At 43.3% G+C, this 57,671-nt stretch carries 50 protein-coding genes and 1 other RNA gene (1 of these 51 cut by a window edge); 35 read left to right on the top strand and 16 right to left on the bottom strand.

Going from position 1 to position 57,671, the window contains the following annotated elements; genetic code table 11:
- The first annotated feature begins 67 nt into the window (after nt 1–67).
- From ndk to JMX94_RS02760, 10 genes are all read left to right on the top strand, one after another.
- A complete protein-coding gene (ndk, locus tag JMX94_RS02805) occupies nt 68–499 on the top strand; it encodes a nucleoside-diphosphate kinase (protein ID WP_193011877.1) in 432 nt (143 codons plus the stop codon).
- Nucleotides 500–876: 377 nt separating this feature from the next.
- Nucleotides 877–2,106 carry a 23S rRNA (adenine(2503)-C(2))-methyltransferase RlmN gene (gene rlmN, locus JMX94_RS02800; protein WP_201562993.1) on the top strand — a complete coding sequence of 410 codons (1,230 nt, stop codon included), beginning with the start codon at nt 877–879 and terminating at the stop codon, nt 2,104–2,106.
- 277 nt (nt 2,107–2,383) lie between these two features.
- Entirely contained in the window at nt 2,384–3,328 is a 945-nt protein-coding gene (pilW, locus tag JMX94_RS02795) for a type IV pilus biogenesis/stability protein PilW (protein ID WP_227673483.1), read from the top strand.
- Nucleotides 3,325–4,143: a helix-turn-helix domain-containing protein gene (locus JMX94_RS02790; protein ID WP_201562991.1), complete on the top strand. Its 819-nt coding sequence runs from the start codon at nt 3,325–3,327 to the stop codon at nt 4,141–4,143. The genes pilW and JMX94_RS02790 overlap by 4 nt, the downstream gene beginning before the upstream one ends.
- A gap of 241 nt (nt 4,144–4,384) precedes the next feature.
- On the top strand, nt 4,385–5,500 hold the full coding sequence (gene ispG / locus JMX94_RS02785) for a flavodoxin-dependent (E)-4-hydroxy-3-methylbut-2-enyl-diphosphate synthase (protein ID WP_201562989.1): 1,116 nt from the start codon (nt 4,385–4,387) through the stop codon (nt 5,498–5,500).
- Nucleotides 5,501–5,602: 102 nt separating this feature from the next.
- On the top strand, nt 5,603–6,901 hold the full coding sequence (gene hisS / locus JMX94_RS02780) for a histidine--tRNA ligase (protein WP_201562987.1): 1,299 nt from the start codon (nt 5,603–5,605) through the stop codon (nt 6,899–6,901).
- 81 nt (nt 6,902–6,982) lie between these two features.
- A complete protein-coding gene (locus tag JMX94_RS02775) occupies nt 6,983–7,783 on the top strand; it encodes a tetratricopeptide repeat protein (protein ID WP_201562985.1) in 801 nt (266 codons plus the stop codon).
- 278 nt (nt 7,784–8,061) lie between these two features.
- Nucleotides 8,062–9,270 carry an outer membrane protein assembly factor BamB gene (gene bamB, locus JMX94_RS02770; protein WP_201562983.1) on the top strand — a complete coding sequence of 403 codons (1,209 nt, stop codon included), beginning with the start codon at nt 8,062–8,064 and terminating at the stop codon, nt 9,268–9,270.
- Nucleotides 9,271–9,663: 393 nt separating this feature from the next.
- On the top strand, nt 9,664–11,106 hold the full coding sequence (der, locus tag JMX94_RS02765; RefSeq protein WP_201546843.1) for a ribosome biogenesis GTPase Der: 1,443 nt from the start codon (nt 9,664–9,666) through the stop codon (nt 11,104–11,106).
- Between the two features lie 233 nt (nt 11,107–11,339).
- Nucleotides 11,340–13,346 (top strand): HAMP domain-containing sensor histidine kinase, encoded by a 2,007-nt coding sequence (locus tag JMX94_RS02760; RefSeq protein WP_201562981.1) that lies wholly within the window; start codon nt 11,340–11,342, stop codon nt 13,344–13,346.
- Nucleotides 13,347–13,492: 146 nt separating this feature from the next.
- Here the strand turns inward: JMX94_RS02760 and JMX94_RS02755 are convergent, their stop codons facing one another.
- Together JMX94_RS02755 and JMX94_RS02750 are read right to left on the bottom strand one after the other, a co-directional pair.
- Nucleotides 13,493–14,659, bottom strand: coding sequence for a D-alanyl-D-alanine carboxypeptidase family protein (locus JMX94_RS02755; RefSeq protein WP_201562979.1), 1,167 nt, complete (start codon nt 14,657–14,659; stop codon nt 13,493–13,495).
- A gap of 866 nt (nt 14,660–15,525) precedes the next feature.
- The gene (locus JMX94_RS02750) at nt 15,526–15,963 is read right to left on the bottom strand and encodes an MCR_0457 family protein (RefSeq protein ID WP_201562977.1); all 438 of its coding nucleotides are present in this window, start codon (nt 15,961–15,963) and stop codon (nt 15,526–15,528) included.
- Between the two features lie 587 nt (nt 15,964–16,550).
- On the opposite strand from JMX94_RS02750, the gene JMX94_RS02745 reads away from it, so the two are divergent.
- From JMX94_RS02745 to JMX94_RS02715, 8 genes are all read left to right on the top strand, one after another.
- Nucleotides 16,551–16,892, top strand: coding sequence for an IS630 transposase-related protein (locus JMX94_RS02745; protein WP_037026110.1), 342 nt, complete (start codon nt 16,551–16,553; stop codon nt 16,890–16,892).
- Complete coding sequence (locus JMX94_RS02740) at nt 16,831–17,391, top strand: IS630 family transposase (protein WP_201562975.1); 561 nt, start codon at nt 16,831–16,833, stop codon at nt 17,389–17,391. The genes JMX94_RS02745 and JMX94_RS02740 overlap by 62 nt, the downstream gene beginning before the upstream one ends.
- A gap of 12 nt (nt 17,392–17,403) precedes the next feature.
- Nucleotides 17,404–17,739: a 5'/3'-nucleotidase SurE gene (locus tag JMX94_RS13255; protein ID WP_227673482.1), complete on the top strand. Its 336-nt coding sequence runs from the start codon at nt 17,404–17,406 to the stop codon at nt 17,737–17,739.
- Between the two features lie 21 nt (nt 17,740–17,760).
- Nucleotides 17,761–18,084, top strand: coding sequence for a hypothetical protein (locus JMX94_RS13250; RefSeq protein WP_227673481.1), 324 nt, complete (start codon nt 17,761–17,763; stop codon nt 18,082–18,084).
- A 67-nt stretch (nt 18,085–18,151) separates the two neighbouring features.
- Nucleotides 18,152–18,763 carry an IS607 family transposase gene (locus JMX94_RS02730; RefSeq protein ID WP_201562973.1) on the top strand — a complete coding sequence of 204 codons (612 nt, stop codon included), beginning with the start codon at nt 18,152–18,154 and terminating at the stop codon, nt 18,761–18,763.
- A complete protein-coding gene (locus JMX94_RS02725; RefSeq protein ID WP_201562971.1) occupies nt 18,760–19,914 on the top strand; it encodes an RNA-guided endonuclease TnpB family protein in 1,155 nt (384 codons plus the stop codon). The genes JMX94_RS02730 and JMX94_RS02725 overlap by 4 nt, the downstream gene beginning before the upstream one ends.
- A 419-nt stretch (nt 19,915–20,333) precedes the next feature.
- Complete coding sequence (locus JMX94_RS02720) at nt 20,334–21,140, top strand: peptidoglycan DD-metalloendopeptidase family protein (RefSeq protein WP_201562969.1); 807 nt, start codon at nt 20,334–20,336, stop codon at nt 21,138–21,140.
- Nucleotides 21,141–21,287: 147 nt separating this feature from the next.
- Complete coding sequence (locus JMX94_RS02715; RefSeq protein ID WP_201562967.1) at nt 21,288–22,592, top strand: lytic murein transglycosylase; 1,305 nt, start codon at nt 21,288–21,290, stop codon at nt 22,590–22,592.
- Between the two features lie 136 nt (nt 22,593–22,728).
- On the opposite strand, the gene JMX94_RS02710 is transcribed toward JMX94_RS02715, so the two are convergent.
- On the bottom strand, nt 22,729–23,568 hold the full coding sequence (locus JMX94_RS02710; protein WP_201562965.1) for a UDP-2,3-diacylglucosamine diphosphatase: 840 nt from the start codon (nt 23,566–23,568) through the stop codon (nt 22,729–22,731).
- An 87-nt stretch (nt 23,569–23,655) separates the two neighbouring features.
- Entirely contained in the window at nt 23,656–24,171 is a 516-nt protein-coding gene (locus tag JMX94_RS02705) for a peptidylprolyl isomerase (protein WP_201562963.1), read from the bottom strand.
- A 273-nt stretch (nt 24,172–24,444) separates the two neighbouring features.
- On the opposite strand from JMX94_RS02705, the gene JMX94_RS02700 reads away from it, so the two are divergent.
- The 4 genes from JMX94_RS02700 (at nt 24,445) to JMX94_RS02685 (ending at nt 29,286) form a co-directional block, all read left to right on the top strand.
- Complete coding sequence (locus JMX94_RS02700; protein WP_201562961.1) at nt 24,445–26,184, top strand: glutamine--tRNA ligase/YqeY domain fusion protein; 1,740 nt, start codon at nt 24,445–24,447, stop codon at nt 26,182–26,184.
- A 348-nt stretch (nt 26,185–26,532) separates the two neighbouring features.
- Nucleotides 26,533–27,171, top strand: coding sequence for a peroxiredoxin (locus JMX94_RS02695; RefSeq protein WP_201562959.1), 639 nt, complete (start codon nt 26,533–26,535; stop codon nt 27,169–27,171).
- Nucleotides 27,172–27,409: 238 nt separating this feature from the next.
- Nucleotides 27,410–28,072, top strand: a complete 663-nt coding sequence (locus JMX94_RS02690; protein ID WP_201562957.1) for a glutathione S-transferase family protein — start codon at nt 27,410–27,412, stop codon at nt 28,070–28,072.
- A gap of 293 nt (nt 28,073–28,365) precedes the next feature.
- The gene (locus JMX94_RS02685) at nt 28,366–29,286 is read left to right on the top strand and encodes an META domain-containing protein (RefSeq protein WP_227673480.1); all 921 of its coding nucleotides are present in this window, start codon (nt 28,366–28,368) and stop codon (nt 29,284–29,286) included.
- 276 nt (nt 29,287–29,562) lie between these two features.
- Here JMX94_RS02685 and ruvC read toward each other — a convergent pair whose 3' ends face one another.
- Nucleotides 29,563–30,147 carry a crossover junction endodeoxyribonuclease RuvC gene (ruvC, locus tag JMX94_RS02680; RefSeq protein ID WP_045446965.1) on the bottom strand — a complete coding sequence of 195 codons (585 nt, stop codon included), beginning with the start codon at nt 30,145–30,147 and terminating at the stop codon, nt 29,563–29,565.
- A 153-nt stretch (nt 30,148–30,300) separates the two neighbouring features.
- Between ruvC and JMX94_RS02675 the strand changes: the two genes are divergently transcribed.
- On the top strand, nt 30,301–30,921 hold the full coding sequence (locus JMX94_RS02675; protein ID WP_201562955.1) for an FxsA family protein: 621 nt from the start codon (nt 30,301–30,303) through the stop codon (nt 30,919–30,921).
- 135 nt (nt 30,922–31,056) lie between these two features.
- Here JMX94_RS02675 and ssrS read toward each other — a convergent pair.
- Nucleotides 31,057–31,252: non-coding RNA, 6S RNA (ssrS, locus tag JMX94_RS02670), on the bottom strand.
- Between the two features lie 246 nt (nt 31,253–31,498).
- On the opposite strand from ssrS, the gene gpmI reads away from it, so the two are divergent.
- The 3 genes from gpmI to JMX94_RS13240 all read left to right on the top strand — a co-directional run bounded on the left by gpmI (nt 31,499) and on the right by JMX94_RS13240 (nt 35,217).
- Nucleotides 31,499–33,157 (top strand): 2,3-bisphosphoglycerate-independent phosphoglycerate mutase, encoded by a 1,659-nt coding sequence (gene gpmI, locus JMX94_RS02665; protein WP_201562953.1) that lies wholly within the window; start codon nt 31,499–31,501, stop codon nt 33,155–33,157.
- Between the two features lie 474 nt (nt 33,158–33,631).
- Entirely contained in the window at nt 33,632–34,540 is a 909-nt protein-coding gene (locus JMX94_RS13245; RefSeq protein WP_227673479.1) for a S41 family peptidase, read from the top strand.
- 38 nt (nt 34,541–34,578) lie between these two features.
- Complete coding sequence (locus JMX94_RS13240) at nt 34,579–35,217, top strand: S41 family peptidase (protein WP_265088923.1); 639 nt, start codon at nt 34,579–34,581, stop codon at nt 35,215–35,217.
- Nucleotides 35,218–35,264: 47 nt separating this feature from the next.
- On the opposite strand, the gene JMX94_RS02655 is transcribed toward JMX94_RS13240, so the two are convergent.
- From JMX94_RS02655 to JMX94_RS02645, 3 genes are all read right to left on the bottom strand, one after another.
- Nucleotides 35,265–36,986: a sigma-54 dependent transcriptional regulator gene (locus JMX94_RS02655; RefSeq protein WP_201562951.1), complete on the bottom strand. Its 1,722-nt coding sequence runs from the start codon at nt 36,984–36,986 to the stop codon at nt 35,265–35,267.
- A 176-nt stretch (nt 36,987–37,162) separates the two neighbouring features.
- Nucleotides 37,163–39,001, bottom strand: a complete 1,839-nt coding sequence (locus JMX94_RS02650; protein WP_201562949.1) for a PAS domain-containing sensor histidine kinase — start codon at nt 38,999–39,001, stop codon at nt 37,163–37,165.
- Between the two features lie 109 nt (nt 39,002–39,110).
- Complete coding sequence (locus JMX94_RS02645; protein WP_201562947.1) at nt 39,111–39,746, bottom strand: response regulator; 636 nt, start codon at nt 39,744–39,746, stop codon at nt 39,111–39,113.
- Nucleotides 39,747–40,221: 475 nt separating this feature from the next.
- Here JMX94_RS02645 and JMX94_RS02640 point away from each other — a divergent pair, with 475 nt between their 5' ends.
- The gene (locus tag JMX94_RS02640; protein ID WP_201562945.1) at nt 40,222–41,331 is read left to right on the top strand and encodes a serine hydrolase; all 1,110 of its coding nucleotides are present in this window, start codon (nt 40,222–40,224) and stop codon (nt 41,329–41,331) included.
- Nucleotides 41,332–41,424: 93 nt separating this feature from the next.
- Nucleotides 41,425–42,096: a thiamine phosphate synthase gene (locus JMX94_RS02635; RefSeq protein ID WP_201562943.1), complete on the top strand. Its 672-nt coding sequence runs from the start codon at nt 41,425–41,427 to the stop codon at nt 42,094–42,096.
- A gap of 28 nt (nt 42,097–42,124) precedes the next feature.
- Here the strand turns inward: JMX94_RS02635 and JMX94_RS02630 are convergent, their stop codons facing one another.
- A complete protein-coding gene (locus tag JMX94_RS02630; protein WP_201562941.1) occupies nt 42,125–42,454 on the bottom strand; it encodes a TraR/DksA C4-type zinc finger protein in 330 nt (109 codons plus the stop codon).
- 367 nt (nt 42,455–42,821) lie between these two features.
- Between JMX94_RS02630 and JMX94_RS02625 the strand changes: the two genes are divergently transcribed.
- The 5 genes from JMX94_RS02625 (at nt 42,822) to ruvB (ending at nt 48,138) form a co-directional block, all read left to right on the top strand.
- Entirely contained in the window at nt 42,822–44,036 is a 1,215-nt protein-coding gene (locus tag JMX94_RS02625) for a phosphoglycerate kinase (protein WP_201562939.1), read from the top strand.
- A 300-nt stretch (nt 44,037–44,336) separates the two neighbouring features.
- Nucleotides 44,337–44,723, top strand: a complete 387-nt coding sequence (locus JMX94_RS02620) for a hypothetical protein (protein ID WP_201562937.1) — start codon at nt 44,337–44,339, stop codon at nt 44,721–44,723.
- 454 nt (nt 44,724–45,177) lie between these two features.
- The gene (fba, locus tag JMX94_RS02615; protein ID WP_201562935.1) at nt 45,178–46,215 is read left to right on the top strand and encodes a class II fructose-bisphosphate aldolase; all 1,038 of its coding nucleotides are present in this window, start codon (nt 45,178–45,180) and stop codon (nt 46,213–46,215) included.
- Between the two features lie 119 nt (nt 46,216–46,334).
- On the top strand, nt 46,335–46,955 hold the full coding sequence (ruvA, locus tag JMX94_RS02610) for a Holliday junction branch migration protein RuvA (RefSeq protein ID WP_201563048.1): 621 nt from the start codon (nt 46,335–46,337) through the stop codon (nt 46,953–46,955).
- A gap of 202 nt (nt 46,956–47,157) precedes the next feature.
- Nucleotides 47,158–48,138, top strand: coding sequence for a Holliday junction branch migration DNA helicase RuvB (gene ruvB / locus JMX94_RS02605; protein ID WP_201563046.1), 981 nt, complete (start codon nt 47,158–47,160; stop codon nt 48,136–48,138).
- A 225-nt stretch (nt 48,139–48,363) separates the two neighbouring features.
- On the opposite strand, the gene JMX94_RS02600 is transcribed toward ruvB, so the two are convergent.
- From JMX94_RS02600 to JMX94_RS02580, 5 genes are all read right to left on the bottom strand, one after another.
- Nucleotides 48,364–49,800, bottom strand: a complete 1,437-nt coding sequence (locus JMX94_RS02600) for an FAD-binding oxidoreductase (RefSeq protein ID WP_201562933.1) — start codon at nt 49,798–49,800, stop codon at nt 48,364–48,366.
- Between the two features lie 186 nt (nt 49,801–49,986).
- On the bottom strand, nt 49,987–51,645 hold the full coding sequence (locus JMX94_RS02595) for an AarF/ABC1/UbiB kinase family protein (RefSeq protein WP_201562931.1): 1,659 nt from the start codon (nt 51,643–51,645) through the stop codon (nt 49,987–49,989).
- Between the two features lie 105 nt (nt 51,646–51,750).
- On the bottom strand, nt 51,751–52,446 hold the full coding sequence (locus JMX94_RS02590) for an SCP2 domain-containing protein (protein ID WP_201562929.1): 696 nt from the start codon (nt 52,444–52,446) through the stop codon (nt 51,751–51,753).
- A gap of 164 nt (nt 52,447–52,610) precedes the next feature.
- Nucleotides 52,611–53,732, bottom strand: coding sequence for a bifunctional demethylmenaquinone methyltransferase/2-methoxy-6-polyprenyl-1,4-benzoquinol methylase UbiE (ubiE, locus tag JMX94_RS02585; RefSeq protein WP_227673478.1), 1,122 nt, complete (start codon nt 53,730–53,732; stop codon nt 52,611–52,613).
- A 136-nt stretch (nt 53,733–53,868) separates the two neighbouring features.
- Nucleotides 53,869–54,579, bottom strand: coding sequence for a hypothetical protein (locus JMX94_RS02580; RefSeq protein WP_201562927.1), 711 nt, complete (start codon nt 54,577–54,579; stop codon nt 53,869–53,871).
- Nucleotides 54,580–54,988: 409 nt separating this feature from the next.
- On the opposite strand from JMX94_RS02580, the gene JMX94_RS02575 reads away from it, so the two are divergent.
- Nucleotides 54,989–56,635, top strand: a complete 1,647-nt coding sequence (locus JMX94_RS02575) for an ATPase (RefSeq protein WP_201562925.1) — start codon at nt 54,989–54,991, stop codon at nt 56,633–56,635.
- Nucleotides 56,636–56,860: 225 nt separating this feature from the next.
- On the opposite strand, the gene JMX94_RS02570 is transcribed toward JMX94_RS02575, so the two are convergent.
- Entirely contained in the window at nt 56,861–57,007 is a 147-nt protein-coding gene (locus JMX94_RS02570; RefSeq protein WP_201562923.1) for a hypothetical protein, read from the bottom strand.
- Nucleotides 57,008–57,325: 318 nt separating this feature from the next.
- Between JMX94_RS02570 and JMX94_RS02565 the strand changes: the two genes are divergently transcribed.
- Nucleotides 57,326–57,671, top strand: partial view of an inorganic phosphate transporter gene (locus JMX94_RS02565; protein WP_201562921.1) — the 5' portion only. It continues 1,262 nt past the right edge of the window; the window shows 346 of its 1,608 coding nt (coding positions 1–346); the start codon lies at nt 57,326–57,328; the stop codon falls past the right edge of the window.

Raw genomic sequence — 57,671 nt, 5'->3', positions numbered from 1 at the left:
CTTCTTTATTATTTCATTTCTTATTTTAGTTCAATTTTTTAACCCCCTCATCCATTAGGAGCTTTTCATGGCTAACGAACGTACTTTATCTATCATCAAACCTGACGCAGTTGCTGGCAATAACATCGGCGCTATCTACGACCGTTTTGAAAAATCAGGTCTAAAAATTGTTGCGGCTAAAATGATGCAACTTGATGATAAAAAAGCAGGCGGTTTCTACGCTGAGCACGCTGAACGTCCATTTTACAATGACCTAGTTTCATTTATGACTTCAGGTCCAGTATTGGTATCAGTATTAGAAGGCGAAAACGCTATCGCTAAGCATCGCGATATCATGGGCGCTACTAACCCAAAAGACGCCGCTGAAGGCACTATCCGTGCTGACTTCGCTAGCAGCATCGATGAAAACGCCGTTCATGGTTCAGATTCAGCTGAATCAGCAGCACGTGAAATCAGCTACTTCTTCAATGAAGATGAAGTTTGTGCACGTACGCGTTAATAGCAATAATTATTGATATCAGCTTATGATGTTGGTTATTAATAATTAGTGTGGCGAGACGGCTTATATCTTAGGGTATAAGCCGTTTTAGCTATTATAATATTCCGGTATTTTATTATGAATCATTAAAATGACTCATTGAAATTTCTAGTCACTTGCCTCATTATTAGTTTTACTGAGCATTATCAATCCCTTATCAGCATGTTTTCATCAGGTTTTTATGCTTTTTAAGTATTTACCAATGCCTCGATAAAAAATGCGCTCATAATGGATTGCTCCTGCACTCATACATAACGTATATACATAATGTATGACTGGCAACGCCCATCTCAATAATTGCAGCGCTTATCGCAATGGCTGCAAAAAGGTTCCCTATTATGTCGACTTCTCAAACACCCATCCAACATATCCCAACAAAGCCTGCGAATAGCATTAAGCTCGTTGATGAGGCGCAGGCAAAAACCAATCTATTGGGCATGACCCAAGCGCAACTGGTGGATTATTTTAAGAGCATCGGCGAAAAGCCGTTCCGCTCGACGCAAGTCATTAAATGGATTTATCAGCAGGGTGTAACCGACTTTGAGCAAATGACCAATTTGAGCAAATCATTGCGTGATAAATTGTCAGCCAATGCCTGTGTTGTTCCGCCAAAAGTAATTCATCGTCAATATAGTGATGATGGTACGCGTAAATGGGTTTTTGAAGTCACGGGCGGCTCATTGGTTGAGACAGTTTTGATTCCAGCCGACGACAGCAAGTTAAACGGTCGTAAAACTCTCTGTATCTCTTCGCAGGTAGGCTGTGCATTAGATTGTAGCTTCTGTAGTACTGGTAAGCAGGGTTTTGAGCGTGATTTAAGCGCCGCTGAAATCATCGGACAATTATGGGTGGCCAATGCCTCTTATATGACCGATGACAATGACAGTTTAGAAAACGTTGACCATAGTTTATGGGAAAATAACGTCACTAACGTCGTCATGATGGGCATGGGCGAACCATTGTTAAACTATAAACCCGTGGTTGGTTCGATGGAGTTGATGCTGAGCGACCATGCTTATGGGCTATCAAAGCGCCGCGTCACCTTATCAACGTCGGGCGTCGTACCAAAAATGTACCAATTGGCGCAAGATATCGATGTAGCCTTGGCGATTTCCTTACACGCGCCAAATGATGAGCTGCGTAATGAGCTGGTGCCTATTAATAAAAAGTATCCGCTAGAAGAGCTGATTGCCGCAGCAAAAAACTACGTTTACGATGTCAATCCGCGTCATAAAAAACATGTGACAATTGAATATGTCATGCTTGATGGCGTCAATGATCGTAATGAGCATGCCCATCAATTAGTGGCGTTATTAGAAGGTTTACCAAGTAAAATTAACCTAATTCCGTTTAATCCGTTCCCACATGCGCCGTATGACAAATCAAGCAATAATCGTATTCATGCCTTTAGTGATATCTTAAGCCAAGCGGGTTTTGTTTGCACCATTCGCCAAACGCGTGGTGATGATATTGATGCCGCTTGTGGTCAATTGGTTGGACAAGTCGCTGACAGAACGCGCCGCTCAGCAGCTTGGCAGCAAAGCATTAAAGATCGCGAAAATATTTAGTGCAGCGTTAATAATGCAGGGCTAACATTGTAGAGTTAAATACTACAGCGTTAACTATTTTCTGATTGAGCATTTAGATGTAGTAATGGGCTTAAGCATTCAGATTAAATGCCTAGCTGTCGTTTTTGTCTCACAACAGTAATAAAATGTAGTCATTGGCAGTAATAATTGAGTGCGGCGCAATTAATCACAATAAATTGTACTTATGGGGGCTAAATCTATTAAACTGATGCCTCGAAGATCGAACGCATTGAACCTCAGTTTTATGATGGCGGCTATGATGACTTTTAAAAATCTTTGTCAGTTCAAATATCAAACATTTATTTCTCAGACGGCGCAGCAATCGAGTGTCAATGTTGTCCGTATTGCCAAAAAGCGCGGCGCAAACGTTATTTTGTTAGCCAGCGCTTTAAGTGCCTTGCTACTTAGCGGTTGCCAGAGTACAACGACCACGGATTTAACCGGTGGTACGCCTTATCAAACCTCAACGCGGCCGAGTGACAATCGTAATTTGGATCAGCAAGAAATTGCTCGCGTTCGCACCTCACTTGCGGCACAATATATCCGCAAAAATGAGCTTGATACCGCTCAGCGTCAACTTGAAAAAGCCTTTGCTGCCGATAGCCGTTATGCGCCAGCCTATGATATGATGGGCGTTTTGTTGCAGCAAGAGGGCAGTCGCCTTAATCTTGAAAAAGCCGATCAATACTTTAAAAAAGCCATTACGCTTGATAAAGATTTTGATCAAGCCCACAACAATTATGGCGTTTATCTGTCGCAGATGAAGCGCTATAAAGAGGCGGCGGCGCAGTTTGAGATTGCAGGGGCAGCACTTGGTTACGAAGGTCGTATTGGGGCGTTAGAAAACTTAGGACGCACTTATCTTCAGCTGAATGATCATCCAGCCGCTGCCAAAGCGTTTTTGCGTGCCTTAGATGGTAACCGCAATAGTGTGATTGCACACATTGAATTGGTCGATTTATTACTCGAGCAGCAGCGTGTGCAGCAAGCACAAAGGCTTTATGACGAAACTTTGATGCTGGTACAAGGGCAGGGTATTAGCCCGCGCTTGCTATTGCAAGGTATCAAACTTGCGGCAGCACAAAATAACATAGCAACCCGCCAGCAATTGGCACAGCAGCTTTTATCCGCTTATACACTAAGCGATGAAGCAAAACAACTTAAGACTTGGCTTAACAATCCAGAGGCACCATGGAAATGACCACCCCATCATCAAACACTCAATCTAACGCTCAGGGATCATTTGGTGCCATGTTGCAGCAAGCCCGCAAAACTAAGCAAGTCAGCTTGGAGGACGCGGCCGCCGAGTTATTTATTTTAAAACGACATTTGCAAGCCTTAGAAAATGAAAATTTTGCAGATTTACCGCAGGCGGCGTTTGCGCGTGGTTTTGCGATTAACTATGCAAAGTTTTTGGGTTTAGATCCAGTCAAAATAGCCAATAGCTTCGATGCTGCTTACCCAACTGAGCTAAAGTCGCGCTCAACCAACAATATTGAGTCGCCACTACGCCCAATGGGTACCCTACAGCGCGATACTCATAACCGTATCCGTTTTAATCCATTATTAATCATCGCGGTCATTGGTGTCATTATCTTAGCGATTTTCCTATTTCGTATGGTCAGTAATGCCAGTAAAGACAATAATCAGCCGCCAGTAACCAGCAGTGAAGACATCTCAGCGCTAGAACAAGCGCAAGGTGCGGCGATTGATACCGATGCTAATGGCGTTGGTGCTTCTGGTTCAGCACTTAACTTGGGCGGCGATGCAAGTATGGCACCAGCTACGCTAGACGTTAAGCTGACAGATGCCGCTGTCGTCACTATCACTGACGCTACCGGTAATAGCTTGATAGCTGGTTCGCAGACTGCTGGTAATTATCAATTATCTGGTATGCCGCCCTTTAATGTACTGATTGATAATGTTAAAAATGTCAGCTTGATGCTTAATCAAGAAGCGGTAGCTCTAGACAGTTATGCTACAGGTACGCAGGCCAGTTTTGAGCTAGCGCCTTAGTTTTTAAATAACGGGTTTATTAATTTGTTAGTTTATTAAATGACTGGTTTTAAAGTGAGCGCTAATTTTTCCAGTGATTGCTATTTTTAAAACCGTTATTGTTAGTGTTAAATAGTAATTAGTCTTAAGAAAATTATGGGTGTTAAAAAGCTATTGGTCTTAAAAATTTATTAGCGTTATAAAAGCGATGTTTGTTTCCAGTTTTTTTCGTTCTAATTTGTTCCAATGAAAGGGTTTGTCTATGTCAACGTCAGCGCCTATTAACCGTCGTCTTACTAAAAAAATATATGTCGGTGATGTCGCGATTGGTGGTGATGCACCGATTAGCGTGCAAAGTATGACCAATACCGATACTTGTGATGTGGCAGCGACCGTTGCCCAAATCGAGCGCTGCGTTGAAGCAGGGGCGGATTTGATGCGCGTATCGACGCCGACGATGGATACGGTAAGAGCCTTTGCGGAAATTCGTAAGCGTGTCAGCGTACCCTTGATTGCTGACGTGCATTTTGATCATAAAATTGCCTTGGCCGTTGCTGAAGCCGGTGCCGACTGCCTGCGTATCAACCCTGGTAATATCGGTAGCGACGCCAAAGTGCGTGAAGTGGTTGCTTGTGCCAAGCATTACAATATTCCTATTCGTATTGGTGTTAATGCAGGCTCATTGGAAAAAGACATTCAGCGTAAATATACTGAGCCAACCGGCGCGGCGATGCTTGAATCAGCCATGCGCCATATCGATATATTAGAGCGCTTGAACTTTGATCAATATAAAGTGTCGGTGAAAGCCAGCAATGTGTTTTTGACGTTAGACGCTTATCGCCTGATTTCTGCACAGATTGATAATCCGCTACATTTAGGCGTCACCGAAGCCGGTGTTTATCGTACGGGCGCGGTTAAATCTGCGATTGCACTTGGCGGGCTATTACTAGATGGCATCGGCGATACCATTCGTATCTCCTTAGCCGCAGAGCCTGAAGAAGAGATTAAAATCGGCTTTGATATTTTAAAGTCGCTAAACATTCGCTCAAATGGCGTTAACTTTATCGCTTGCCCAAGCTGTTCGCGCCAAGAGTTTGATGTCATTAGAGTGATGACGGCGTTAGAATCACGTTTAGAAGATATCCGTGAACCGATGAATTTGTCAGTGATTGGCTGTAAAGTAAATGGTCCGGGTGAAGCGAAAGAAGCGGACATTGGTATTGTCGGCGCGGCACCAAAATCACTGGTCTACCGTATGGGCGAAAAAAGCCATTTGATTGATACCAATAATTTGGTCGATGAGATTGAAGGCATGGTACGTGCTCATGCTGAAGATTTGGCGAAAAAACGTGAGAATGAAATCATTCGTGTAAAGTAAGCGTAAGACGCTGAGCCATTTAAAGCTTAATGTATAAGCGTCACGACAAAAATAATGAGTAATAGAGTACTTTGTTAAAAAATTTAAGGATGCGACCGTACCATGATTAAAGCTATCAAAGGGTTTAATGATATTTTGCCTGAACAGTCTGCAAAATGGCTGCACTTAGAGTCGATATTGGCTGATGTGCTGGGCAGATACGGTTATGAGCATATTCGTCTGCCTATCGTTGAGCAAACCGATTTGTTTGCCCGTGCTATCGGCGGCGCAACCGATATCGTCGAAAAAGAGATGTATAGCTTTACCGATAAGTCTGAGCCGCCAACGCCATTGGCCTTACGTCCTGAAGGTACGGCAGGGGCAGTACGTGCAGTGATTGAGCACAATTTATTGCGCGGTGATACGCCGAAACTTTGGTATATCGGTCCGATGTTTCGCTATGAGCGTCCGCAAAAAGGTCGCTACCGTCAGTTTCATCAATTGGGTGTCGAAAGCTTTGGTAGTGCGCTACCGGATGCCGATGCCGAGCTGATTGCCATGACGCATCTAATGTGGCAGGAATTGGGTCTAAAAGACGAGATGCGCTTAGAGCTTAATAGTTTGGGTGAGCTTGATGAGCGTCATGCTTATCGCGAAGCACTGGTTGCTTATCTGACTGATAAGCAAGAGCAGTTAGATGAAGATAGTAAGCGCCGTTTAACGACCAATCCGCTGCGTATTTTGGACAGTAAAGAGGCGAGTACCCAAGCGTTATTGGTAGATGCACCAAAGCTTGCTGAGTTTTTGGGTGCCGAGAGCAAGGCGCATTTTGAGCAGGTACAAGCGTATTTAACCGCACTTGGTATTGAGTTTGAGATTAACCCGCACTTAGTACGTGGTCTTGATTACTATAATAAAACCGTTTTTGAGTGGGTAACTGATAAGCTTGGCAGTCAAGCGACCGTCTGTGCTGGTGGTCGTTATGATGGTTTGATTGGGCAATTAAAATCTATCGGTACCCCTGATGATAAAGGGCATAATAAACCAGTGAAGTCTGAGCCCGCGGTTGGCTTTGCGATGGGACTTGAGCGTCTGTTATTACTTATCGAAGCTGTGGCACCGATTGCAGAGCTGCCAGCTTGTGACGTTTTTGTGGTTGCTCATCCAGAAGTTTATAGTGCGGGTATTGGTTATGCGCAAGAGCTGCGCTACAGCCGTCCTGACCTACGGGTAAAAATGGCGAGCGCAACCAGCTTAAAAGCACAAATGAAAAAAGCGGATAAGTCAGGCGCTGCATTAACAGTGATTATCGCCCAGCAAGAGCTCGATGATAATACCATTAGTATTAAAGATATGCAGACGGGTGAGCAACAAACGGTTGCGACAGATTGGCTATCGACTAAAGAAAACTTTGATCGTTAGTAAAAGAAAACTTGGTTCGCCAATAATCGATGGTGGCTTTAGCATTCATAATTTAATAACACTTTTATCAGGTAAAAATATATGGCTCTGACACCCAATTCGCCAAATACAGACAATTCAATGCAAGCATTAAAGCAGTATGGCAGCTATATTGTCACCGCGATTTTATTGGCGTTGGCCGCCTATTTCGGCTGGACGTATTGGCAAAATAACCATGCACGCGTCGATACGGTTGCAGCCGACCATTATGCGGATATTCAGCGTTTAAATGAAGAAGTCAGCCTAGCGTCACAGAACCCAGATTTAGAAGCAGAGGCGCAAGCGTCACTGGCGGAGAGCCGTAAACAGTTAGATAAAGATATTGATGCTTTAGTGAGCACCCATGGTAGCTCTGTCTATGCATGGCAAGCGCTGATGATTAAAGCCCGTCAACAAGTGGATAACGATGACTTTAAAGGTGCGGGTGAGACCTTTAAAAAGGCACTAGCAATTGATTTGGGTGATGCAGGCTTAGAAGCGATTACCCGTCTACGCTATGCGAAGACGTTACTAGCGGCTGGTGATGCCGACGCCGCCTTGGCTGAAGCCAATAATGATATGCCAAGCTCGTTTGAAGCGAGTCAACAAGAGCTATTGGGTGATATTTATCTAGCACAAGATAATAAAGACTCAGCGGTTAAATCTTACAATAATGCTTGGGAATTGTTACGTAACCGTCAAGAAACACGTGCAGTATTGGCATTAAAGATGGAAAGCTTGGGTATCGTGCCTGAACCTATTGCGGCGTCAGCCAGTCTTATCCAAGAACCTGCGGTAGCTGCAGCACCTGCACAACAGCCATCAGTGGTTGAAGATGAAAATACGGTAGTAACTGCTGAATAGTAGATGTTGAAAATAGATAGTAAAAAGATTTTCAATAATAATCGCTGCTGCTAGATATGAGCGCTAACGCTTTGATAAGTATTTTAATAAAAATTGTCATACCTCAAATCGTTCTACAAACCGTTTTAAAAAACTGTTTTAAAAACTAAGTAGCGCAGTAAGTCAGGAGGGTAGTATTAATAATGAGTGCTTATTTATGTGCTGGTTATTATTGTTCACCGTTTACTTGCTGATAGCTAATTTATTAATGATTAATTTATTGCTAGTGAGACCCTATAATGACTCAAGCTATTCGCTCTAACAGAACTATAAACGCTAAGACCATCAAAACGACGGCCATGCATGTCGCCGTAATCGCAGTAATGGCAACCGCAGTCGTTGGGTGTAATCGAGGTATCAAACCAGTCGTCAATGACCCTGTCAAATTGGTGCAAATTGCGCAGCCAATTAGTGTATTGCAGCCGGTTTTTAGTACCGATGTTGGTAGCAAAAAAGCCAGTAGTAAAGATCCGCTTGACCTGCAAGTGGGCTATGCCAACTCGCAAATCGTTACTGCATCACGCGGTGGTGATTTAATAGGCTTTGATAATGCCGGTCAACGTGTATGGTCAGTTAATGTTGGTGATCAAATTACCGGCGGCGTGGCCTTAGATGCCTTGAGCCAAACCGCTATTGTCAGTACCCGCGGTGGTCAAGTGATGGCGTTTGATAGTGCCACTGGCGCTAAACGCTGGCAGACTCAGCTTAGCGGTTCGGTACTAACGCCTGCTTTAATCAGCAATAACCGGGTGGTTTTATCGGCTAACGATGGTTTCTTACATGGGTTATCGCTACAGAACGGTCAGTCGGTTTGGCAGTTTGCCACCCAAGTGCCTGCTATCAGCGTACGCGGTAGTGCAGCGCCAACATTACTAGATGCGAAAACCGCACTATTGGCTACGGCTGATGGTCGCTTGCATGCCGTCACTATCGATAATGGCCTACCGCAGTGGTCACGCCGCGTTGGCGTCGGTGCAGGCAGTAGTGAAGTTGAGCGTATGAGCGATGTCGATGGCATGCCTATCGTCGATAAAAACCAATTGTTTGCCATTAGCTATAGTGGTCAGTTGTTAGGTATCGACTTAGCTTCTCGTCAAGTACTGTTCGTTAATGAGCTTGCAAGCTTAAAATCACTGGCGGTGAACAATCAGCAAGTCATTGCAACCAGCCTAGACGGCAAAGTAGTTGCTTATAATCGCAGCAATGGTGAGGTTTTGTGGGAAAGTGAAGAGTTGGCTTATCGTCATTTAACCAACCCTGTAATGATTGGCAATTATATTGCTGTCGGTGATTTTGATGGCGTGGTGCATTTATTTGACCCTGCTAGCGGCAAAATCGTTAGCCGCGTACAGACTAAAGGCGCATTAAGTAGCTTGCAAGTACAAGGTAGCCGCTTACTGACCCAAAGCACCTCAGGGCAAGTTGCTATTTGGCAATTGGGGCGCTAGATTTTTATAAGTCATTGCTTATTTGATTGTACTGATTAAATAAGCCTGCTTATAGTGACATCAATACAAAACGCTGCTCAGTCAGCGTTTCGTGCCTTGTGTAAATTGCTTGTTTAAGCGGTCGCTTTCGCGTACTCTATGCGACCGCTATGTAGTAGGCGTTATTCATATATAATAGCGTTATCTATATAGTCGATTCATTTTAGAATTTATATTTATAGCCCGTGGCCATTAATATCTCGATATTATTTCGCACTGACTATATTTGCTATTATCTAATTTTATCGTTTTATTTCTATAATTTATTTAAATTTGCGGTCAAGTGCAGCTATTCATCTTTATGATAAGAGTCAGCGACCTGTCCGCCATTGTGCCCTTCACTGAGAGTAACCCATGAGTATCAAGCCTGTGGTCGCCTTAATTGGTCGTCCAAACGTCGGTAAATCTACCTTATTTAACCAGTTCACTAAAAGTCGGCAGGCATTGGTTGCTGATTTATCAGGGCTGACTCGTGACCGCCAATACGGTGATGCAACCTATGAAGACAAATCTTTCATCGTTGTAGACACCGGTGGTATCGGTGAAGCGGATGATGGTAGCGGCAATATTGATGACTATATGTCTGAGCAGTCGCATACGGCCATTCATGAAGCCGATATTATTGTCTTCGTGGTCGACGCCCGTGCCGGTATGATTGGTGCTGATGCTGAGATTGGCAAGTTTTTGCACACCCTTGGTAAGCCTGTTTATGTCGTTGCGAATAAAGTTGATGGCGCGCACGATGCCGCGCCTGCAGAGTTTTATGCCTTAGGATTGGGCGAGCCGTATCCGATGGCAGCCAGTCATGGGCGCGGTGTTGGTAACTTGCTAGAAGTTCTGACTGCTGATATGCCAACGCAAGAAAACGTTGTCGAGCCAAAAGGCTTAAAGCTGGCTATTATTGGTCGTCCAAACGTTGGTAAATCAACGCTGGTTAACCGCCTATTGGGTGAAGACCGTGTGGTGGTATTTGATATGCCGGGTACCACGCGTGACAGTATTTATATTCCTTATACGCGCGAGGGTAGAGACTACGTATTAATTGATACCGCCGGTGTCCGTCGCCGTGGCAGAATCGATGAAAAGGTAGAGAAATTCTCAGTCATCAAAACCTTGCAAGCAATTGACGATTCTAACGTCACGGTTATTGTGATTGATGCCCAAGAAGGTATCGTCGACCAAGATTTACATATGATTGGTTATGCGCTTGATGCGGGTCGTGCCTTGGTGGTCGCCATCAATAAATGGGATGGTTTAACTGCAGATCAAAAGAACTATATCAAGATTGAGATGGATCGCCGTTTCAACTTTATCTCTTACGTAAAAGTCCATCAAATCTCAGCATTGCACGGTACCGGAGTGGGTAACTTATATCCTTCTATCTTGCGTGCTTATCAGTCGTCGATGTTTGAGGTGTCAACCAACCGTTTGACGCAGATTTTACAAGATGCTGTTGCTGCGAATCCGCCACCAACGGTTGCCGGTCGCCGTATCAAGCTGCGTTTTGCGCATATTGGTGGTCATAACCCGCCAGTGATTGTGATTCATGGTAACCAAACGTCTTCGCTACCGAAGAGTTATCAGCGCTATCTTGAAAATCAATTCCGCCAAGTATTTAAGCTTGAAGGCACGCCGCTGAATGTTATCTTTAAACAAAATGATAACCCATACGCCAATAAAAGCGACACGCCAACCAAAGCAAAAGCGCAACAGCTACGCCAACGTGAACGCAATCGTGCGCAGAAATTTACCACCAAAGATAAGCCAAGATTTACTAACAAAGATAAAAAACGTTAATTTAGTAATATTATCTTTATTAGTGGTTGGAGTAGATAGCAGATAAAGAGCATTTTATGCTATCTATTATATTTTTCTATAAGGTGTTTTGTCATGATGGCTATATCAGCTGTCATGGCATTTTGCTATTTGATATACTATTTATCCGTTACATTAAAATGTCGTATTGCGCTCATCACTCTTATAAAATACCTGTAGTATAATCAAAAGTTGTCTTAACTCAGTTGAGTGATATGAACAACCGCCCACCACAAACCCTTCCTATGCTTGTTTGGCAATCTATCGTACAGACCATGATTTTGGCTGTATTGGTAGGTTTTCTATTGTCTTTTGTTTATGGTTTGGTGCAACACTATAAAGAAGAGCGTCAGCATATCCAGCAATTGGCGAACTTGCTGACGATTAGTGCCGCAAGCGTCGATGGTGACAAGGTGGTCGCGGAGCAAGTGCGCTTCTTGTTAAAGCATAAGCAAAGCGTTGAGAGTATTTTGTTTTATTCAACTTCTCAGCCTATTGCCGATAGCAATCAGTCCAGAGATGATTGGAAAAATGCCTTATTTGCCAATACGGTCAGCTTTAACTATCCGGTGGTCGGCGATTATATTAATGGCAGCAGCAGCCTATCTATGGTTAGCGATACGCTAAACCCCGCCCAAAAAAGCATTGCCGCGCAGAATATCTCCCAGAATACGCTTCAGCTAAATTCAAGCCTGCAAGCTGCAAATAGTCCGCTGAGTAATAGACATGAATCAAATTCAGCCAGTGATTTAAATACTGAAAATACCTTGGTCGGCTATATTAATATTACCTTAGATGTGGCGACCCTACGTTCAAATTGGCTACAAAACAATCTATGGTTGTGGTTAATGACCACAGCATTAGCCATTATTTGGGCGCTGTATATTTTACGTAAATTAAACTGGCCATCACAAGATATCGCCGTGCTTACGGAAGTTTGTGACATTGTCATTAAAAACCCTGAGCTTGAGCAGCTGCCCGTGATTCCGCAGCGCTTTAAGTTTCAGGAGCTGGTGCAGATTAAGCAGGCCTTTACGACGTTGTTCAATCGTCTGCAAGAATCGAAACAAGATTATGAAGCGCTTGCCGCTTTTGAGCAGCAATTGCATCAAAAGGATTTATCTTTAGATGTGCAGCTGCATAATTTTCAAAGCATGATTACTCATGAGCTAAAAACCTCGCTTAATGCCATTGTCGGCGGCTTACAACTGTTAGATGATGAACACCTCAATGATGAGCAAAAAGACGCGGTCGATATCATTCATAATGGTAGTGACAAGTTAGTTTTGGCATTGGATCAAATTATTCAGCTTAATCAGATACAAAAAGGTCAGGTCAGCCTACAGATAAGCGAGTTTAATCCGCTGCAATTAATTGCTGATTTGTTGGCAGATTTTGAGCCTATTGCCAGACAAAAAGGCTTGGCATTAATCAGTCATATCCATCATATTGATTATAGCCTTGAAGGCGATGTCGGAAAAATACAGCAAATATTATCGATACTGCTGAGCAACGCGATTAAATTTACCCCCGTAGGTGAAGTCAGTATTACCTCGCAATTGACCCATTTTGATAATAGCAATCGTTGGCAGATTCGAGTCAAAGATACGGGCATCGGTATCGATAGTGGCTTTATCGATGATATTTTTAATCCGTTTTTTCAGGTAGATTCATCACAAACTCGTCAGTATGAAGGCACGGGCATTGGCTTGCCAGTCGTCAAACAAATGACGCAGTTGATGGGAGCCAGTATTAGTGTCGAGAGCACGCTTGGCGTCGGGACTGAGTTTATTATTACTATTCCGACGTCCAATCTACGCCAATCGCGCCAGCAACAGCTGCTTACGGGACTGGTCATTGTCTACTACTATGATCAAGATAGCGGCGCTTTGTTGGATGAATTACAGCGTTTAGGCGCGCGTGTTATCTGTTATCAACATGAACAGCTCGTTATTGATGAGATGCAGCATAGAAAAGTCGATATGGTGATGTTCGCGGAAGACGTATTAGCAAGCAAAGCGGAATTAGTGGCCAAGCGTATTCGTGCCTCTGAGACCGACTATCGGGCTTTATTGGTATTTTGGTATCCACAGCAGCGTGCACGACATTTAGACAGCTTTGAGCATAGCTTAAAAGCGGCCGGAGTGGATTACTGTCAGGTGGCAACCTATGAAGATAAAGCGCTGAGTAATTTATTAAAGAGCTGGCTCGCTTGGTCTTAATGATGGCGGTAGGCATGAACATAGTGATAAGCATAGACAAATAAAAAAGACGCCCATAAACAGGCGTCTTTTTTAATACTAAAATCACTGCTAACTATTATAGTTACATGCAGACATGTTTTTATGCAGATTATTAAATAATGAGCTTAAAATAAGTTTTGTGCCCAGCGGGTAAAACGTTGCCAGATACGGCTCATAAAGCCTGATTGTTCGATATCGCTAGTGGCTACGATAGGCACGGAAGCAACCGCTTTACCATCAATAACCGCCATCATTTTGCCAATTTCTTGACCTTTTTTGATAGGCGCTTCTAAGCTCTCAGGAATATCGACCACAGTAGTGATTTTATTCTTTTGCGTTTTATCGGTTAGAATTTGCAAACTGTCGCCAGTCGCAAGCTCTACTTCTGTCGCTTCACCAAACCATACCGGTACTTTACTAACAAACTGTCCAGCGGGTGCTTTAGTTACGGTAGTAAAATGACCAAAACCCCAGTTAAGTAGCTCACGTGACTGATCGGCACGGGCTTGCTGGCTTTCTGTACCCATAATAACAGAGATTAGGCGCATGCCATCACGATTACTAGAGGCGGCTAAGCAGTAGCCTGCCGCATCGGTATGACCTGTTTTTAGACCATCAACCGTAGGGTCAGTGGCTAGTAGGGCATTACGGTTACCTTGGGTAATACCGTTATAAGTGAACTCTTTTTCCGAATAAAGACCGTAATAGTCGCCACTGTTTTTGATAATTGCACGTGACAATATGGCCAAATCTAACGCTGATGCTTGGTGCCCTTCGTCTGGCATACCTGTCGAGTTGACGAAATGGGTATTTTTCATCCCAAGCTTTTCTGCCTGCTCATTCATCAAGATTGCAAATGAGGCTTCGCTACCAGCAATATGCTCAGCCATCGCTTTTGAAGCATCATTGCCTGATTGAATAATAATACCGCGTAACATATCGATGACGCTGGCGGTTTTATTGACCGGCACATACATACAAGACTGACTGCTACTACCGCGGCACCAAGCATTTGGGCTCATCAAAACTTGTTCGTCTTCTTTGAGGTCACCTGATGCTAAGCGCTGCTCGATGATGTAACTGGTCATCATCTTGGTCAAGGACGCTGGTGGTAGTGCTTGATTGGCATTTTTTTGTGCCAATATTTCACCAGTGTTGTAGTCCATTAATACATAAGCCGTATTTTCCATCTCGGGTGGCTGTATGGCTGCGCTCGCCATCATTGCACTCATAGAAACACTGACACCCACTACCAGCTGTACTAACTGTTTTTTTACACGCTTTACTGTCATAGATTGTTACACCGCATCATAAAACCAAATGTATCTATCGCTTATATTTCGTGCGGATTCTCACGGTTAATCTATTGTGGCCCGCTTTAAAGCTGACTCTAAAGCTAAGATTTAAAACAGATTTTTGATGAGAGACTTAACGACTAAGCGATGGACATAAAATTAACGCCTTATCTTAGCAAAATGCCGACCGATGGGGAATCGATAAATACAATAAAATAGGACGCGACCAAAAACAGCGCATCATTGTGATAAACCATAGCGTTTAGAAGGGCAAAAATATGGGCATATAAAGCCCTTAGCTATAGATTGCATTTCGATGCACGAATGCTTTTCTAACTGCCACAAAAAAGCCTGCTGCACCACCTGCGATACGCAGACCAGATGACAGCAAGCTTGATACTATACTATAGGTTAATTAATAGGTGGTGTGTCAAAAAGTATGCTGATTAAAAATTGAACAATTTTTAAAGCCTTGAGAGCCCTATAAAATCAGAGAACTTAGCATGGATTTCTTATTGACTTCTATCGCCAGCATACTTTTTAGAACACCACCAATTAATAAACTTATAGCGTTTTTTAGTTGATTAACATTGATATAGTAAAAACCAGCGACTTGACGGTGATATGAGCAGTAGTTTTATTATGGTTATTTATCGCTACTTATCGTGCATATAAAGTAATGCTGGTTTCTGTTTATATCAATGCTTTTTATATCTTTATATCAGCAGTGCTTGGGCTACTACTTTATTTATACTTCTCTAAAAAACAAGCTTTACTGTTTTTTATAATAGCTTATGAAGAATACTTTTTAATAGTAGCCTTTATGAAAGGCAGATTTATTAAAAGCATCTTCTATTAATTTCTTAAGAATACTCAGCATTCGCCAAATCTTCACATAAGGCTTTGTTATCTTGTCTAGAGAAACCCATCGTCCAACTGCGAATACCTTGCAATATCTGACGGTAATCTTGCTGGGTAGATAGATACTGAATAGCCGCTTTTGGGTCTTCTAACGACGGCATCAACTCATGCAACTGTACGTTATAAGATTTATAAAAACGCTGTTTTTGTTTGCCCGTCAGCATCGGCGGACATATCTCTGACAGTACTTGCATCACTGCAATTTCATGCTTGGTGATGTTAATACCAGATAAATCCAGAGGAATGGTCGTCGCTGAATTAGACGCGGCATTGGTCGCTTGAGACAGCATAGCAATAGACGTTATCAGTCCTGCTAGACCTACTTTTGAGGCGGTCTTCGCTATCACAGAAGCTATAGATAATATCGATTGATTATTCATTCAGTATTACACTCGCTTATCTTTGTTTGATGGTGCTATGTTAATCGGTAAAAAAATAAAAGTCACATAAAATATTGATTTATGTGTAGATATATTGTGAGCTAAGCCACGTTTACAGCAACATATTAGTAGTATGTAGTACTAAGTTACCTCAACATAAAAATATTCATTGATAATGTTGTACCTTGTTGCCTATTGTAACTCTATCGCCATGTTTTTATACTAAAAAGTGGTCATTGTTGCTACTGAAAAAACGCCTATAAAAACTCGCCTATAAAACCGAATATCGGGAAAATTCTAGCCCAAGACTGGGTTCGTCTGGTGGCACTATTAGGGTATAATCGGCCAAAATATTTTGAGTATAGCCACTGACTTAGTCTCGATAAGAGGGATTATAGCAATTTTACGATAACAAAGTAGCTAAGTGGACAGACGGTCATTAATAACGGTATTGGGCAGAATTGAGCAAAAATGAAAATTTTAATGAGTAATGATGGGGTGCATGCTCCGGGGTTGTTGGCACTGTATAGTAGATCTTTTATAAAAGTGGTACAGTAGTTTTAAAACAAGCGAAAAGTAAAAAGATTATGACTTATTCAGCAGACTTCCGTGCTCAAGTGATTAAAAGTGTCGAACAACAAGATATGAGTATCAGACAAGCTTGTGCATTTTATGACATTAGTAAGGCCACGCTACAGAATTGGCTCAAAGACCCTAGTATTAAACTCACTCGCAATAAACCACCCAGTAAAATACCTAACGAAGCTTTATTAAAAGATGTTGAACAGCATCCAGACGATTACATGTACGAGAGAGCACAGCGTTTTGGCTGTAGTAAGTCGGGCATCGAGGCCGCTTTAAAACGTCTTGGTATCAGTCAAAAAAAAGACCTTAGAGCATCCAAAAGCTTGCCCATTAAACAGAGCTAAATATCTAAGTAAACTGGGCGACTACATCGCTCAAGGCTATGCAATTGTATACATGGATGAGAGTGGCTTCGAGGCTGAGACCATCCGCTCTCATGGCTATGCACCTATTGGTACCCCTTGCATCGATAGCTATAACTGGCAAGGTAAAAAACGCACCAATGTTATTGGTGCCTTATATGAAAAAGCGTTATTTGCACTTGATTACTTCGAAAAGAATATCAATGGCGACATATTCTACAACTGGTGCAAAAACACGCTAATACCAAGTCTTAAAATAAAATGCGTAATCGTCATGGATAACGCCAGCTTTCATAAACGCGTTCAGAGATTACTCAACAGGTATGGTCATCGCTTGTTATTTCTACCGCCTTACAGCCCTGATTTAAACCCTATTGAAAAAAAATGGGCACAGGCTAAGTTTCTACGACAAGGGTGGATGGAGAATAATTTACCTAAGCTGTTTCATGATATGGGTTGTACCAATTTTATTCTGGATTGACTATATCACGCATTGTCAACCATTGCAGAGGTGGTGGTTGCGCCAAGTAATGAGCAAAGGGGCTGCGCAAGCTCCTTGAGCATCTCAACGCCGCTATATACTCATGAATTGGAGTCTGGTTTTATTGCGGTGAATGGTTCGCCTGCAGACTGTGTGTATTTGGCGTTACATGAAATTTACCGTTATACCGATTTTGACTGTGTGATTACAGGTATTAATTCAGGTGCCAATCTTGGTCAGGATGTTTTATTTTCTGGTACGTTCGGCGCTGCATTGACCGCGCAGCTTTTTGGCTTGCCAGCGATTGCCACCTCTTTAGTGGGCGGCGGGGTCAAAGGTGCAGGGTAGGAGCAGGTAAGTCATTATCAAATGGCGGCCAACGAGATTATCAAATTATTGACCGAAACTCCGATATTAGATGCTTACAAAAATTTGCCCTATCATGTATTAAACGTTAATATTCCTGATGTTGATAGTGCCGATGCGATTAAAGGTCGAACAATCACGGCTTTAAGTCACAGTGAGATTGCACGTCCTGTGGTCGACCCACGCGGCTGCGATGCCTACTGGTTATCGCTACGCAAACGTACATTATCAAGTGAAATAGCAACAGAAAATGTAGACGCTCAAACATCGTCCATAGAAATGACGGATGACCAAGCGGTGGCAGCAGGGTTACGATCAGTTAACTAAAATATAGCCAAATCTATTCATTTATATCTATAATAAACAGATTGTATCATGATATAGAGATTAAGTTATGGGAAAGCTGGTTAGTATTGGTGAGGCAGCCAAACATTTCGGAGTTGCTCAATCCACACTAAGACGTTGGGATGAGGATGGCACGTTAGTCGCCAAGCGAACCAAAAATGGGCATAGGCGATATGATTTAAGTGAAATTAGACCACATCCTTTGAGTACACCACCTAAATTAGACAGAAAAACTGTTGCTTATGCTCGGGTATCAAGTCGTGATCAAAAAGATGATTTACTTCGCCAAGCTCAAGCTTTGGAACTTTATTGCGCCAATCAAGGTTGGGTTTTTGAGACGATTACCGATCTTGGTAGTGGAATGAATTATAAGAAAAAGGGCTTGAAAAATCTGCTGGATGACATACTAGACAACAAAGTTGAACGACTGGTAATTACTCATAAAGACAGACTTTTGCGATTTGGTGCAGAATTGGTTTTCATGTTGTGTGAGGCGCGTGATGTTGATGTGGTAATAATCAATAAGGGCGAGGAAGTGAGTTTTGAGCAAGAATTAGCTCAAGATGCATTAGGGATTATCACCATATTTTCAGCAAGACTCTACGGATCTCGCAGTAAGAAAAAACAACAGTTAATAGAGGCGGTTAAAAAAGCATTATGATCCGTGGTCACATCATCGAACTCAAACCAAACAACGTACAGGCAAATCACTTTGCTCGGGCTTGTGGCGTGGCGAGAAAAGCCTACAACTGGGCTTTATATGAGTGGCAACGGCAGTATGCGCTTGATAAGGCGTATCGTGATGCGTGTTTAGCGGCTGGCATAGAAATTGATACCAAAAAGCTAAATAAGCCCTCACAGGCAAAGCTCAGACGCGAATTGAATGCCATTAAGCGCGAGTTATTCCCTTACATGTTAGAAGTGACCAAATGTGCTCCGCAACTGGCAATCATGCAACTGGGTGATGCTTATAATAATTTTTTTAAGGGCTTGGCGAAATATCCAACAGCTCGCAAGAAAGGACGTGACGATAGGTTTAGCTTATCCAATGACCAATTTGCCATTAAAGGCAAGTCCATTCGCATACCCAACTTAGGCTGGGTTCGTATAAAAGAAGGGCTACGTTTTGACGGTAAGATTATGTCGGCCACCATCTCTAAGCGTGGCGGCAAATGGTTTGTCAGCGTGGCCGTTGAGAGGCAAGAAGTCGCACTTCCTGCTAAAAAGACAGGTAAAAGCGTGGGTATTGACCTTGGTATTACTGATTTATTGGTTTTATCAGATGGTACTAAAATCAAAGCACCAAAACCATTGGGTAGGTATTTAAGCAAATTAAGAACACTCAATAAAAACCTAAGTCGTACCAAGAAAGGCAGTAAAAACAGAGAAAAAGCAAAAACCAAGCTCTCTCGTTTGCACTACAAAATCAGGTGTATTAGGCGGGATTCTCTCCATCAGATCACAACAAAGCTGGTTAAAGAGTTTGATGTGATTGCAATTGAGGATTTAAACGTCAAAGGCATGGTTAAAAATCGCAGATTGTCACGGGCCATTAGTGATTTGGGTTTCTTTGAATTTAAGCGACAGCTTATTTACAAAGCCGATGAGCAAGGTAAGACAGTTAAATCGGTTGGGCGCTTTTATCCCAGCTCAAAAACATGTTCAAACTGCAATCATATCCTTGGTAAAGATGAGCTAACGTTGAAAATGCGCGATTGGATCTGTCCTGTATGTCAGGTTTCTCATAACCGCGACCTCAACGCCAGCATCAATATTTTAAATAATGCGACTGTCATCTTAACAGCCGCATGACCCCCTTTTATTGGACGGTGAGTTCCATCGCCAATTAAAAAAGTCTGTGGAGTCGTGGTCAGTCTAAGTCTCAAACGAGAAGTAGCGCGTGACATTGAAGCAGAAAGAAAACATCAAACCTAACCAATAGTTAATATTGATTAGGTTTGAGTAAGATTTTTGGAACGGTATATTAGTCTATCGCCTGTGCGCCTGCATCATACGCCAACCGAAACCCTTGATACGCTCTCGGGGTTGGTGCTGTAAATTGATAGGTTTATCCGTAGTGATATTTATTAGTGCTTAAAAATTGCTAAAAAACCATTGGTTATTTAATAATTAATCATGGTATCTGAGACATTAAACGTTATAACCGTTAGCAAAATGCTTGTGAGTAACACAAGGAATTTGTGAGCAACATAAAGAATAGGAAATCTTGTATGAAGAAGCTTATTGCTGGATCGCGCTTGGCAACAGTGGCATTGATGGGTACGTTGACAGCAGCCACATTAACGATGGTCGGCTGTGCCACTAAGCCCACTTATCAGGCAGCCAACCAAGCAGGACCTAAGATTATCACCAACGGACAAGGTGTTCCCAATTATCATCGCGTCCAGCGCGGTGATACGGTCAGCCAAATTGCAGCGCGCTATCGCTTAAGTTATCGCCAAATCGGTGCGCTAAATGGCTTAGATAGTAAATATACGATTTATAGTGGTCAATGGCTCAAATTATGGCAAGGTGAGCCAGTACGCGCCACCAATAACAATCGCTACAATGCCTCTACGCCAACGCAAGCACAGCCAACCTATACGCCGCCTGTGACCAACACGCCCAATTATTCACAAAATCCTGTTTATGAAGTGACGGCCAACGCCACTTCAGGTTATGAATATCCGAGTCGCAACCAAGTGACGCGCAACTTTGATGCTGCCGCCGGTAACATGGGTATGTGGTTTGCTGGCACCATGGGCGATCCGGTACTTGCGAGCCAATCTGGCACAGTACTATACTCGGGTAATGGTCTGCCAGAATATGGCAACCTGATTATGATTCGTCATAGCGATAACTATATCACCGCTTACGCGCATAACAGTGCGCTGCTGGTCAAAGAAGGTGAGGCGGTACAGCGTGGTCAGCGCATTGCAAATATGGGCAGCAGCGGTCAGACCAATCAAGTAGGCTTGGAGTTCCAAGTACGCTTAAATGGTAATCCTATCGACCCACGCGCGGTATTGGGTCGTTAAAAAAGCTCGTTGAAAAAGACAGTAATAAAGGCGTTAAAAAGGACGTTAACTCTGTGGCAGCTTTTATAATAACTTTGCTATGTTAATTGGCAATTATTAAAGCTGCGCCCATTAAGCTACTTTACTTATTCATACTTGAGATCTCTTATGTTATTAAAAAAACAATATCTGGCTTTGTTTCCCGCCTTAGTTATGGTTGGCTGTACCAGTCAGCAGGCGATGCAAAAGCCGAGCAAACCTGTACGCCAAGGTAATGTGCAAATTACCCAGACCCAAACCATTCAGGTGAAGCCAACGCCAGTACCTGTCGTTAAACCCACACCCGTTGCCAAACCAAGCTATAACAGTTTTTCTGATTGGAAATCTGATTTTTCTATGCGCGCGCTTGCATCGGGTCATGATGCATCGACAGTGCGTCGTTTGCTTGATACGGCTTATTTAAACCAACAAGTTATCTCGCTTGACTCAGGACAGCCAGAGTTTTCTAAGATGCCTTGGGAGTATGTCGATTCTGCCGTATCAGATGGCCGTGTCAGCACAGGTAAGCGTAAGTTTGCCGAGCAACGGGCGTTTTTATCACAGTTAGAGTCGCAGTATGGCGTCAATGCAGAAATCATCGCTGCGATTTGGGGCATGGAGTCATCATACGGTGTGGTAACGGGCAATAGCAGTATTCCAAGCTCGCTTGCCAGCCTTGCTTATGATGGCCGTCGTCAAGAGTTTGCTGAAACCCAGTTATTATCACTAGCGACGCTATTGCAACGCGGCGATGTTTCATGGTCACAGCTCGATGGTTCTTGGGCAGGCGGCATGGGGCAAACGCAGTTTATCCCTGATACCTGGCTTAAGCATGGCGTTGATGGCGATGGTAATGGTCACCGTAACCCATGGTCGACAGGCGATGCTTTGGCGTCTACCGCTAATTACCTAAGTAATTCAGGTTGGGTGCGTGGTCTTGCGCCGTTTTATGAAGCGACTGTTCCATCATCATTTGATTATTCATTGGTGGGTACCAAGCAGCCTGCCGCCAGATGGGCATCTATGGGTGTCGATACCATAGCCGATGTCTACTTGGATGCCAATACTCAAATGGAGCTGTGGCTGCCTGCTGGTAAAGATGGTCCAGTATTGCTACTTAGCCCAAACTTTGATGTCATCAAAGTTTATAACAATTCATCAAACTACGCGCTTGGTGTGAGCTTATTGGGTAAAGCGCTTGCCGGTCAGAGTGGATTACAACAATCATGGCCGCGCTATGAGCGTCCGTTATCAACGGCGCAAGTTCGAAATTTACAGCAGCGTTTGACCAGCTCAGGTTATGATACCAAAGGCACAGATGGTATCGTCGGTACCAATACGCGACTGGCATTCCAACGCTGGCAAGCAGATAATAGTCAAACCCCAGATGGCTTTATCACTCAGCGTAGTGCGTCTTCATTAGCAGGATGGTGAGACAGAGTAAAGTCACTATTCTTAGATAATCGTTATTTTCAGCGATGGTTTAAACATAATGATATTGATGAATAAAAAACTCCGTTAATGACGGAGTTTTTTATTGGTGGATCTTTATAAAAATTGCAGCAGCAGGTTAGATAGTCATCTTAAACTCGTACATATCAAACTCAGCATTATCATCTGAATCTTCATCTGCCATCACAGCACCAATCACCGCACTGACTTTTGGCTGGCGTGTGTCACTATCTAGCAGTCGCCAATCACCAAGCACGTAGCGTTTTTTATTACTCGTAGCTTGATGAATATCTGGACGATGGGTATGCCCATGTAGTAACGCATCGCTATCAGCCACTGCTTGTATCACCGCATCTTCATTGACATCCATGATATACGCCGCTTTATTGGCATTATTCTGCTGGCTTTTTTGGCGCATTTTACCGGCGATAGCCAAGCGTTTTTCTAGTGATTTATTGAGCAAATACCACTGAGTTAACCGATTGCGCATGATTTTGCGAAAAAACTGATATTTCTTATCATCAATGCATAACGCATCGCCGTGTTCTAAGCGATAATTCTGCTGTCCAACGGTTAAAGTATACGGCTCATAAATAAGCTCACCACCGAATAGATTGCAAAATGGCTGACCTAATAAGAAATCACGGTTGCCATGCATGATTAAAATCTCACTGCCAGTTACCCGTAGTTTTTCTAATTTAACGATAAGCGGGGTTAGCCAATGGGTTTGGCGCTCATCCTCTGATAATAATAAATAAGCATCATCGCCAATCCAAACTTCAAACCAATCGCCTAAGATAAATAAGCGTTTTAGCGTAGGCAAGGCAAGGCAATCATCAAGCAGCGCCAAAAAAGCCTGCACTAAGGCAGGCTCTTCAGGCGATAAATGCAAATCGCTAATCAATACTTGCCGCACCTCATGAGGGCGGGTGGTAATTAGATGGTCAAAACTTTGCATTTATCCTTATCCTCATAACTTTAAACAGTAACAACTCATAAGCTTGCACTGATTCATCGCTACTGAGTAATAACTATTGAAGAATGATTACTGAGTGATGATGGTGGCTGAGTTGATAACCACTGGCTCTTTTGGCACATCAGCATGCATGCCGAAACGACCAGTAGGTACGCCGCGCATTTTTTCGATGACGTCCATACCGCTTGTTACTTTACCAAATACCGTGTAGCCCCAACCTTGCATGTTTTTGCCAGAATGGTTTAGGAAATCGTTGTCTTTTATGTTAACGAAAAACTGGCTAGTCGCTGAATGTGGGTCTTGCGTACGTGCCATCGCAATTGTACCTTTATCATTCTTTAGACCGTTATCCGCTTCGTTTTCAACGGGCGCGTTGGTCGCTTTTTCATTCATCTCAGCGTCCATTCCGCCGCCTTGAATCATAAAGCCATCAATGATGCGATGGAAAATCGTACCGTCATAATGACCAGATTTTACATAGTTTAAAAAGTTTTCTACCGTTTTAGGTGCTTTTTCTTCATTGAGTTCGATAACGATGGCACCCATATTGGTGTCAAGTTCTACTACTGGTGGCATGTCTACCATGTGATATTCCTCTTTGATTGCAGCGCCTAACATGACGCTGTTAAGTGGTGGATGAAAAGTTGGTGATTAAAAAGTTATGGCTAGTCTAACGGCTTTTTTATCCCGTGTCATGTATCAGGCTGTTAATGCCTTTGCAAAAGCTGATAGAATAACGAAACTTTAACTTTTTACTATCATTTTTAATAACTTGTTTTTAATGATTTGGTTTGAATTTTCCATGCTGCGTGATGGCACGTAGCATGAACTGACAATTTGCTTTAGGAGCAATGCCCGATGAGTGAGCACTCAAGCAACAATGCACAAAAAGACGAACAAAAAAACGATTTTATTCGTAATATCATTCGTGACGATGTCAATGCGCAGAAATACCCACAAATCGTGACGCGTTTTCCGCCTGAGCCAAATGGTTATTTGCATTTAGGGCACGTTAAATCTATTTGCTTAAACTTTGGTGTGGCTAAAGAGTTTGGGGGTGTTTGTAACCTACGTTTTGATGACACCAATCCGACTGCAGAAAAGCAAGATTACATCGATAACATTAAGAACGATGTGAAATGGTTAGGATTTGAGTGGGCAGGAGAGGCGCACCATGCGTCAGGCTACTTTGACCAGTTGTATGCATGGGCCGTGCAGTTGATTGAGCAGGGCGATGCCTATGTAGACCTGCAGTCACCTGAGCAAATTAAAGAAAACCGTGGCTCCTTTAATGAAGCTGGCACAGCATCACCACATCGTGATGCCAGTGTTGAAGAAAACTTGACCCTCTTTAATGATATGAAAGAAGGTAAGTTTGCGGAAGGTAAAGCCGTTTTGCGCGCCAAGATTGATATGGCAAGCCCAAACATGAATATGCGCGACCCTGTTATCTACCGCGTTATGCATCAAGAGCATCATCAAACGGGTGATAAATGGTGTATTTATCCGATGTATGATTTTGCCCATCCGCTCTCGGATGCACTCGAAGGCATTACTCATTCGTTATGTACGCTGGAGTTTGAAGACCATCGTCCATTTTATGATTGGGCGGTTGAAAAAATCGGCTTTGATGTACCGCCGCATCAGTACGAATTTAGCCGCCTAAATGTCGACCATACCATGACCAGTAAGCGCAAATTAAAGCAGTTGGTCGATGAAAATATCGTTAGCGGTTGGGATGATCCGCGTATGCCAACTATCGCTGGCATGCGCCGCCGTGGTTATACACCAGAGGGTTTACGCGACTTCTGTGAGCGTGTTGGCGTGACCAAAGTAGACAGCGTCGTTGATTTTCGCTTATTAGAGTTTAGTATTCGTCAGTCATTGGAAACGACTACGGCGCGTGGTATGGCAGTGCTTAAGCCGTTAAAAGTGACGATTACTAACTTTAGCGATGCGGTCAGTAGTTGGGAATCGCAAAAGGCTGATAGCGTTAATGCGCGTTGGGACGATGATGCACAGACTTTATGGCTCACGCAGCCAAATCATCCTAATGTCGATATGGGCGAGCGTGAAATTCCGTTTACCGAAACCCTTTATATTGACCAAGGTGATTACGAAATTGAGCCGCCAGCAGGTTATAAGCGTCTATCACCAGAGAAGAATGAGATTCGTCTGCGTAATACTTATGTATTGGCAGTGACTGAACATATTCTTGATGACGCTGGCAATGTCGTTGAACTAAAAGCAACGATTGATCCTGCAACGCTAGGTAATAATCCTGAAGGTCGTAAGGTTAAAGGTGTTATTCACTGGGTATCAGCCAGCCAAGGCGTGCCAGCGACCGTACGCATGTATGAGCAGCTATTTAGCGTCGAAGATCCAAGTAGCGTCGCTGATGTGCATCAAGCATTGAATGCTAACTCGTTGACTGAGCTCGATGCCGTGGTTGAGCCGTCATTAGCTAATAGTGATGCTGGCACGCGTTTCCAGTTTGAGCGTGAAGGTTACTTTATCGCTGATACAGCAGACCATAGCAGCGATAAGCCGGTATTTAACCAAATTGTTAGTTTGCGCGACAGCTATAAACCAGCTTAGTGTATAACTATTGGCTTTATTAACCGTGTTTAAAACAGCACTGAACAATAGTAGTTTGCAAACTTGCCCATTTCTAGTACGCTAGAGATGGGCTTTTTTATATAAGCATGGATTTTTCTTGAAGGATTCAGTTAGTGATAAATGGAATAAGCGCATTACAATCCGTCACAAGACATTCATAACCAGTTTGTTAATATAAAGTGAGTTTTTACTGATGTGCTCAGCGCTATTTTTATACTTGAGCATATCGATGATAATAATAGAGCGCATGGATACTTTCTAGCATTAGATACTTTGTGGTATTAATGGGTATTAACGCTCATCACAAACATAAATAAGGAATTAAGCATGGCAAATTTACGTCTAGGTGATACTGCACCAAATTTTGACGCCACAACCACTGACGGTGATATCAATTTCCACGAATGGGCAGGGGACAGTTGGGTGGTTTTCTTCTCACATCCTGCAGACTATACGCCAGTATGTACTACTGAGCTTGGTCGTACCGCAGCACTAGGCGGTGAGTTCCAAAAGCGCAATGTTAAACCAATCGCGCTATCGGTTGATGGTTTAGAAGATCATAAAGGTTGGGTAAGTGACATTGAAGAAACCCAAGGTACTGCTGTCAATTTCCCTATCATTGCTGACCCTGAGCGCAAGGTTGCAGACCTTTATGACATGATTCATCCAAATGCTGATAGTACAGCGACGGTCAGAAGCGTGTTTATTATTGATCCTAAGAAAAAAGTACGCTTAACGCTGACTTATCCAGCCAGCTGTGGCCGTAACTTTGATGAGATTATTCGCGTGATTGATGCAATGCAATTGTCTGATGAATATAACGTGGCAACGCCTGTTGATTGGAAAGATGGCGACGACGTTATTATTCCACCAAGTGTGAAAAACGAAGACATCGCTGCTAATTATCCTAAAGGTTATACCGAAATTAAGCCTTATTTACGCACTACACCTGCGCCTAACAAATAAGTTAAGCGTATCTGATAGTTGTAATAGATGAAAAGTGAAAAGCCCTATGACTTAATGTTATGGGGCTTTTTTTATGTTTCAGCTTTTTATTGGCGTTAAGGTTTTGCTATGATGAGCAGAGTAGGCTATAACTGTTATATAGCGCATTGATAACTTTATCCAAACGCTATTTGCAATAATCATAATAAAGCCTAGCAGCGCTGAGTCGCTTTTGAGACCATCTTACAAGGAGTTTGCCATGAAAAAACTATACGTTACCCGTACTGCGCCCAATCCACGTAAAGCCCTTATTTTATTAGCGTCAAAAGGTATCGATGTTGACGATATGGATGATGTCGATGTGGTCGATATAGATTTTGCTACTAATGAGCAGATGTCTGATGAGTTTACCAAGATGAATCCGATGCAGACAGTGCCAGTATTAAAATTGGATGATGGCACCATACTCAATGATTCGCAGGCAGTGTGCGAATATCTCGACCGTGTTTATGGCGAGCGTTCGGTGATGGGTAATGATGTGGTACAGCGGGCGCAAGTATGTTCTATGCGCCGTATTGCTGAGTTTGAGGTGCTGTATAACTTTATGCTGGCGTTTCAGCACAGTCACCCCTCCAAAGCGCAGCGGGTTGAACAAGTGCCAGAATCTGTAGCGCCGTCTATCGCGCGCGCTGTTAAAGCATTGCCCTATTTCGAAACTATGTTAGATGGCCACGATTACTTAGTTGGTGATCAGTTAAGTTTTGCTGATATTGTGCTGTATTTAGGTTTGGACTTTGGCAAAATACTCAAGGTTAACCCGAATGAACAGGGCGAAAATCTGGCGCGGTTTTATCAAATGATGAATGAGCGTTTTAGTATTAAAAATATGGCAAAGGCCAAGCCTGCTCATGAAAGTGAGTAAAAACGGTATGGCATTATAAATTTAACAGCAAATTTAGCAATAAATAACGCCGATAGCCTTGGGTCGCTAATATCATTGTTAGCGACCCGAGGCTTTTTTAATCCACAGCTTAAATGAGAAATCAAACGATAATAGTTACTATTGATATATAAGATTACACACTTCGTTACAAAACCTACCATCATCGGCGCTATAGTGGTCAAATTATGAACACTTTACAAAAATAGATATAATCACTCCTTGTATAGGCAACAGTGAATTATGAAAAAGTTTAATCACAAGGTATGACGCTCATGACATCATCTTTTACCATGCTATCTTCTATCCGCTCATTTTCTAGGTTTGCCTTAGTGCCAAGTATTTTAGCAGCAAGTTTGGCATTGGGTGCTTGTCAAAAAGACGCTGCGCCTACTGGCGGTGACGCACCAGACAACACTGAAGCGGGCATAGCAACTGATGCCACATTAAACACCGATACGGCACCTGATACAGCTAATGATACGAAACTGACTGCAGAGCAAGAGATGATTAAAGATTTAGCGCGTTATCGTTGGACATTATTGGATATCGATGACAAAAGTGGTGGACCTGTCATAACGATGCTTGTGGATATTAAGGAGCAAGTCACGCTGCTGTTTAATCAAAATCAAGGTCAAAACACGCTGAACTATAGTGTGGGTTGCAATACAATAAGTGCCGTGTATCAGTTGCAAGGTCAGACGCTAACGACCGAAGAGAGCATGAGCACTAAAATGCTCTGCGAAGATCTCAATAAAGCAGAAAATCGTTTAAATACCTTGATGCAAGGTAGCAGTCAGCTGAGTTTGACTGAAGGTGAAAACCCAGTGCTCACACAAGTGACCAGTAATGCGATTACGTTGACTTGGGAAGGTAAGCTTACTTCACAAGCCAAATATAACAGTAAGGGTGAAACCGTATTTTGGGCGGTAAATGCTAAGAAAGTAGCGTGTGCTGATGATAGCTCAGAGATGTGTTTACAAGTGAAGCCCATCACTTATGATGACCAAGGTATTAAAGTGAGTGAAGGAGAATGGTCAGCATTTACTGGTGAAATTGATGGCTATCAGCATGACGGCATGCATGACGAAGTCTTGCGTCTCCAGCGTTATGAGTTAGATAGTAACGAAAGCACAGAAGGCGAAGAATATGCCTATGTGTTGGACGCGGTGATTGAGAGTGCGGTAGCAGAGTAACTCGGTTAGTTGCTTTTACTATATAGTCAGTTCAATATAAAAGAGATACGTTCAAAATAACGTTCTGCTGAGATAAATTTTCCTAGCTTGCTGTGCGCTTCGCACTCCAGAGGCTTCGAAAAATTTATCTCAGCAGCACTGCATTCTTTTTAAATCGAATCCGCCATAGTAAAAACATAGCATAAATAAATAGTCATATAGTTTAAATAAATAACACGCGCCGTTTGGACGCGTGTTTTTTTATGGTTATTTGCTTTATGACTATATGTTTTTATTCTAACGCAAATTGCCTAAGTCTTCTTCTGTCAAACGCCAGCGCCCTTTTTTCTTAGAAGCACCGCGGCCACGCATGGCACTATTTAATATCAATTTGTTCATTGAATGGCTTGAGTGCGCATGACAAATGGCGCAGGCAAGACCGTCAGCGGCATCTTGTTGCGGAACTACGTCTAAAGACAGTATGCGGCAGACCATCTCTTGTACTTGCTCTTTTGCCGCTGCCCCATAACCGCAAACCGCTTGTTTAATTTGGCGTGCGGTATATTCTGATACTTCTAAATCGAGTGCTACCATGGCAGCAATAGCAGCGCCGCGTGCTTGCCCTAGTTTCAGCGCTGAGTCTGGGTTTTCTGCCATAAAAACTTGCTCGATAGCGGTGTAAATAGGCTCATCGGCATATTTTAGATGATGCTGGGTGATACGGGTCAAGCCATTAAAAATACGTTTAAGACGCTCAGGCATCTCTTTGGTATCCGTACGAATAGTGCCGGCATCAATATATGTCAGCTTGTCGCCCGTTTGTTGAACAATGCCATAACCGGTCATGCGCGAACCCGGATCAATCCCGATAATAATTGCCATAGTATTCCGTCTTGCTTACATTTTGTTTTATGGCTTAAAAATCAGCCTTAAGTTTGATAGTATAGCAATCAATCCCCATATACATCATATGTTAGCCATTTTAATTTGCATGGCGCTCAATTTTTTAGATTTTATCTTATAGGACGACACTTTATGGGTCAGATAGTTGGTATTGCCATCGTTTGGTTTATTATCGAGATGCTACTGTGGTATTTGCTTGCTCAATTTATGAGCGGTTGGTGGGTGTTTATGTGGTTTATAATCGCCGCCGTCATCGGTATCTCACTGATGCGTAAAGGGATGGCAGCACTCAATCCAATGGCACAGCAGATGAAAGCGGGCGGTATGATGAATCCTGCGATGCGTCCGCAAGAATCAACCATGATTAAAAGTGTCGCCATGGCAGCTGCTGGTATTTTGCTGCTGATTCCGGGTGTGCTGAGTGATTTATTGGCATTATTGGTGATATTGCCGCCAGTGCAGAAAAAGCTGAAAGACTTTGCTAATAACTACGTCATGAACAATCAGCAAAAAATGATGGAGATGATGGCGAAACAGATGGGCGGCGGACAAAACCCATTTGGCGGTGCTGGCGGCATGGGTGGTCAAAACCCATTTGGCGGTGCAGGTGGTATGAATAACCAAAACCCATTTGGTCAGCAACAGCAAAACCCATTCGGCGATGTGTTTAAACAGCATACCACCGTTGATGGTACGGCCAAAACCATTCCGAAAGATGTGAAAAAAATCACCAAATCTGCCAATGATGAATAGTTCATTCATTAATAAATAGGTAGATAATAAGACATAAAAAAAGCTCCTTTCGTCAATGACAAAAGGGGCTTTTTGAGCGTTAAAACTATTTTTTATAAAGGTAATATTTATTAATAAAATAGTTAATAACTGAATGAAACAACCGAAGTGCCGCCGCAAGATGGTGACCCATGAACCGTGAAGTTCAGGGCGGATGCGTCACTGCCTCTGCAGGTTTCCTGAGACACCGCAAGCGGTGCAGGCATACACAATGAAGCAATAGGTACCACATCCTGGTAAAGCATTATCGGCTCAGGGAATAAACATCTACTAGCCAACACTTCAGAATATAATTATCTTAACCAATGGTTTGAGTGATTGCAAGTACGATTTACAGATTACTACGTAGGTTAAGGTCTTAGCATTATTGTTGTCGAGTTTTAAGCACTTTTTCTAGCCAATAAAAACGCTCAAAACCTTTAATTACGGGCTTAAAGGGGCGATTTTTCAGCTATTTGGAGATGTGTGGTAATATAGAGGGCTTTAAACATCCTAATATAGCATTATAGGCGTTCATTCACTTGAGGAGCGGTAATCCATGACCCATAACCAGCAACAATCAGAATTTATCGACGATAGTCAGGCCCAGCTCAATAATAAGCAGGATAGCGAGCAAAATAAAAAAGTGCCGCATGTCTTAATGATATTAGATGGTTTTGGGCATCGTGAAGACGACAAGGATAATGCGATTGCTGCCGCCGATATGCCAAACTTGGATAAAATTTATCAGCAATATCCGCATGGATTGATATCTGCTTCCGGAGAAGATGTCGGTTTGCCAGACGGACAGTTTGGTAACTCAGAAGTTGGCCATATGAATTTGGGCGCGGGCCGCGTGCTGTATCAAGACTCAACCCGTATCTCAAGTGAAGTGGCCAATCGTGAGTTTTATAAAAACGAAGCCTTGGTCAATGCGGTGAAAGCAGCAAACGAGCTTGGCGGAAACGTGCATATTATGGGATTGTTGTCAGATGGTGGCGTCCACTCACATCAAGACCATATCGAAGCAATGTGCCATTCAGCGTTGGTACACGGTGCCAAAAATGTCTTTGTCCATTGTTTTCTAGACGGCCGTGATACGCCGCCAAAATCTGCTGACAAGTATATCAATCGCTTACGGGAGCATATTGGGAAACTCAACGCCCATTACGAAGGTGGTCGCGTACAGATTGCCAGTATCATCGGGCGCTACTATGCGATGGATCGTGACAATCGTTGGGATCGCGTGCAAAAAGCCTATGAGCTTATTACCGAAGGTAAAGCCGATCGCTTAGCGACGCGTGCAGATGGCGCGGTACAAGCGGCGTACAAAGCACGTGAAACTGATGAGTTTATTAATCCAACCATTGTCATTGGTCGCGATGAAGTGCCATATACCGTCGATGATAATGATGCGCTTATTTTTATGAACTTCCGCGCTGACCGTGCCCGTGAGCTTGCGCAAGCATTCGTGCTACCAGACCATGAGTTCTCAGGCTTTGCCCGTCATAAACAGCCAAGGCTTGCCGCTTTTGTGATGTTGACGAAATATTCTGATGTTTTAGCAGCCAATCCAAAAACCAGCATTGCTTATTATCCAACCTCATTGACCAATACGCTTGGCGAGTATTTGCAGAATAAAGGTAAAACCCAGTTACGTATCGCTGAAACTGAAAAGTATGCGCATGTGACGTTTTTCTTTAGTGGCGGCCGTGAAGAAGAATATAAAGGCGAGACGCGTATTTTAGTGCCATCTCCCGATGTTGCCACTTATGATTTAAAGCCAGAAATGAGCGCCCCTGAAGTGACGGATGAATTGGTGGCTGCCATTGAGTCTGGTAAATATGATGTGTTGGTGGTTAACTATGCCAATGGCGATATGGTAGGGCATACAGGTATCTTTGACGCGGCAGTTAAAGCGGTAGAGGCGTTAGATGTCTGTATTGGTCGCGTAGAGACCGCGGTACGAGCAGCTGGCGGTAATATGCTTATCACGGCTGACCATGGTAACTGTGAGCAGATGCAAGATTATGAAAGCGGGCAGGTACATACGCAGCATACCACCGAACACGTGCCATTGATTTATATTGGTGAGCAGTCAGTAACAGTACGTAGTGGCGGTAAGCTGAGTGATATTGCGCCAACTATTTTGGCGTTAATGGATATTGAGCAGCCAGATGAGATGACCGGTGAAAATTTATTGGTTCCAGCATCATAATACGGTCACGTAGTATTAATGTTTAAGGCTAATGCTTAATCGCTAATGCTTAATAGTAAGGCTTTAACAGCTTACAGCTAAGCATTTTAAAAGAGGGAAGGATATTTATTATCCTTCTCTTTTTTTATGTGCTTTTTCCGATATTTTCTGTTGCTTTGTCTTTAATGCATTTTGGCCGATACATTTTGCCTAAGTTATTTGCAATACTATCCTAGTTTAAGGTAGGCGCTTGGTGTTATTTTAACGGACATTGTTGGTTAATAACTCTATAATTTATTCATCACCCTATAATCATAAATAACCATATAATAATCTGATACATCTAACAAAATTATAAAAATAATAACCAAACCAAAATAACCAAGCCAACTTTTTTAAGGGGTTTCTTTTATGCGTCCTATTAGCTCTTTATCCTTATTGATGTTTAAAAGATTGGAAAACCCAATGATGACATTATTTATGAGCGCTCGGTTTATGAACTCTCAATCTTTCGGCTTTAAATCTATTAGCTCACAGGTATTAAGGCCAGCTATTCTCACAAGCTTACTGGGTTTAAGCTTTGTGATAATGCCTGCTCAAGCGGCTATCAATAATAACGGTAAAATCAATAATAATAAAAACCCTACTTCAAGTTTGCAATTAATCAGTCTTAATGCAGACGATGTGCCATTGGACAACGGTGCGGACGATTTTTCAGATATTGCAGATATGCTCGAATCAGCCGATCAGGTTGATGACTCAATAGATGCTGTCGCTGATGAGAGTGCATTGGATAATGGCTCGGATGCCATTAATACTGATATTCCCGATGAAGTGGCGCAGGTGTCATTAAATGCCATTTCGCCTGAAACCCTAAAAACCTTTGTTGCTGTCGTTGATTTGGTACGCCGTGAATATGTTGACGCCGTGAAGGATGAAGAGTTATTTAACAATGCCATGAGTGGCATGTTGACCAAGCTTGATAGTCATGCTGAGTTTTTGGATGCAGAGGCGTATGAGAATTTGCGCGCTTTTACTGAAGGAGATGTCGGTGATATCGGTATCAAAGTGCAATATCAGCCAAAAGAAGGTTATTGGGTGATTACGGAGGTAATTGATGGTTCACCTGCTGATAAAAAGGGCATTGCTGTTGGCGATTATTTGCATCAAGTCGATGAGTTTAAGCTTGGTGAAGAGGAAGAAAGTAATGATATCGAGCAACTCTTGACAGGGATTGCTGGTACGCAAGTGGATGTGGTGACGTCAAAAGCAGGTCGCCGTAAACATACCACGACTTTACAGCGTAATAACAATCATCCGCAGATTATTGAGACACGGCTTGTTGATGGTATGGCGATTATTAGATTGCCCGCCTTTCAAAATCGAAGCTCAATGTCAGGGTAGGGTTTAATGTCAACAGCCGTGAGAAATTACTACAAAGTTTGATTGATTTAGATGCGCCCGTCACCGGAGTGTTATTAGATATGCGCGATAATCCCGGCGGCGTATTGGCGTCAGCCGTAAGCGTTGCTAGCTTGTTTATGACCGATACCGATGTGGTACAAGTAAAAGGTCGTCAAAGTGACTCGCGCACGCTATCGACGCAAGGTGCCGCGTTATTAGAAGCGTTGCCCGTCGTGGTTTTGCAAAACCGTTATTCAGCATCTGCCGCCGAGGTATTAGCCAGCAGTTTGCAAGCGCAGAAGCGCGCCACAATTTTGGGCGAGGTCAGTTATGGCAAAGGCTCAGTACAGTCCGTTATCCCGCTCAATGATGAGCAGGCGGTCAAGCTGACGGTTGCCAACTATATGACCGCATTGGGTAAAAAGATAGATGGGGTTGGGGTAGAGCCTGATGTGACGTTGTTGGGTAATGAGAGCACATGGGAGCAACAGGCGCTTGATTTACTCAGACAGCAAGCACTGCCTTCGGGGATTCGCTTTGTACGTAAGGCACAGGCAGACAGCGGTGCTAAGCAAGATAAGTCTATTAAAGACGAAGCGATTAAAAAGAAAGTCACTCAAAACAATACTGTCATCGACCATGTGATTGATAAACCGACTGCTAAAGACAAACGTTAATTTAAGTAGAGTTTAAATCAAGGCATCGCTTTAACAGTCGCTATTATTTACGATTCAGATTGATCTTCGGCAATCTCTAGCTTGGTCATGCGATAACGCAAAGAGCGAAAGGTCGTACCCAATAGTTCGGCCGCTTGGGTTTTATTCCAGTTGGTTTGCTTAAGCGCGGTAATGATAAGCCGTCTTTCTTGTTCTTGTAGATAATGCTCTAAGCCTTGGGCAGGTAGTTGACCAGCGGTAATATCTTCTTTATGCACGGACTTACTTAGACTGTCTTGCTCATCAACTTGATTGTTTATTGACGCATCTAAACTACTAGCCACCGATTTATCAGCAAGTTTTTCGGCATTTTCTGCTGAGCGCGTACTCGCTGGGCTTGTATTCATGGAAGGATAATGCTGAGTGGTGGTTCGATAAGGATGTATATTAGCTTTTGCTTGTTGCGTGCTGTCTGTTTGTACCTTACTTTTTATGGCATTATCTTGTATTGAGTCAGCTACCGAGCTTTCACTTTTATTTGAAACAGAGGCGTTCGAGATGCTTGCTTTATTGGTACTGATATTTTGACTTGCAGATGTAACTACTTCTTGGTGGCTATCAACATCAGGTAGACCTAAATGACTGGCCTCGATAGTCGATGTTTCTGCCAAGGTTACCGCGCGCTCAAGGACGTTACGCAACTCACGAACGTTACCAGCAAAGTCATGATCTTGCAGGCGCGCGCAAGCGTTATCAGTCAGTGTTGGCGGCGATTCTAATTGCCATTCATCGGTGATAAGTGCCAAAAAGTGCTTGGCTAATACAGGGATATCATCACGCCGCGCGTTGAGCGTTGGCAGTTTAAGCTCAATCACATTAATACGATAATACAAATCTTGGCGAAAATTACCCGCCTGTACCAGCTGATTTAAATCCTTATGGGTCGCCGATAAAATACGAATATCGACCGGTACTTCTTTGGTATCACCGATTGCGCGCACGGTTTTCTCTTGAATAGCCCGCAGTAATTTAACTTGCATCGCTAGTGGCAAGTCGGCGACCTCATCTAAAAATAGGGTGCCGCCATTGGCTTGTTGAAACAATCCTTGCTTATCGGCGACAGCGCCGGTAAAGCTGCCTTTTTTATGACCAAAAAATTCCGACTCCATCAGCTCTGACGGTATTGCGCCGCAGTTGACCGGCACAAAGCTACCATCGCGGCGCGGGCTTAAGTCATGAATCAAGCGCGCCACCACTTCTTTACCTGTACCTGAAGCCCCTGATAAAAAAACCGGTGCTTGTGAGCGCGCTAATTTTAAAATGGTATTTTTTAGCGGATGCATGACAGCAGAATCGCCGATCAAGCGGCTATCGAGCATTTGCTGCTCAGGTGAACGCTCAGGCGTCGACTTGGACACATTGTCTTGATGAATAACCTTGAGGGCGCTTTCAACCAATTGACGCAAACGAGGCAGCTCAAGCGGTTTATTCACGAAATCAAAAGCGCCTAACTTTAACGCTTCAATCGCCAAATCCATACTGCCGTGTGCCGTAATCACTGCAATGGGCGTCGTTGAGCTGCCGCTAATGTGCTTAACCAACTCTAATCCTGAACCGTCAGGTAATTTTAAATCGGTTAGACAAAAATCATAGTCATTTTCTTGCCAATAGGCTTTGGCTTGCGACAAAGTATAGGCCACATCACTTTTGATGCCCATCTTGGTCAACGTGATTTGCATCAAGCGGCATAAATCTACTTCGTCATCAACGACTAGCGCGGTTGTGGTCATACATCATCTCATTGTTTTCAAGTACTTCATTGTCTTCAAGTACTACAAGGGTGTTAAAAAGGTATTAAAAAATCATCGTATCAAAGTTTATAGTGCATAATTATCAAGGTTTATAGTGCATAAATAGTAGCGTTTATGAGACATTTATAGGTTTCCAATTATTAGGCAAACGCTTCCTATATGCTTTCATCTGTACTTTCATCGACGTCATGCTGGATGGCAGGGGCAATCAAACGGAAGCAGGTTTTTTTATGTTCCGGAATATAAAGCAGGCGGGCATGGTTGGCCTCACAAAATGCTTGCGATAAGTATAATCCCAAACCTGTGCCAGCTTTATCGGTGGTAAAAAACGGATTAAACAAATGGGTTAAATCCACATCACTAACGCCTGTACCATCATCCAACACATCAATTATAACATCGTTATCAGCACAATAAATCTCGATTTCCACAATGGCATGAGGGTTAGAATAGCTGCTATGACGTAAACCATTGTTAATTAAATTGATAAGAATTTGTTCTAACTGGTGCGTGTCAAATGAGATTGTCGGCTGCGTATGGCTGCGTAAAAAAACATCGTGACCTTGAAAGTAATTGTCTAAAAATGTTGGCATCCAATCCGCAAGGACAATCATTTGCTGGTTGGCAATCTGCTGACGAGACAGCTTTAAGACATCTTCAATAATACGATTGACGCGCTTGGTCTGCGTAAATATCATTTTATAAAGCTCATGGTTGCCAGCCATCTTGTCATTGGTACTTGTGTCGTTATCTGCTGTCTGACTTTCTTCGATATCTTCTATTAATAATTGGCTGGCTTGGGAGATTGCTGCTAAAGGATTTCTTATTTCATGGGCAATACTAGCGGTCAGCTGTCCTAGAGAGGACAATTTTAATTGCTGCGCGCTGGCTTGTTCACGGCGTAAATCTTCTAATATGATTAGCTTGCTGTCATCTTTTAAAGGGATAATCTCGACACGCAGCTTACCGACGACTGAAGCATTGGCAACGGCTGGTAACTCATAAATAAAAGTGCGAGATTGCCCAGCTTCTACCGATAAGCAGGCTTCGAGTAATTGCAGATGTTGGGCGCGCAGCTGCTGCTGAAAATCAGATAGAGGTTGATTTTCATTATAGTGTGACGTTTTTTTCGCCGTCTCGCTTGGGGTTTTTAGCATCTGACTGATATCGATCGCTTCTGTTATCACTAGCGGGGAAGGGTTTGGAATACTGAGCAGCTGATGGGCGGCAAGGTTTGCCAGCACAACATGCTTAGAGTCAATGACGATAACGCCATTGACCATTTGCGTGATGACTTCTTGATTAATGACATTTAAGCGTTCGACTTCTTTTGCGTGGCTTGCTGCTACTTTTTCAAGCTGGACCAAACGCTGTGAGATTGACCAACTTAAACCACCAACTGCTAAAAAACTGGCTGACATTAATAGCGCGTCACCCAAATTTGCCAAACTCATACTGTTGGCAATGGCATAAAAAAACTGCTGATAGATAACAAAGATAATCGCAAGCAAAGTAATAATAAGCGCTTGCGAGCTATGTAAGAGCATAAAGCTGGCGGCGACCACCACCATATATAGCATGGTCAACTGCAAATCGGGCGCGCCAGCGGTATAAAGTAATAAGCTTAAAATGATGACATCTACTACTAAGCCAAAAGCCAGCTGTCGCCGCAGATGCTTGGTCACCACATAAAATAAACCGAGTAAAATCAGGCTCAGCAGGACATAAAAGCTGAGTGCGGTTTGCTGCAAAAAGCTTGGTAATGATGAGCCATCGCTAGAGCGAGCCGTGATATAAACCATCAGCATAGAAAATAGGCTGAGAATAAAGCGATAGCTGCTATAGATCAAACCTAATCTGCGCAGCTGCGGCAACGGCAAGATATCGTCGCGCTGCAAATAATCCGTGATAGCGGTTATAACGCTAGGAGCAGATTTCTTATGCTGCTCATGTTGCTTAGATTTTGACGATGTCACAGGCTTGGAAGGTTTCATAGGCTTTAAAGTTTTCACTGGCTCTAAAGCCTTTATAAGTTGAGCGTAATAGAAGGAGAGGTACTTACTAAACTTAGTAGCTTATGCTTAGTAATTTATGCTTAGTAATTTACGGTTGAATAAGACCATGACGAATGGCTAGGTGGGTCAATTTCACATCGCTATCGACGCCGACTTTTTCATAAATGCGATAGCGATAAGTGTTGATGGTTTTTACACTGACAAACAACTGATCAGCGATTTGCTGCGGACTTTGGCAGTTGACTACCATCATAGCGACTTGTTTTTCGCGGTCACTTAATAAGTCAAAAGGCGAGCTGGCGTTATCTGATAGGAGTACGTCCGCTAATTGCTCGGCGACGTCTTGGCTAAAATAGCGCCCACCTTGATAGATTTTTTTCACCGCGCGTATCATCTCATCAAGCGGCGTACCTTTGGTAATATAACCATTAACGCCCGCTTTGATGAGCATCGAAGGATAAGGCTGCGCTGACATACTGCTGACGGCCAATATTTTGATGCCCATACCCAGCTGAACCAAGCGTTTGGTGGCTTCAAGACCGCCAATATTGGGCATATTAACATCAAGTAATATCACATCAGGGCGTAGCTGTTTTGCCATTTTAATCGCCATATCGCCGCTATCTGCCTCGCCGACGACTTCGATATCGGCACTATCTGCCAACATACGGCTAATGCCCATCCGCACCAAATCATGATCATCTACTACTAATACTCGAATCATAGTTATACTCTTTTCTATCTGTCAGAATAAAGGGCGCACTGCTAATGTTAAGCTGCTTAGCGTGTCTTACTTTGGGTGCTTTATTGAATTAATTTATTGTATTGATTTATTGAAATACTCTAAAAATTCGCTACTATAAGTATATCAATTAACAAAGACACTGATATTATGCGTCATAGTTTAATATTAACTTTGCAATTAAGAGGTTATAAGCCTAAATGTAAGGCTATATTGCGCCAGTGTTAATAAATATTGCTGTAATATAAAGTAAATGTAGTAAAGTTTGAATGTGGCTAAAAAATGACATCTAATTGATTTAGTAGATTAAACTTAAATGCAAACCATGATACACTAAAAATACAAAAACTCTATGTGAGTATCTACAAACACATCCATAAACGCTACGTACGTGGTTGCTGTTAGTGAGTATGTAACTGACTCTCTAACTAATGGCAGCGCGGCAGCAGGAGGCATAATGAAGCAACTACCATTAACCAAACAGCAATTAATCGCTGCTCTGATTTCATTGAGTTTGGGCAGTGTTGCACAAGCCGCACTTACAATTAATGGTGGTTCTAGCTCAGAGTCTAGCGCTCGTGTGAGCTGGGGCGGTGCCGATAGCCTGTCTGAAGCTCGCAGCATCATGTATAAAGCCAATAATAGTAATAGCGGCTCGGCGATTAAAAAAGTAGATAGCGGTCACGGTACCACCAATATTACCAATACCCGCACGTTTGGTAATAGTAATAACAGCTTTAACAATACGACTAACGCCAACAGCTATAACACCACCTATCGTGGCAGCTTTGGTAGCAGTAGTATGATTCCAATCAGCACCGATTCGCGCAGTGTTGCGGTCATCGATGCTGAAACGGGCGAATCTATCTACGAAAAAGACGCTGATATTGCCCGTCCAATGGCCAGTATCACCAAAGTCATGACGGCGATGGTGGTTTTAGATGCTGGGCTCGACATGCGTGAAGAGCTTACCCTTGACCCAGAAGATTTCGTCGGTCCTAAACGCGCCAGCTCAAACCTTAAGTCGGGCGACCGTTTAAACCGTGCTGAGATGTTACTGATGGCATTAATGAAATCAGAAAATCCTGCGGCAAAAAGTCTAGCGCGTAATTATCCAGGCGGTTATAGTGCCTTTATCCGTGCGATGAATCGCAAAGCACAAGACTTGGGTATGACTACTGCTTTCTTCGGTGATCCAACGGGTCTTGATAAGCGTAACGTTGCTTCGTCAAATGATTTGGTAAAAATGGTGCGTGCTGCTGGTAATTACGATGTCATTCGTCGTTTTTCGACCACCAAAAGCTACGACTTCTATGTCTCTAACTTTTCAAGCGGCAACCGTACTTATAAAGCCAATAACACCAGCAGCTTAGTGCGTGATGGTAGCTATCCGATTGGTATCTCAAAAACAGGCTTTATCAATGAAGCTGGTCGTTGTGTGGTGATGGAAACTCGCGTTAATAATCGCCCTGCAATTATTGTGATTTTAGGCGCGAACAGCTCAGCGACGCGTTGGGGCGATGCTAAAAACATTCTAAACAGCTTGGCGACTCGCCGTACGGTGTAAGCTTGCTGTTTTAGGATTTATAAAAAAGGCTGTTATGCGATATAACAGCCTTTTTATTGTGTTGAATTTAGGGCGTCTTTTAGGAAAAATCATATGACTCAAGCATCGGCTGTTACGCGAGCTCCCAAACTATACTTACTCACCAATGATGATGAGTTTGCGGTTTTATATGCCAAACTAGAAGCAGCATTCGTGACAGGGTTGATAGCGCTATTGCAAATCCGCCGTAAAAAGACTTTACAGCTGCCTGATGGCGCCGCAAAACTCTATGATGAAGCGCTGCAAATAGTCCGTTTGGCAAAAAATTATGATGTCCCAGTGGTCATTAATGATGATATAAAACTTGCCGAAAAACTTGGTGTTGGGGTGCATTTAGGTCAGCAAGATGGCGATATTAATGATGCCAAACGTCAACTTGCGCCCAAACAGATTATTGGTCGTACTTGTCATGGTGATGTAGATTTAGTCAAAGAAGCCAAAAAAGAGGGCGCAAGCTATGCGGCGATGGGGGCGGCTTTTGCCTCAAATACCAAGCCCAATGCCAATATTATCTCACGCCAAGAGCTTATTGATGGCTGTCAGCAAGGGGTTGATATATGTGTGATTGGAGGCTTAAGCGCAGAAAATATCGTTGAGCTGGCAGGTTTGCCGATTGCTTATGTGGCGGTTGTTGGGGATATTATGGACTTGCCTGTGCAGCAAATCGCTGCGCGTTGTCAGCAATGGCAGCAGGCGCTCGATACTTGGCGTGCGCCTGCGGTATAAACGATAAAGTTAACATAACAGTGAAGTGTTATTCAGCGTGTTCCATACAGAGAGTCGCGTAAGGTAATGCTTTTAAGCGTTGTTCTTCAATTTTCTCGCCGCATACTTCACATTCACCGTAAGTACCGTTTTCAATACGGCTTAGGGCGTTTTCAACATAGACTAAACTTTGACGTGCTTCGCCCATTAAATTTGTGCGCATATCGTTTTGACGATAAGAGATGGCTTGATCTTCCCAATGTTCATTGAGGTCATCTTGTGGGTTTTGGATATGATCCTCGATTTTATTGATACGAGTCTCATATTCTTCCTTGAGTTTTAATAGTTCTTGTTTGGCCGTTTTAAGGTCGATACTCATTGGGTTCTCCTAATGGGTTATTTTTATTGTTGGCATTAATTATTACTAACAGTTTATTATCACTAACCGCTTTATCATAAACAGCCTAACGATTGAGTACCACCACGAAATGTTACTGATTTTTATTGAAATTTCGCCCATTTTTTATCGTCTAAGCTTACTAGGCGAAATTTATGCAGGTTCTTTATGAGCATCTGCTAGAAAACTGCTAGAATACACCGCCGCAAATTCTTGTTGGGTTGTCTTTATAAAACCACAAGTAACAACAGCCAAAGAGCAACCCATTAGATAATTTGAATAATATTATTTAGACATTAATAAAAAGCCACACGGCAGATTAACCATAGATGATGCATAGGAGCAGGTAATGAATTTTTTGCGTATGAGTGAGCTGAGCTTAACCGATAAAGTGGTATTGATTCGTGAAGACTTAAATGTGCCTATTAGAGACGGTAAAGTCAGCAGTGACGCTCGCCTGCAAGCCAGTTTGCCTACCATTAAAATGGCGCTAGAAAAAGGCGCGGCGGTGATTGTCTGCTCACACCTTGGTCGTCCGACTGAAGGCAACCCTGAAGCCATATATTCGCTCGCACCGGTCGCTGAGTATCTAAGCGACAAATTAGCCACACAACTATCAAAGCCAGTAAGCTTAAATACTGACTATTTGACTGCAGGCGTGACAATCAACGCCGGCGAAGTCGTACTGCTAGAAAACGTGCGCTTCAATAAAGGCGAGAAGAAAAACGACGCCGATTTGGCGCAGAAATATGCTGAGTTGTGCGACGTATTTGTCATGGATGCCTTTGGTACTGCCCACCGTGCGCAAGCATCGACAGAAGGCGTTACCCAAGCCATGCACCAAGCAGGCAAAGTAGCTTGCGCCGGACCTTTACTGGCAGCAGAGCTTGATGCGTTGAGCTTAGCGCTTGAAACGCCTGCACAGCCGATGCTAGCAATCGTTGGTGGCTCGAAAGTATCGACTAAGCTTGAAGTCTTGCACAGCTTGGCTGAAGTATGCTCACAGATTATTGTTGGCGGCGGTATTGCCAACACTTTCCTAGCAGCACAAGGTCACAGCGTTGGCGCTTCCTTATATGAGGCAGACTTGGTGGATACTGCTCGTGACATCATGAGTAAAACTGAGATTTTATTACCTGAGTATGTAGTCGTTGCTGATAAAAACGACATCAACTTTGATGACTTTACCGGCTCATTACAACAAGCTACTGCAACTATCAAGTCTGTCGATGCGATTGGCGACAATGATATGATCTTAGACATCGCGCCAGCAAGTGCTAAGCAGTTGGCTGATGCTATCATCAAGGCAAAAACCATCTTATGGAATGGTCCGGTCGGCGTTTTTGAAGTCGATGCTTTCGGTCAGGGTACCCAAATCGTAGCAAATGCTGTTAAAGACAGCCAGGGTTTCTCGATTGCTGGTGGCGGCGATACCTTAGCGGCGATTGATAAATATCAAGTGGCTGATGGGGTCAGCTACATGTCAACAGGCGGCGGCGCGTTCTTAGAGTTTGTAGAAGGTAAGGTGTTACCTGCTGTTGCTGCCTTACAAATTAGCGGGTAAGCGCTTAACGATACTTCAGCAGTTGAGTAACAGTAGACGTACAACTTATCGTGAGCATCTAGGTTAGGCTATAAAAAGTTAGGCCATATAAATAATAAAGTATAAGGTGACCGCTATGGTTGGCTTTCAATTGATGCTTAACCTGTCAATATGAAAGCAAGAAGTAAGAGTGGTCTCTGATTATTATTAAGTGGTAATTATTTGTTTCTATACTGAAAATTGTTATTGCATGTCTAATTTGCACTCTATAAAATAGCGCAAATCATGTATTTGGCATGCTTTATTTACGAGAGGTTTATTATGTTAAAACGTCATTTATTACTTGCTAGCGTACTTACTGGTACTTTTGCAATCACTGCATGTAGCCAAGAAACACAAGATAAAACGGCAGCTGCTGCTGATTCTGCTGCTGAAGATACTGCTGCTAACACTGATGCTGCCGCTGCTGAAACAGAAGCCGCTGCTGCTGAAGCTGAAGTTGCTGCCCAAAACGCCGGTACTGAAGTTGCCGAAGGCGCTGAAACTGCCGGTGCTGCTGCTACCGATGCACTAGCAAATACTGGCGAAGCGGTTGTGGTAGGCGCCAATGAAGCCGTGTCCGCTACTGCTGGCGTGGTTGCCGATGGCGCAGCTGCTGTTGAAGATAAAGCCAGTGAAAATGCAGTAGAAGCAGAGCAAGAGTACTAAAGAGCAACAGTACTAATTAGTAGTTTTAATTTTAAGCATTGGTTATAAATACTAATTGCTTTATAAGCCCTCAAAATATGTAAAAAGCTTTGGTAATAGCCAAGGCTTTTTTGTATTTAAAACATTCATCTAGCACAGCCAAATCAAAGACATAAGGTATTTGATTCTATACGTATTTTTAATAAACCTGTATATGCGATAAGTCCTACCAAATAGATTGATAAAAACCGACTGTATTTTTTATAAATTAAGCAAAGAAATAAATAGTCGGCTAAGCGCTACGAAGCGGTGACAATTTTTGCTATAATCACGGCGTAATAATTACGATAAAAAAACACCAGTTTTTCGCTGGTCTGGCTATATAAGGCTAGGATTTTAGGGCAATTGTTGCAACATCGTATTTTTAAGAATGATTTCTTAATATCATATTCAAAATTTAATCAGAGAGCGTCTTATGGCTTTAATATCGTTACGTCAACTTCTAGATCATGCCGCCGAGCACAGCTACGGTGTTCCTGCCTTTAACGTCAATAACTTAGAGCAGATGCGTGCAATCATGATGGCGGCCGACGCCTGTGACTCACCTGTCATTGTTCAAGCCAGTGCCGGCGCCCGTAGTTATGCAGGTTCTGCGTTTTTACGTCATCTGATTATTGCTGCGATTGAAGAGTGGCCGCATATTCCTGTAGTGATGCATCAAGATCATGGTATGTCACCTGCTATTTGCCAGCGCTCAATTCAGCAGGGCTTTTCATCAGTGATGATGGATGGCTCGCTTGGTGAAGATGGCAAAACGCCAATGGACTATGACTACAATGCTAGCGTAACCCGCGAAGTGGTCAAAATGGCACACGCGTGCGGTGTCTCTGTAGAAGGTGAAATTGGTTGCTTAGGTAGCCTTGAGACAGGAATGGCAGGCGAAGAAGACGGCTCAGGCGCAGAAGGCGTACTTGATCACGAGCAACTATTGACCAGCGCTGATGAAGCTGAACAGTTTGTTAAAGATACCAATGTGGATGCGCTAGCGATTGCTATCGGTACCAGTCATGGTGCGTATAAATTCACCCGTCCACCCACAGGCGATATCTTATCCATTGAGCGCGTAAAAGAGATTCATGCCCGTATCCCGAACACCCATTTGGTCATGCATGGCTCGTCGTCAGTACCGCAAGAGTGGCTCAAAGTTATCAACGAAAATGGCGGTAACATCGGTGAGACTTATGGTGTACCGGTTGAGCAAATTGTTGAAGCGATTAAGCATGGTGTACGTAAGGTAAATATCGATACCGATTTACGTTTGGCATCAACGGGCGCAATCCGTAAATTCCTTGCGGAAAACCCAAGTGAATTTGATCCACGTAAATACTTTAAAGCCTCTATGGTTGCGATGTCAGATATCTGTACCAATCGCTTTGAAGCCTTTGGTTCTGCTGGTCAAGCACATAAGATTCGCCCAATCAGCCTTGAAGGTATGGTCGATTTTTATAAATAAGCGTTGCCAACAAGACATGCTCATTTAATCATAGCAGCGTGGCTTATTTTTAGCGCAGTTTCTATATTTAAGCTTTGTACTTATGTACTGTACGTCGGTTCTATAAAAGGTGGTAGATGATGATTGGATTGATTAGCGGACAGGTGCAGTATTTGATGGCGCCGACTGCCTGTGTCATGACCACCTCTGGCGTAGGCTACGATATAGAGCTGCCGCTACCGTCGTTTTGCCAGTTGCGTCTTAATGAGCAGGCGAGCATTTGGACGCATTTTCATGTGCGTGAAGATGCGCAGCTGCTTTATGGCTTTATCGATCGTAAGGAGCGTGATGTCTTTCGCCAGTTGATTAAAATCAATGGTGTTGGGGCAAAAATGGCATTGGCTATGCTGTCTGCGATGTCAGCTGCTGAGCTAAAAATGCACGTCGAGCAAGAGTCCGAGAGCGCATTAACGCGGATTCCTGGTATCGGTAAAAAGACAGCGCAGCGTTTATTGATTGAGCTAAAAGACAAACTAAAAAATATTGAGGTTGATAACAGTAATTTAGAGTTTGCAATTCAGCCTGCGCCCATTTCTGCTGAAGGTAGTATCATCGCTGAGGTGGAAGGCGCGTTAATTAGTTTGGGTTATAAAGAAAGAGAGGCGCAGCAAGCGATTAAAGCCGCTAAGAATAATGGCGCTACCTTTGCAGATACGCAAAGCTTGCTAAAAGCCACCTTGCAACAGCTATCTGGCTTCTAGTAATGTGAGCGCGTTATTCTATAGTATCAATAAGTCTTCAACAGATAAGCGACATTAGATGTCGCTTATTTTCGTTTTAGGCTGTGTTTTTTTGACTCGCTGCTTTATGATGTTTTGCATGACTTATGCGCAACGTTTGGTTATGCTGTTTATTACCTAGTCTTTTAAAAATAATTATTTTAATAAAATGATAAAACCTATGATGCAAGATCGTTTGATTAATCCGTTAGAAGGGGCAGGTGATGCGCCTGATTCTAATATTCGACCGGCATTATTGGCTGAATATATCGGTCAGCCGGTGGTGCGTGAGCAGATGGAAGTGTTCATTAGCGCTGCCAGAGGCCGTAACGAGCCGTTGGATCATACACTTATCTTTGGTCCACCGGGCTTAGGGAAGACAACCCTTGCCAATATCATTGCTCGTGAGATGGGCGGCAATCTGCGCTCAACGTCAGGGCCAGTGCTTGAGCGTCCAGGTGATTTAGCCGCCATGCTGACCAATTTAGAAGAAGGTGATGTACTCTTTATCGATGAAATCCATCGCTTGAGCTCTGTTATTGAAGAAATCCTTTATCCAGCCATGGAAGATTTTCAGCTCGATATTATGATTGGTGAAGGGCCGGCAGCGCGTTCTATCAAGCTTGATTTACCGCCGTTTACCTTGGTAGCAGCTACCACACGAGCAGGGCTGTTGACCTCGCCATTACGTGATCGTTTTGGGATTGTGCAGCGCTTAGAGTTTTATAATATCGCTGATTTAACGACGATTGTTAGCCGTGCCGCGCGTTTAATGCGCGTGCCAATGAGTGAAGATGGTGCGGTAGAGATTGCTCGCCGTGCCCGCGGTACGCCAAGGATTGCCAATCGTTTATTACGCCGTGTCCGTGATTATGCGCAGGTGAGAGGCGACGGTAGTATCAATGGCGCGATAGCCGGTAGTGCGCTCGATATGCTGGCCGTAGATAGACGTGGGCTTGATCATTTAGACAGACGTTATATCGAAATATTGCAAGAGCGTTTTGATGGTGGTCCAGCAGGGGTTGAAGCAGTAGCAGCAGCCATGGCTGAGGATCGCGGTACGCTTGAAGATGTGATTGAGCCGTATTTGATTCAGCAAGGTTATGTCTTGCGTACGGCGCGTGGTCGTGTATTGACGCAAATGGCGATTGATCAGATGTTATAGAATAGTCAATTCAAAACGCACGAGGTATATCTTTAATAGCATTGTGCAGGTATAAATTTTTCTCGCTTGCTGTGTGCTTTGCACTCCAGAGGCTTTGAAAAATTCATACCTGCAGCCTCGCATTTGCTTCAAAATAAATGAACCATATGAAACCAAAAATGCGTCTGCGTCTAATTTTTTAATTAAACGCAGACGCATTTTTTTACTTTGATTTTAATAAGCTTATTAAATAGTCGGTAACGTTTCAGGCCATATCTTGCCGGGATTTAAAATATTCTTAGGGTCAAGCGCTGACTTAATCGCCTGCATCAGCACTAATGCATTACCGTGCTCTTGCTGCATATATTTTTGTTTGCCCTGTCCAATACCGTGCTCACCGGTACAGGTGCCATCCATCTCAATCGCACGGCTGGCAAGGCGGCTGATGATACCGTCAGCTGTGGCGACTTCTTCAGGATTGTTGGTATCGACCAATAAGAGAACATGAAAATTACCATCGCCCACGTGACCGACGATAGGTCCAATCATGCCAGACGCTTCGATGTCTTTTGCTGTCTCACTGACGCATTCTGCCAAGCGTGAAATGGGCACGCAGGCGTCAGTCGATAAGGCGCTTGCCTCAGGTCGTAGTGCACAGCTAGCATGATAGGCATTATGCCGTGCTTGCCACAAACGTTTACGCTCGGCTTCGTTGGTATCCCAAGCAAAATCCGTACCACCAAACTCTTCGATGATGTCGGTAAAGATTTGCGCTTGCTCAGCGACGCTGGCTTCTGTGCCATGAAACTCTACAAATAGCGTAGGTGTCTCAGTGAGATTGAGGTTGGCGTATTGATTACAGGCTTTAATTTGCATCGCATCGAGCAGCTCGATACGGGCAATGGGCAAGCACATTTGAATGGTCAACATCACCGCCTGACAAGCATCCTCAATCGTTGGGAAGTGACAGATGCCGCTACCAATACACTCACTAATACCAAATAACTTGAGCGTGACTTCGGTGACGATACCAAGCGTACCTTCTGAACCGATCATCAATCGCGTCAAATCATAACCAGCAGCAGACTTTTTAGCACGCGTGCCGGTGCGGACAATATCTCCACTTGCGGTAACGACTTCAAGGGCAAGTACCACATCTTTCATGGTGCCATAGCGGACAGCATTGGTACCTGAGGCGCGAGTAGCGACCATACCGCCGATACTGGCATTGGCACCGGGGTCTATGGGAAAGAACAAACCGGTATCACGTAAATAATGGTTAAGTTGCTCACGTGTGACACCGGGTTGTACGGTAACGGTCAGGTCTTCATTATTAACCTGCAATATCGCATCCATGGCATGCATATCAATACATAGCCCGCCATAAGGCGCATTTAATTGACCTTCTAAGGATGAGCCAATACCAAAGGCAATGACTGGCATCTGATACTGATTGCAAATCTCAACCGCAGCAGCAACCTCGTGTTTATCTTGTACCGTCAATACCGCGTCGGGTGGCTGATTGGCAAGCCACGTCATGGTATGACCATGCTGTTCACGTATTGTGGTATTGGTGCTCAGTTGTTTGCCAAAGCGTGTTTGCAAAGCGGCAATAGCGTCACTATGATTTGGTTTGACTGAATCATGAGACTGAGAAGGTGATGTAGATGATATGGTCGACATAGGTAAATTCTCCATATAAGACGTATTTTAACTGACCAAACAAGCTGTCAGATAAGATAAAAGTTTAAGCTCTAATTCCTTTTGATTGTCGTTAAAGAACAATGAAAATGAATTAGAGCTTATTAGATTAAAATTTAACTTTTATAACTATTAACGGGTATTTTTTGTCGTTAAAAAATCAGCAATCTAAGCTAAAACCCGCCAAATAACGACAATCATAGCCAATAAATAAAAGATAGGTGCAAACCAACCGACTTGTGTGGCGATGGCAATAAACACGGCAAAACCTGAAAGCGCTAGCCAATCACGGCGGCGGTCATTGAGCATATCAGCGCGAATCTGCTGTATTTCTCGCAGCTGGCTGTCTTGGCGCGAGCCTTGTGAGGCAAGGCTTTGTAGTCCTTGATCTAGCAACTTAGGAATGTCAGTCGTTGATAATAAAATCTCTGGCAACTGCTGACGCAGATGTTGCAAGTTACGCATCGGGTCGAGCTGCTCTTTAATCCAACTACTTAAAATGGGCTTAGCAAGTGACCAGATATCAAGGTCAGGATATAAGTCGCGACCAAGTCCTTCGACATGCACCAAGGTTTTAAGTAGCAGCATTAATTGTGGCGGAATACTCATATGATGGCGACGGGCGATATCTAAAATCTGCATCAGGACACCAGCAAAGTCGATATCATTAATGGATTTTTGTAGCATCGGACCGACAGTGCGTTTCATATCGCGCATCAAAGCATGCTTATCGGTATTGGGCGGTATCCAACCAGCACGGCTGACGATATCAACCATCGCCGTAAAGTTGTTATTCATCACCGCCAAAAGCATGCGCGCGACAATAAGCTGGTCGTCTTTAGATAGCGTACCCATAATGGCGCAATCAAGGCCGATATAGCGCGGCTCATGACCCAAATCCACCGCTGCCATATTTGCAGTGAGCGTTTTAACCGGCGGCGTTTCTACAAAGACATTACCCGGATGCATATCGGCATGAAAGAAATTATCGCGAAATACTTGGGTGAAAAATATCGTTAAGCCTTTTTCTGCCAGTGCCGCCCGGTCATAGCCCAGCTTATCAAATATCTCAACTTGCGAGATAGGAACGCCTTGGATACGCTCCATGACCATGACGTTTTTGGCCGCATCATAGACTTCAGGCACATACATCAGTGCTGAACCCAAGAAGTTATTACGCATCTGCGTGGTATTGTCTGCCTCTAAGGTCAAATCCAATTCATTAAGCATGACTTGGCGATAGTCTTCGACAATATCAACGATATGGATGGCACGCGCCGCTTCGATACGCGCCGATGCCCAATTGGCAAGCTCACGCAATAGTTCAAAGTCTGCAACGATGGTGGTGCGTATATCAGGGCGAACGACCTTTACCACCACTTCACGACCATCATGTAGAGCCGCCGTATGTACTTGAGCGATAGAGGCTGCTGCTAACGGCTTAACGTCAAAGCGGGCAAATAGCGTTGCGATAGATTGGCCAAGCCCATGTTTCGGGTCTTGGATTTGGGCAATGGCAACGTCAGAGTCGAAAGGCTTGACCTTATCTTGTAGTTGCACCAATTGCTCGATAATCTCAGGCGGCACCAAATCGCGACGCGTCGAGAGCAGTTGACCCAGTTTTAAAAATAACGTACCCATATCTTCAAGCGCATACTTTATGGCATTGGGCTGATGTTTTTTACCCCAAGCAGCTGGATGCAAGCGAATTAAACGCGCTAAAGGTTGCAGCTGCGGCGCTTCTTCGACAGACAGATGGGTATCAATGCGATAAGCGGCGGCAATACGCCAAAGTTCAAATAAACGGGCGCGATGGGATAATAGCATGGGATATAGGTACTCTAAAAATTCGAAAATAGGCTAAATGTTGTATTTTTTATAACGGTATGTGTTTATAAAGAGCATTTAAACAATCGTAGCATCTACGTATTATTATCTATTATTGCTTAAACGTGCTTGCTCATCTTTGATAGCAGCAAGCTTAGCTTCTTCTCGCTCAATATCAGCACGCAGCTTTAATAACTGCTGCTTTAAATCATTCACTTCGGCAGCTTCCATCGGGTCAGGAGCAACATTACCGGCTACATCATTTGCCCAGTCGCTGACATCATTAAAGGCGCGTTTGGCGCTATGACGCCAGCTGCCTTTTAGCTGCGAGATGAGAAGATGCAGTTGGCTGGCCATCGGTTTACCAATAAAGGGCTCCAGCTGCCCGGCGACATCAGGGTCAAAACCTGCGACCAGTTGTTTAAGTTGCATCAGCACTTTGTAATCACCGGCGATAGGCAAGTTACCCTCAGTGCCGCGCATCAGGTTGAGCAGTTGGGCTGGATTATCAACGGTAATGATGCAGTCTGGACGACTATGGCCAAGACGCGCACGCTCTAGACTGGCTTTTTGGCGCTCATTCATATTGCCGCTTGGCTCAAAAACACTCTCAGTCATGACCGGCTCAAAGCGCAAACGCTCATCGGTAAATAAGACGTCCAAATTCACTTCAGGCGTGCCCATATTTAAACGCAGCACTTTGCCCGCAAGCGGTGCCAGCCCAGCTTTGGTAATCTCATCACTGGCAATGGCGATATTAATCAGCTTTTCGGCACCCGCCAAAAGTAATACAGTCAGCATAAGGCTCTCGCATGTTTGGTTGAGCGCCATAAGCGTGGCGCATATTTCAATATTGGCTGTTATGACGATTATCAAACGCCTGCCTAATGACAGACGTTCTTACATTATGAATAAGCTTGTATAACCAGCTTTTATCACTAGACATTAAGCATAAATAAGCGTGTTTATGCTTTAAAGCCGCGATGGACCGCGACGATACCAGCAGTCAAGTTATGATAATCGCAATTTTCAAAGCCTGCTTGTTGCATCATCTGTTTAAGCGTCTGCTGATCAGGATGCATACGAATCGATTCTGCCAAGTATTGATAGCTTTCTGCATCATTAGCAATCAGCTTGCCCATAATTGGCAAAGCAGTAAATGAATATAAATCATAAGCTTTCGACAATGGCTCAAACACAGGTTTTGAGAATTCTAAAATCAGTAAGCGACCGCCTGGCTTTAGCACGCGATACATAGATTTTAGGGCCGCGTCTTTGTCTGTGACATTACGCAGACCAAAGCTTATAGTCACTAAATCAAAGCTTTCATCATCGAATGGAGCAAGTGTTTCAGCGTTTGCTAAGACAAAATCAACATTATTACAGCCAGCATTAATCAAGCGCTCACGACCGACTTCTAACATCGCCGCATTGATATCTGATAACACCACATGACCATTGCGACCAACTTCACGGCTGAATACTTTAGCCAAATCGCCCGTACCGCCAGCGATATCAAGCACATGCTGACCGGCACGTACACCTGATAAGCTAATCGCATAACGCTTCCATAAGCGATGAATACCAAATGACATTAAGTCATTCATAATATCGTATTTTTTGGCAACTGAGGTAAAGACATCAGCAACGCGCGCTTGCTTTTCTGCTTTATTGACCGTTTTATAACCAAAATGGGTTTGCTCATTACCATCAGTATCAGGCGTATGCGGGTTATTGATGTCATCACGTTGGTTAAATAGCGTTTGTTTGGCGGTTTGTGCTTGCGCAGAAGTAGGGTTTGCGCTGTTGTTTAATGTGGCGTTAGCGTTGGTGGTATGGTTTGGCATAGTCGTTTGTTGACCTTGTGGGGTTCCGGTTGGTAAGTCTTGCACTTGGGTGAAGTCATTATTATTGTTATCGACTGCGGCATTTTCATTAAGCGTCGTATTAGAAACATGGTTTTGACGCGCTTTTACTTGCGCGGTGATATTTTGATTGTTGGCGATACTGTCTTTGACCAATTTATCTTGCAGGTGACCATGAGAAGTCGCATCAGTTGCAGCATTGTTATTTGAGTTGTCAGTCATACGATTATCCTATTATTCGTTTTTATGATGGCGTATTTTAGCGCTGTTTAAGCCTCATTTGAGCATTGTTGAATCATTATCTAAGTATAGTTTAATCAGTAACAGCGCCGTGAGCCACGTGCATTATTTGACCCTATCATACACCAAACGTTGCTGGCTTACCGCCATTATCCGTGTTGTGAACTTCGTCAATAATCTCAAGTTCACGCTCACAAAATGGTTCGATAAAGCTGCTCACGCTTTTTAGCGGCTTCATGGCTTTAAAGCCTGCATCAATAAAGTCGTAAAGCGGTTGGAAGTTATAGCGATACGCGGCGCCTTTTGCCATTGCAAAGGCTTTTTTGAGCATAAAGGAGTTCAGATCTTTATCGGTACGATAGCAGACTTCTTTTAGGTTGTTAATTTGCACACGGCGCTCATCTGCCTCATCAACAGCGCGGTAGGCGGCAAGCATATTCTCTTCATTAACCGCTAAATCTTGAGCAAGCAGCCACTCAGCCAAATGCAAATCAAGCTCAATGGCTAAAATAGACGCTTGAATGCCCATGCTACCAGCTTCTAAAGAAGACTCTTTGGCGAGGCGCTCAAGTTTTTTGGCTTTAGGAAGGATACGTCCTAACTGCTCTGCCAATACTTTAAATTCATCACCACCATACAGCTGGGTTAAGAAATAATCTGCCATTAATTGGTTTTTTGGTTGTTCAAATAGCGCGCTGTGCGTACGCTTAATACGCGCTTGTTGCCATGCTTGTACTTCTTTAAGTTTAGTGTTTAAGGCAGCATCTTCATGATGTGGCAGCGCCCAAAAACGGTTTAAGTGCTGTTGTAAATTGGCTAAAGCAGTCATGGTAGGTAATCCTATAAAAAGTAAAAATAACAATCAATCAAATTGATGGTAAAAGGGCTGAGATGGTACTAAATTTTATACTTATAGGCAGCTATTAAAGCATGCTCGCAAGATTTTGTTCACCTTAAAAGAAAATACCGCAGAATACAAATGCCAAACTGTTACATAGCAGGGTTATTTACTGAATTTACGCAATGCTATGATTAACTAAAATGGTGATTTTAAGCGCTGTGATAAGTGTTGTAATCAGTATTGTAAGCTATGTTATAAAAACAAAGCACTTATAACATAGCTGTGTAAATATGAAATGGCTAGGCAAAAAAATCATTCATACAGAACATCCATAAAAATTGTATAACGCCGCATAACAAAGCATAAAACATTATCTAATAATAAAGCGAGTATGGACATGAGCAAAAAAAATGATACGACTGAGGACCAAGCGCCGCAAACTGTGAGTGACCAATTTAGTAAGCAAGTCATCGAGCAGCGCTTAACACCTAATCCGTTAAATCTCTTTTCTATGGATAAAGATACGCTGCGATTGGCATTGGTCACCGCACAGTTTGCTCTGCGTGCCACGCGGCAGCAAACACCGCCAACTATGAATAAACCAACAGGATTATTGGTGCTGGTCAACGGTATGGAGCAAGCAGGCAAGGGCACAGCCGTCACCCAGCTGCGGCAATGGGTCGACCCGCGTTTACTGAAAGTCGAGGCAACCATTGGTGATTGTCCCTTAGAGCATCAGCCGATTTGGCAGACGCATACCAAGGCGCTGCCGCGTCATGGCGATGTCATGGTTTATTTTGGTAACTGGTATGCTGATTTGCTCTATAACGTCATGCGTATGGCAACGCTAGATAATGAAGCTAAGGAACATAAAGAAAGTGATGAGAAGAATAATGAGCAGCTGAAAGATAAAGCCTTGCCTATCACTGAATGGCAAGACTATTTAAAACAAGCGCTGACTAAGTTACAAGCCTTTGAACAAGACCTTGCTGCTAATCAAACCAAGCTGCTTAAATGCTGGTTTCATGTCGATATCGAAACCTTGCAGGCGCGGCTAAATGACGACAAGGTTGATCCAGAATTTTTATATCAAATTGATTGGAAAAACAACAAGGTCGTCGAAACTTTTAATGAAGTGGCAACGGCGCTATTACGCCAGCAGGGAGATTGGATTATTATCGATGGTGATGACAAATCACAAGCAGCCATGCATTTTTGTCATCAAGTGTTGCAAGCGATGCAAACAGCGCTAGCAAGCAGTCGCATAGAGGAAAGCGAACAGCTAGAAAATGTTAAAAAATTCGAGCCTGTAAAAACACCTAAAGCTTTGATAAATATCGATGATACCGAGATAGATAAGTCTGAGTATCATGAAGCGCTTGCCGATAAACAAGCTCGCCTTGCTGAGTTGCTACGTGCGCGTAAGGGTCGGCATGTGGTCTTTGCCTTTGAAGGTATGGATGCGGCCGGCAAGGGTGGCGCTATTAAAAGACTGGTTGCGCCGCTCGACCCACGCGAGTATCAGATTTATAATATTGGCGCGCCGATGCTGTATGAATTACAACACCCTTATCTATGGCGCTTTTGGACCAAACTGCCCAATGAGCAGATCGATCGTATCAGCCGTATCGCTATCTTTGACCGTACTTGGTATGGGCGCGTATTGGTCGAACGTATTGAGGGTTTTGCGACTGATGCAGAATGGCAGCGCGCTTATGATGAAATCAATCGCTTTGAGGCAGATTTGGTAGCGGCTGGCACGATAGTTATAAAATACTGGCTTGCCATCGATAAGAAAGAGCAGCTTAAGCGTTTTGAGGCGCGCGAAGAGACCCCGCATAAGCAGTTTAAATTGACCGATGATGATTGGCGCAATCGTGATAACTGGGCAGATTATGTGCAATCGGCAGCTGATATGCTGGCACGTACAAATACAGAGGACGCTCCTTGGTGTGTCATCGCAACCAATGAAAAGCGGCAAGCGCGCCTAGATGTATTAGACCATGCCATTGAGCAGCTATCTTTAGCACTGCCTGATAACTGATTAAAAGGTTTGAGAATTGATTATATTTTGGCTCAGCCAAATTATAAAATATAACAACAAATTTTCACTAAATTGATAGGTTTTATCGCGCTTACATTCACAGTTACAAATCTCGCAATATCATCATGCATTCTGTGTCTATATTTAATATAATAGGCACATTATAAATTCTGCTTTCTACAAAATAGCTCAGCAGTCGGATACTGTATTTGTCATATAAATGCTTTAATCATTACTCATATATTTGTCATAACCAACGCTATCACTATAAAAACCTAAGCCGCAAGCTGCTGTAATCGGATGATTTGGCAATACTACTTGCGGCTTTATGGCATTTTGTGTGATGGTTTTTTTACCTGATATTTTTATCATAGGCAAACTAAGCTAGATATTAGTGCTAGGTATGAGTAGAAAATAATGGTAAACAGACGAAATCGTCTGAGTGATGGATCAATAAGGTATTGCAGGCTAGTTGTTTAAACCAATTTTCAAACCGGTGGTTTAAAGCAGTGGTTTAAAAAGTACTTCAATAAACAAGTTCAAAAAACAGTATTTCAAAAAACAGTATTTCAAAAACACGTTGCGTACACGCTATCATAATATTGGGTGGTGAAAACAACACCATTCATAGCGCCGCAATGTCATCAATCACATATAATTTCAATCAGCTTACGCAGGACGTATCAACGTATGGGTATTAGCAGCAGTTCTACAGGACCAACCAAAGCAGTCGGTTCTATGAGAATCAATCTATTTTTTGCCATTTTACTGATTGCGATGACCGCTTACTTTTTATGGTGGGGTCTAGATTACACCATGCATCAGCAGACGACGCTATTTATCGTAGCGACGGCTTTTGGTGTGTTTATGGCATTCAATATCGGTGGTAATGACGTCGCCAACTCCTTTGGTACCTCAGTGGGTGCAGGGACGTTGACCATTCCGCAAGCCTTGGGTATCGCAGCGATATTTGAGGTGTCGGGCGCGGTGTTGGCAGGCGGTGAAGTTACCGATACCATCCGAAGCGGTATTGTCG

This window comes from Psychrobacter sp. CMS30 (assembly GCF_904846565.1).
Classification (GTDB): Bacteria; Pseudomonadota; Gammaproteobacteria; order Pseudomonadales; family Moraxellaceae; genus Psychrobacter; species Psychrobacter maritimus.
Note: the sequence above shows the minus strand (reverse complement) of the source record. Positions and strands in the feature narration are given on the sequence as shown.

Bases quoted from the DNA above. Each gene is read 5' to 3' on its own strand.
- JMX94_RS13250 (WP_227673481.1), top strand. From the start codon at position 17,761: ATGGCGGCCAACGAGATTATCAAATTATTGACCGAAACTCCGATATTA.
- JMX94_RS02775 (WP_201562985.1), top strand. From the start codon at position 6,983: ATGGCTCTGACACCCAATTCGCCAAATACAGACAATTCAATGCAAGCA.
- JMX94_RS02580 (WP_201562927.1), bottom strand. From the start codon at position 54,579: ATGACTGCTTTAGCCAATTTACAACAGCACTTAAACCGTTTTTGGGCG.
- JMX94_RS02675 (WP_201562955.1), top strand. From the start codon at position 30,301: ATGGGTCAGATAGTTGGTATTGCCATCGTTTGGTTTATTATCGAGATG.
- JMX94_RS02705 (WP_201562963.1), bottom strand. From the start codon at position 24,171: ATGGTAGACATGCCACCAGTAGTAGAACTTGACACCAATATGGGTGCC.
- JMX94_RS02630 (WP_201562941.1), bottom strand. From the start codon at position 42,454: ATGAGTATCGACCTTAAAACGGCCAAACAAGAACTATTAAAACTCAAG.
- ruvC (WP_045446965.1), bottom strand. From the start codon at position 30,147: ATGGCAATTATTATCGGGATTGATCCGGGTTCGCGCATGACCGGTTAT.
- fba (WP_201562935.1), top strand. From the start codon at position 45,178: ATGGCTTTAATATCGTTACGTCAACTTCTAGATCATGCCGCCGAGCAC.
- JMX94_RS02695 (WP_201562959.1), top strand. From the start codon at position 26,533: ATGGCAAATTTACGTCTAGGTGATACTGCACCAAATTTTGACGCCACA.
- JMX94_RS02720 (WP_201562969.1), top strand. From the start codon at position 20,334: ATGAAGAAGCTTATTGCTGGATCGCGCTTGGCAACAGTGGCATTGATG.
- ubiE (WP_227673478.1), bottom strand. From the start codon at position 53,732: ATGACTGACAACTCAAATAACAATGCTGCAACTGATGCGACTTCTCAT.
- JMX94_RS02745 (WP_037026110.1), top strand. From the start codon at position 16,551: ATGACTTATTCAGCAGACTTCCGTGCTCAAGTGATTAAAAGTGTCGAA.
- JMX94_RS02685 (WP_227673480.1), top strand. From the start codon at position 28,366: ATGACATCATCTTTTACCATGCTATCTTCTATCCGCTCATTTTCTAGG.
- JMX94_RS02700 (WP_201562961.1), top strand. From the start codon at position 24,445: ATGAGTGAGCACTCAAGCAACAATGCACAAAAAGACGAACAAAAAAAC.
- rlmN (WP_201562993.1), top strand. From the start codon at position 877: ATGTCGACTTCTCAAACACCCATCCAACATATCCCAACAAAGCCTGCG.
- JMX94_RS02625 (WP_201562939.1), top strand. From the start codon at position 42,822: ATGAATTTTTTGCGTATGAGTGAGCTGAGCTTAACCGATAAAGTGGTA.
- JMX94_RS02690 (WP_201562957.1), top strand. From the start codon at position 27,410: ATGAAAAAACTATACGTTACCCGTACTGCGCCCAATCCACGTAAAGCC.
- JMX94_RS02570 (WP_201562923.1), bottom strand. From the start codon at position 57,007: ATGATAAAAATATCAGGTAAAAAAACCATCACACAAAATGCCATAAAG.
- pilW (WP_227673483.1), top strand. From the start codon at position 2,384: ATGATGACTTTTAAAAATCTTTGTCAGTTCAAATATCAAACATTTATT.
- JMX94_RS02620 (WP_201562937.1), top strand. From the start codon at position 44,337: ATGTTAAAACGTCATTTATTACTTGCTAGCGTACTTACTGGTACTTTT.
- JMX94_RS02595 (WP_201562931.1), bottom strand. From the start codon at position 51,645: ATGCTATTATCCCATCGCGCCCGTTTATTTGAACTTTGGCGTATTGCC.
- JMX94_RS02645 (WP_201562947.1), bottom strand. From the start codon at position 39,746: ATGATTCGAGTATTAGTAGTAGATGATCATGATTTGGTGCGGATGGGC.
- JMX94_RS02640 (WP_201562945.1), top strand. From the start codon at position 40,222: ATGAAGCAACTACCATTAACCAAACAGCAATTAATCGCTGCTCTGATT.
- ruvA (WP_201563048.1), top strand. From the start codon at position 46,335: ATGATTGGATTGATTAGCGGACAGGTGCAGTATTTGATGGCGCCGACT.
- JMX94_RS02790 (WP_201562991.1), top strand. From the start codon at position 3,325: ATGACCACCCCATCATCAAACACTCAATCTAACGCTCAGGGATCATTT.
- bamB (WP_201562983.1), top strand. From the start codon at position 8,062: ATGACTCAAGCTATTCGCTCTAACAGAACTATAAACGCTAAGACCATC.
- JMX94_RS13245 (WP_227673479.1), top strand. From the start codon at position 33,632: ATGAACTCTCAATCTTTCGGCTTTAAATCTATTAGCTCACAGGTATTA.
- hisS (WP_201562987.1), top strand. From the start codon at position 5,603: ATGATTAAAGCTATCAAAGGGTTTAATGATATTTTGCCTGAACAGTCT.
- JMX94_RS02710 (WP_201562965.1), bottom strand. From the start codon at position 23,568: ATGCAAAGTTTTGACCATCTAATTACCACCCGCCCTCATGAGGTGCGG.
- JMX94_RS02655 (WP_201562951.1), bottom strand. From the start codon at position 36,986: ATGACCACAACCGCGCTAGTCGTTGATGACGAAGTAGATTTATGCCGC.
- JMX94_RS02730 (WP_201562973.1), top strand. From the start codon at position 18,152: ATGGGAAAGCTGGTTAGTATTGGTGAGGCAGCCAAACATTTCGGAGTT.
- ndk (WP_193011877.1), top strand. From the start codon at position 68: ATGGCTAACGAACGTACTTTATCTATCATCAAACCTGACGCAGTTGCT.
- JMX94_RS02590 (WP_201562929.1), bottom strand. From the start codon at position 52,446: ATGCTGACTGTATTACTTTTGGCGGGTGCCGAAAAGCTGATTAATATC.
- gpmI (WP_201562953.1), top strand. From the start codon at position 31,499: ATGACCCATAACCAGCAACAATCAGAATTTATCGACGATAGTCAGGCC.
- ruvB (WP_201563046.1), top strand. From the start codon at position 47,158: ATGCAAGATCGTTTGATTAATCCGTTAGAAGGGGCAGGTGATGCGCCT.
- der (WP_201546843.1), top strand. From the start codon at position 9,664: ATGAGTATCAAGCCTGTGGTCGCCTTAATTGGTCGTCCAAACGTCGGT.
- JMX94_RS02600 (WP_201562933.1), bottom strand. From the start codon at position 49,800: ATGTCGACCATATCATCTACATCACCTTCTCAGTCTCATGATTCAGTC.
- JMX94_RS02725 (WP_201562971.1), top strand. From the start codon at position 18,760: ATGATCCGTGGTCACATCATCGAACTCAAACCAAACAACGTACAGGCA.
- JMX94_RS02635 (WP_201562943.1), top strand. From the start codon at position 41,425: ATGACTCAAGCATCGGCTGTTACGCGAGCTCCCAAACTATACTTACTC.
- ispG (WP_201562989.1), top strand. From the start codon at position 4,385: ATGTCAACGTCAGCGCCTATTAACCGTCGTCTTACTAAAAAAATATAT.
- JMX94_RS02650 (WP_201562949.1), bottom strand. From the start codon at position 39,001: ATGAAACCTTCCAAGCCTGTGACATCGTCAAAATCTAAGCAACATGAG.
- JMX94_RS02755 (WP_201562979.1), bottom strand. From the start codon at position 14,659: ATGACAGTAAAGCGTGTAAAAAAACAGTTAGTACAGCTGGTAGTGGGT.
- JMX94_RS02575 (WP_201562925.1), top strand. From the start codon at position 54,989: ATGAGCAAAAAAAATGATACGACTGAGGACCAAGCGCCGCAAACTGTG.
- JMX94_RS02760 (WP_201562981.1), top strand. From the start codon at position 11,340: ATGAACAACCGCCCACCACAAACCCTTCCTATGCTTGTTTGGCAATCT.
- JMX94_RS02715 (WP_201562967.1), top strand. From the start codon at position 21,288: ATGTTATTAAAAAAACAATATCTGGCTTTGTTTCCCGCCTTAGTTATG.
- JMX94_RS02750 (WP_201562977.1), bottom strand. From the start codon at position 15,963: ATGAATAATCAATCGATATTATCTATAGCTTCTGTGATAGCGAAGACC.